The sequence below is a fragment of the Mesorhizobium sp. B283B1A genome, from assembly GCF_020165735.1.
Lineage (GTDB): Bacteria > Pseudomonadota > Alphaproteobacteria > Rhizobiales > Rhizobiaceae > Mesorhizobium > Mesorhizobium opportunistum.
The window spans coordinates 1-56,980 of sequence record NZ_JAIUIQ010000030.1; the positions used below are offsets into that span (position 1 = coordinate 1).

The window sequence follows — 56,980 nt, forward strand, 5'->3', positions numbered from 1 at the left end:
CCGAGCCGAAAACCCCTCCGTATTGCCCTTGCCTTCTCCTCTCACGCCCGGAGATCAATAACGCAACGGGCCCCTTGCGGGAGAAGGTGGATCGACGCGTCAGCGTCGAGACGGATGAGGGGTGTTCCAGCTTGGCGCCAAGCTACCCCTCACCCGGATTGCCAACTGATTTGCGAAGGGCAAATCGGGGCAATCCGACCTCTCCCACAGGGGGAGAGGTAGAAGCGCTACTACCCATGCGCCACCATCACGTGGCGCACCGCGGTATAGTCCTCCAAGGCATAGAGCGACATGTCCTTGCCGTAGCCGGACTGCTTCAGCCCGCCATGCGGCATCTCGTTGGTCAGCATGAAGTGGGTGTTGATCCAGGTGCAGCCATATTGCAGGCGGGCGGCCGTCGCCATGGCGCGCGAGACGTCCTTGGTCCACACGGACGACGCCAGGCCGTAGTCGCTGTCATTGGCCCAGCCCACCGCCTCGGCGACTTCCGTGAACCGAGTGACCGAGACGACCGGGCCGAAGACTTCTCGGCGCACGATCTCGTCCTCCTGCAGCGCGCCGGCAACGACGGTCGGCTGATAGTAGAAGCCGGTGCCCTCGCCCGGCTTGCCGCCCGTGGTGATCTCGATATGCTTCAGTTCCGAGGCGCGCTCGACGAAGCTCGACACGCGGTCGCGCTGGCGGCGTGAGATCAGCGGCCCGATCTCGTTCTCGGTATCATCGGGCAGATTGTACTTGATGGTCGACACGGCCGAGGAGAGATCGGCGACGAGCTTGTCGTAGATTTTCTTGCCGGCATAGATGCGGCAGGCGGCGGTGCAGTCCTGGCCGGCATTGTAATAGCCGAAGGCGCGCAGGCCTGCGACGACGGCGCCAAGGTCCGCGTCGTCGAAGACGATGACCGGCGCCTTGCCGCCGAGCTCCAGATGCGTGCGCTTGACCGACTTGGCGGCGGCCTGCAGCACCTTCTTGCCGGTGGCGACGTCGCCGGTGATCGAGATCATGTTGACCTTGGGGTGGTTGATCAGCGTGTTGCCGACGCTGTCGCCACGGCCGAGCACAACATTGACGACGCCTTCGGGCAGGATCTCGGCCAGGATTTTCGTCAGCTTTAGTGCCGTCATCGGCGTCTGCTCAGACGGCTTGAAGACGACGGTGTTGCCGCCGGCGATCGCCGGCGCGACCTTCCAGGCCATCATCATCAGCGGATAGTTCCAGGGCGCGATCGAGGCGACGATGCCGATCGGGTCGCGCCGCACCATCGAGGTGTGGCCAGGCAGATATTCGCCGGCGACGACGCCCGGCATCGAACGCACGGCGCCTGCAAAGAAGCGGTAGCAGTCGACGATTGCCGGGATCTCGTCATTGAGCACGGAATTGATCGGCTTGCCGCAGTTCAGGGCTTCGAGAGTTGCGAATTCCCTGGCTTCGGCTTCGATACGGTCGGCGATCTTGAGCAGATAACCCGAGCGCTGCGCCGGCGTGGTGCGCGACCACAAGACGAACGCCTGTTCGGCCGCCAATACCGCTGCCTCGATCTGCGCCTGGCTGGCCTCGGGCAGGTTGAGGATGGTCGCCCCGGTCTTCGGATTGAGGATCGGCTCCTCGGCGTCCGTGCCCTTCTCGAATTTCGAGCCGATCAGCATCTGGGTGTCCATTGGGTTCCTCCTTGGACGGAAGTGAGTAGTGAGTAGTGAGAGTATAGATCAGGTCTGACCGGGTTTTTGCTGCTCACTACTCACTACTTACTTGGCTACTCCCTAATTCGCTGTTTCATTTCCCGCTTCCGGCGATCTGGTCGCCGTCGCGGGTCAGGTAATAGGCAAACAGGATAGGCAGCAGCGTCACCAACACGACGACCATGGCCACGACATTGGTGACCGGGCGCTGGCGCGGACGGATCAGCTCCTCCAGCATCCAGATCGGCACGGTCTGCTGCTGGCCGGCGGTGAAGGTGGTGACGATGACCTCGTCGAACGAAAGCGCGAAGGCCAGCATGCCGCCGGCAAGCAGCGCGGTGGCGATGTTGGGCAGCACGACATGCCGGAAGGTCTGGAAACCGTCGGCGCCGAGATCCATCGACGCTTCGATCATCGAACCGGAGGTGCGCCGGAAACGGGCGACCGCGTTGTTGTAGACGACGACCACGCAAAAGGTGGCGTGGCCGAGCACGATCGTCCAGAACGAGAAGGGAATGTCGGCCAGCGCGAAGGCCGACCGCAACGCAATGCCGGTGATGATACCGGGCAAGGCGATTGGCAAGATGACCAGCAGCGAGATGGTCTCGCGGCCGAAGAATTTGGTCCGCGACACCGCGGCGGCGCAGAGCGTGCCGAGGATCAAAGCAATCGCGGTCGAGATGGCGGCGACGCGCACCGAAAGCGACAGTGCTTCCCAGACATCGGGCCGGTTCCAGGTGACGGCGAACCACTGCATGGTGAGCCCTGGCGGCGGCCAGACGAAGCTCTTCTCTTCCGTGGTGAAGGCGTAGACGAAGATCAGCAGGATCGGCAGATGCAGGAAAAGCAGGCCGCAGGCGGCGGCGATCTTCAGGCCGAGCGAAGCCGTTTGGCCGCGATCAGAGCGCATCGAAGGCTCCCATGCGTTTGGCGCCCCAGAGATAGAAACCCATGATGACGATCGGCACCACGGTGAAGGCGGCGGCGAGCGGGATGTTGCCGGCGGTGCCCTGCTGCGAATAGACGGCCTGGCCGATGAACAGGCGCGAGGTGCCGATGATCTGCGGGATGATGTAGTCGCCCAATGTCAGCGAGAAGGTGAAGATCGAGCCGGCGACGATGCCGGGCAGCGCCAGCGGGAACAGCACGTTGCGGAAGGTCTGGCCCGGCGAGGCGCCGAGATCGGACGAGGCCTCGACCAGATTGCCGGGCACGCGTTCGAGCGCCGCCTGAACCGGCAGGATCATGAAGGGCAGCCAGACATAGACGAAGACGATGAAAGTGCCGGTGAACGACACCGACAGCGAATTGCCGCCGACGACCGGCAACGACAGCCAGGCATCGAGCAGCCACAGCAAATGCAGCTTGGCGAACAGCCAGGTGAGGATGCCTTCCTTGGCCAGGATCAGCTTCCAGGCATAGATCTTGACCAGGTAGCTCGACCACAGCGGCAGCATGACGCCGAGATAGAACAGCGCCTTCCAGCGGCCGCGCGCATAGCGTGCGGCGTAGTAGGCGATCGGAAAGGCGACAATGGCCGAGGCCAGCGTGACCAGTGCCGCCATCGTCACGGTGCGCAGGATGATGTCGAGATTGGCCGCCTGGAACAGGTCGCCATAGGTCTTCAGCGTGAACTCCCGGTTGATGAGGCCGGAGAACTCGTCGATCGAGAAAAAGCTCTGCGCCAAAAGGGCGAACAGCGAGCCGATATAGACGATGCCGAGCCACAGCACCGGCGGCAGCAGCATGAGCAAGAGCAGGAGTTGCGGCCGGCGCCAGAAGAGGTCGGAGAGCGCGCCACGCAAGCCGCCGCTGCCGGGCAGGATGGCGGGGGCGGGATTGGCGTTGAGGGCGACGATGGTCATGACGCCACTCTGTGTTGAAGGGGATTATGCGAGAAGCCGCGCTCTACGTCGCCCCCCTCTGTCCTGCCGGACATCTCCCCCTCTAGGGGGGAGATTGGCAATTTCTCGGTCTCGCCAGTTCTGCGACGTTGGAAGCTGGCGAAACCCGAAATGGCAGCCGATCTCCCCCCTAGAGGGGGAGATGTCCGGCAGGACAGAGGGGGGCGCACGGCGCAAACCTTCCTCATGCCGGCTCATCCATCAGATGCAGGTGCTCGCGGTTGAAGGTCAGCACCACGGCGTCGCCTTCCGCTGGGAGGGCCGCGCCGGCCGGCACGATGGCATGCAGCTTCAAGCCATCTGCATCGAGCGCCAGCCTGGTGGTGGCGCCGAGATAGTTGGTCGAGACCAGTCGTGCGGCGACGCCTTCGCCGCTTGCGGCGCGGCCGACACGAACGGATTCGGGGCGCAGGCTGCCCCAGCGGTGCTGGCCGGAATAGCGCTGGACGAAATCCGGCGGCAGCACGTTGGACGAGCCGACGAAATCAGCGACGAAGCGCGTCTTCGGCCGCTGGTAGATGTCCTCCGGCGTGCCGATCTGCATGATCTTGCCGTCATTGAAGACGGCGACGCGATCGGCCATCGACAGCGCCTCGCCCTGGTCGTGGGTGACGAATACGAAGGTGATGCCGAGCGCCTTCTGCAGCGACTTCAGCTCTTCCTGCATGTTCTCGCGCAATTTCAGGTCCAACGCACCGAGCGGCTCGTCGAGCAGCAGCACCTTGGGCTGGTTGACCAGCGCGCGGGCAAGCGCGACGCGCTGGCGCTGGCCGCCGGAAAGCTGGCCGGGGCGGCGGGCGCCATAGCCGGGCAGGCGCACCAGCGTCAGCGCTTCCTCAGCCGCCTTGTGCCGCCCAGCCTTGCCGACACCCTTGACCATCAGCCCGTAGGCGACATTGTCGAGCACGTTGAGATGCGGGAACAGCGCATAATCCTGAAACACGGTGTTGACGTTGCGGCGATAGGGCGGAACACCCTCGGCGCGCTCACCGAAGATCGAGATTGAACCCGCAGTCGGCTGCTCGAAGCCGGCGATCAGGCGCAGGCACGTGGTCTTGCCCGAACCCGACGGCCCGAGCATGGCGAAGAACTCGCCCGGCACGATGTCGAGATCGACCGCGTCGACGGCGCGAACGCTGCCGAAATGGCGGGAAACCTTCTGGAAGGAAACGGCTGATGTCATGGCTGCCAGTCTGTTTTGCCGGGTCAAACAAGGACGAATTCACGCGCCGCTTCACCTCCCCCTCGATGGGGGAGGTCGCGGCGAAGCCGCGGGTGGGGGTGATGGCGCGGACCTATCTGACAGGCCCCCACCCCGACGCTGCGCGTCGACCCTCCCCACAAGGGGGAGGGTAAGAGAACTCACCGTCCGCCGATGACGCCGATATAATCCGATACCCAGCGATAGTAGGGTACGCACTGGTTGTTCTGGGTGGCGCATTTCGAGACCGGCGTCTTCCAGAACTTGATCTTGTCGAAATTGTCGTAGCCGTTGGTCTTGCAGCCTTCCTCGCCGAGCAGCTCGTTGCCCTTGCAGGCGGCGGGCACCACGGGGAGCGATCCGAACCAGGCCGAGACGTCGCCTTGCACCTTGGGCGACAGCGAATGTTCGAGCCACATATAGGCACAGTTCGGGTGGGCCGCGTCGGCTTCCATCATGGTGGTATCGGCCCAGCCGGTGACGCCTTCCTCCGGCACGGTCGAGGCGACCGGCTTCTTGGCGGCGATCAGCGTGTTGACCTGGTACGGCCATGAACCCGAGGCGACGACGCCTTCATTCTGGAAATCGTCGACCTGGATGGCGGCATCGTGCCAGTAGCGGCCGACCAGCGTGCGCTGCACGCGCAGCAGGTCAAGGGCTGCCTTGTATTGGTCTTCGTTGAGCTCGTAGGGATCCTTGATGCCGAGTTCCGGCTTGTGGAACATCAGATAATTGGCGGCGTCGGCGATGTGGATCGGTCCGTCATAGGCCTGGACGCGGCCCTTGTTGGATTTGCCGTCGGGCAGCTTCATCTCCTCGAAGACGACGTTCCAGCTCTTCGGCGCTTCCTTGAAGACCTCGGTGTTGTACATCAGGATGTTCGGTCCCCACTGGTAGGGAACGCCGTAGTGGACCTTGTCGACGGTGAACCAGGGCGCGTCCTTCAGCCGGTCGTCGACCGCCTTCCAGCTCGGGATGAGATCGGTGTTGATCGGCTGCACGCGCTTGCCGGCGACGAGGCGCAGCGACGCATCGCCCGAAGCCGTGACGAGGTCGAAACCGCCCTCGTTCATCAGCGAGACCATCTCGTCCGAGGTGTTGGCGGTCTTGACGTTGACCTTGCAGCCGCTTTCCTTCTCGAAGGCGGTGACCCAGTCATAGCCCTTGTCGGTCTCACCGCGCTCGATATAGCCCGGCCAGGCAACGATGTTGACTTCGCCTTCGCCCTTGCCGAGTTCCTTGACCTGGGCGATGGCCTGGCCGGAGAAGGCCAGCGCGACCGTCAGCGCCGTGCATGACTTCAGGAATGAATTCATCATCGATCTCCCATTTGAGGGGCCGCGCTGCTGTGACGGCTTTGTTCCCTGTACGGAAAGTGCTCGGAAAACTCCGGTTTCGCAAATTCATTTATCAGAAGGGCGGTATCGGTTTTTCCGATAGATGCACAGCTGCTCAGAGGCGCTGGCGGACCATCCGCTGCGACTGGGCAAGCCCGATGAAATCGCGCGCCGCCTGCGGCAGGCCTGAGCCACGCCGCCAGACCATGCCGACCTGCACCACCGGTAAGGAGCCGGAGATATCACGCGATTCGATGCGGTCGCCTTCCAGCGACCATGGGCGGTAGACAAGGTCGGGCAGCAGCGCCACGCCGGCGCCAGTGGCGACCAGGCTGCGCACGGCTTCCACGGAACGAGTGCGGAAGGCGACATGCGGCCTGGCGCCGATAGCCGTCAGCAGCTTGCCGGTGTTCTCCTCAATCTCGTCGACGGTGAGCATGATCAGCGGCTCGGAGGCGATGTCGCCGATGCCGATGATGTCGGCGCCAGCCAAGGGATGGCCGAGCGGCAGCCACAGGCGATAGGCCGAGACCTCGAGGATTTCCGATTGCAGGGCGGTGCGGTCGCGCAAATTGGACGTGACCATGACGGCTATGTCGAGCTTGCCGCCGATCAGGAGATGCTCGAGGTAGTCGCCATTGTCCTCGATGGCCGAGACCTCGACGCCCGGATAGGCTCGGCGGTAGCGGGAAAGCAGATCCGACAGCACATAGCCGGCGACCAGCGAGGTGACGCCGAGCTGCAGCCGCCCGCCGGTCGCGGCCTGCTCGCCGGAGAAGGAGCGGCGGGCATCGGAAACGTCGGCGAGGATCTTGGTCGCGTGGCGCAGGAACTGATGGCCCTTGTGGGTGATGTTGAGGCCGCGCGGATGGCGTTCGAACAGTTCGACGCCGAGATCGCTTTCGAGCTCTTTGATCGCCTCGGTGACGGACGATTGCGAAATGGAGAGGTTCTGTGCCGCGCCCGAGACAGTGCCCTGCTCGGCGACGGCAATGAAGAACTGCAGCTGGCGGATGGTGAAAGCCATGGCCGGACTAAACACCGGCGGCCGAGCGAAGGAAAGCCGATGGCGGAGCTTATCCCATGGCTGGAGACCGTCGCCGCGCGCTCAGCCGAGCGCCAGCTTGATGCGTCGCCGGCACGCAGGGCCATAGCGTAGTGCCATCATGAAGACCGTCTCCAGCGCAACCACGATGACAATGATGCGGAAACCCACCGTGAGCGAATCCTGGCCGCTGCCGCGCAAGAGATAGCCGGTCATGAGAAAGCCGGCGTTCCAAAGTGCCGCGCCAAGCAGCGTCGCAGCCGCGAAGGGCAGAGCAGGCAGGCAAAGCGCACCGGCCGCGATCGGCAGGTAATTGCGCACCGTCGGGATGAACTGCGCCAGCAGGGACACCCGGACGAGGTTGCGCCGATAGGTCTGACCGAGCCTGTGGTAGGCCGCGGGACGCAGGAAGACATATCTCCCGAAGCGATCCACCAGCCCATCGGCACGGTCCGAGCCGATCCGGCGGCCGACTGTATACCAGACAAGGCAGCCGCTGGTGGAGGCAAGCGTCGTCACCATTAGCAGGGTCAGCAGTGTCGTGTCATCCGGCGCGGCCGTCATGCCGAGGAACAGCAGCAGCACATGCGAGGGCGGAACCGGCAGGATCTTTTCGGTGAAGGCGAGGCAGAAGACCCCCAACAGGCCGAAGCCGAGAATGGCCGACAGCGGGCCGGTCATGCGAAACGCCAGTCATAGGTCCTGACGGTCTTGATCCTGTCGATGCGATAGACGGTTGCCGGCGGGAAATTGCGAAAGGTGTGGCCGACCCGGGTGACCTGCAGATCGAGCCGGTCGAGCAGCGACTGGTCGAACGGGCAGCGCCGGCCAAGCGTGAACTGATAGAGCGCCCCGCTCGGGCGAAGGTTCGCGAAGACACCTTCGAGAATGGCAAGCGTCTTGCGCGGCGAAATCAGGCGAAAGGGCAGCCCACTGACGGCCGCACCAACCACGGGCCTCTGGAAGAGCGACAGATGGCGCAGACCGACGGCATCCGTCTCGATAATCCGGGCGGCGGGAAAGCGACGCGTGAGCAGCGCTGCAAAATCCGGATCGGATTCGATCAGTGTCAGATCCTCCTCCTGCACCCCGCGCGACAGCAGCGCCCGTGTGAAGGGCCCGGTTCCTGGACCGAGTTCCAGCACGGGTCCCGTCTCGGGTCCGATATCGCGCGTCATCAATGCCGCCAGGCTGGAACTGGACGGCGTGACGGAGCCGATTCTGAACGGCGCAACGGTCCACGCCATGAGAAAAGACAAAGCATCGTTTGCAGACATAACCAACCTCAATCCCGACAGCCCCGCGCGACAATCGGTTGGCGTGGCCACTTGTTTCCTGTTCAGCGTCGGACCCGAACCTGTTGCGTATTCGGGCCCGACGCCTTGATGCCGGCATGGCGGTTCGTGCCGACTGGCGCTGTTTGCCGCGACTGGATTGCATAGGCATTGCGCAATATCGCGGATGCAAAGAAAACTCTTGCAGGCCTCAGACCGTTCGGCTTTGCCATGTTTGCGCAATCTTGGCGCTGTAGCGCCCACAGCTGTGTCGTTACCCCGGGGATGGTGCATGCGTATCTTGCTAGTCGAAGACGAACCCGAGATGGTCTCGGCGCTGCGTGCCGCGCTTAAGCGTCATGACATGGTGGTCGATCACGCCGGCACATTGCTGGAGGCGGAGGGCTTCGTTGCCGTCGACAGCTACGATGCAATCCTGCTCGACCGCCAGTTGCCGGATGGCGACGGGCTGTCGCTGGTGCCGAGACTGCGCTCGGCAAAGAACACGACGCCCGTGCTGGTGCTGACGGCGAGGGGCGACACATCGGACAAGGTCGATGGGCTGGACATGGGCGCCGACGACTATCTGGCGAAGCCGTTCGCCTTCGAGGAACTGCTGGCCCGCTTACGCGCGCTGCTCAGGCGCCCTGCGCCGCTGCAGTCGCAATTTATCCGCGCCGGCCATCTGGTGCTCGATGCCGGACATCGCGAGGCCGCGATCCACGGCGAGCCGCTCAGCCTGCCGCGGCGCGAACTCTTGGTGCTGGAGGCTCTGATGCGGCGCACCGGGCGCATGGTGCAGCGCGAGGCATTGATGGAAGCGGTGTTCGGCCTCGACGACGAGATCCAGTCCAACGCGCTCGACACGCATGTCTCGCGCCTGCGCCGCAAGCTGGCCGATGCAAACAGCGGCGTGACGATCAACGGCATTCGCGGCGTCGGCTATCTCCTGCGCGAAACGACATGAGCGCCAAGCGATGACCCTCAGGCGCCCGAGTTCGCTCAAATGGAGCCTGGTGCTGCGCATTGCCGTTTTGCAGTGCGCGATGCTGACGTTGATCATTGCCGGCATTGTCGGCGCGTTACTGGCCACCGGCCTCATCCCACATGACTATGAGGACGGCAGCATGGATGTGCTGGCCGACTCGGTAGCGCGTGATGCAGGCGGCAAGCTGATCTTGCGCGAGACTTCCGATCTGACGAAGCTGCGATCCAATGTCCCCGACCTCTGGTTCATCATCCGCGACAAGCAGGGGCAGCGGTTGCAGGAGGGCACGGTGCCGGCCATCTTCCAGCCTTTCGCCGGACTGCTGGACACCATCAGCGATGCCCGTGTCAACAGTTCCATCGGCGAGAGCGCGCCGCCGGAGGCAAAGATCCGCTGGACCGACACGGCGGCCGGCAACGTCCAGATCTTCACCGGGACCAAGGGCGGGCTTTCGCTGCTGCGTCTGCTCGGACAGACCCCGCAATTCTTCCTGCGGGGAATATTGCCGCTCGCCGGACTGATGGCGCTGGCCACATTGTTCGCCACCCCCTGGGTGGTGCGCGGCGCGCTGTCAGGCCTTGGCCATGCCGCAGCCGAGGCCGAACGCATCGACATCGACCAACGCGGCGTGCAACTGCCGCTGAAGGATGTGCCGAGCGAAGTCACACCGCTGGTCAAGGCGGTGAATGCAGCCCTTGCGCGGCTCGACAAAGGCTATGAACGCCACAAGCGTTTCCTGACCGACGCCGCCCATGAACTCAGGACACCGGTCGCGATCCTCAATACGCGCCTGGCCTCGCTGCCGGCGACCCCGGAGCGGGCACGGCTGCTGCAGGATGCGGCACGGCTTTCGACGCTGACCGACCAGCTGCTCGACCTGCAGCGCCTCGACCGGCAGACATCGCCTTTCGAAAAGGTCGACCTGGTGGCGATCGCGCGCGGCGTCATCGTCGATCTGGCGCCTATGGCGTTCTCGGCCGGATACGAGATGTCGTTCGAGCCGGAACGGGACACGGTTTTCGCCACCGGCGATCGCACCGCGATCGAACGCGCGGTGACCAACCTCGTCCAGAACGCCATTGAGCATGGCGGCCGCGCGGGCAAGATCACCGTCAGCGTCACAATGCCCGCTGTCATCATGGTGCGGGACGAAGGCGACGGCGTGCCGCCGGGCGAGCGTGAGCGCATTTTCGAGCCTTTCTACCGGCTGCGCCCTCAGGATCATGGCGCCGGGCTCGGCCTCAACCTGGTGCAGCAAATCATGCAATTGCATGGCGGACGCATCGAGATCCTCGACGGCAAGCCGAGCGGTGCCTGCTTTCGGATGAGTTTTCGCGCTTTGCCCGCATAGGTATGACCGCAGGCGGCCATCGAGGCACAACATCGCCTTCGCCGTATCGGGCGGAACTTTCGCGGGCGTGTACGCCCACCAGTCGCTGGTCTTTTGCCAGAACTCCGGGGCTAGAACCCCGGGGCTAGAACCTGGCGGCGTCGCCGGCGACGCTGAGCCGCGCGCCGGCCTGTGCGAGGGCGGCGGCAATGTCACCCGGCGGTGAGCGGTCGGTGGCGAGTTCGGAAAAGCCGTCGAAGCCGCAGACCTGGACCAGGCCCTGGCGGCCGAACTTCGTATGGTCGGTGACAACAAGCGAGCGCTGGCCGCGCGACAGCACCATGCGGGCGAATTCGGCCTCGTCCAGATCGTAATCCATGACGCCCGTCACCGCGTCGACGGCGCCGGTGGAGATGACGGCGTGGCTGACCGAGAAACGGCTGACGAACTCGATGGCCGAGGCACCGAAGGCGGCACCGGAATCGCTGCGCAACTCGCCACCGGCCATATAGACTTTGTTGCCGTTGATGGTGGCCAGCGTGCGGGCGATGTCGGACGAATTGGTGACGACCGTCAGCCGCCGGTGGCCGAGCAATTCCCGCGCCAGGAATGAGGTCGTGGTGCCGGTGTCGAGCATGATCGATTCACCGTCGCGGATGGTGGCGGCGACCATGCGGGCAATGACGCGCTTGGCATCGGCATTCTCGCGCATGCGCCGTTCGAAAGGCGCTTCGCCGACCATCGAAGGCAGGCCGATGGCACCATGCATCTTCAGGACCGAGCCGTCGCCGGTGAGCGGCTTGACGTCGCGGCGCACGGTTTCGAGTGAAACGCCCAGCCGGTCGGCGAGGCTGGCGATGGTGACGGTGCCCTCCTCCTGCAGCAGCCGCAGGATTTCGCCGTGGCGTTTCGAATGGACCATCTGGTTTCCCGGGTTCAGAACTTTGACCGATTCTAAGGTAATTGAAGCGGTTTTAAAGGAACTGTCCCTTCATTTCGGGCAAAATACCCAAAAAAGGTCACATCTTTTTGTTGACAGCCGGGCAACCTTGGCGTGAAATTCAATGTCAGAGGGTTCGGAGCTGCAACGGGAGGGCGATGGCAGAGCCGGAACTCGCAGAGCCAGACAGCTTGGCATGTGGCTGGCGCAAGGAATTTTCAGATCCGCGGGGGCGGATGCCGGGCTCAAAAACCCGGCCACGGGGCTCGTCGGTGCGGTGCGGGATACCGATCCTGGCGTCCCGCACCGACGAGATTATCCGCGTTTCTCCCCCTGTCGTCGCGCTGCCCCGTAGCGCCTCGTCGAAACCCAGCAAACCAGGCCATCAACCAGGGATAACTCCGTGATTGCAGAAGACCGCATCCGTGCCCTGCCCTGCTGGACCGGGGCCATCGAGATCGCCCCGCTGCCCGGCGGCCTGAGCAACGCCAATTATGTGGTCAGCGACGCCGCGGGACGGCATGTCGTGCGCTTTGGCCAGGACTATCCCTTCCACCATGTCTTCCGCGAGCGCGAGGTGATGACCGCGCGGGCCGCGCACGCCGCCGGTTTCGCGCCGGCGGTGCACTATGCCGAACCGGGGATCATGGTGACGGCGTATCTTGGCGCCAGGACCTATCTGGCCGACGATGTGCGCGCCAATCTTGGCCGGGTCGCTGCCCTGATGCGCGGTTTCCACCGGGAGATGCCCAACCATATCTCCGGCGCCGGCTTCATGTTCTGGGTGTTCCACGTCATCCGCGATTATGCACGTACGCTGGAGGAAGGCGGCAGCCGCAAGCGCAGCGAACTGCCGCACCTGCTGACACTGGCGGACGAACTGGAGCGCGCTCAGAAACTGCTGCCGATCGTCTTTGGCCACAACGATCTGTTGCCGGCCAACATTCTCGACGACGGCAACAGGCTGTGGCTGATCGATTTCGAATATGCCGGTTTCAACACGGCGATGTTCGACCTTTCCGGCGTTGCTTCGAATGCCGGCATGAGCGATGAGGAATCCTTCGCTTTCCTGACCGCCTATTTCATGAAGGAGCCGGACGAGGCGATCCGCCGCTCGCACGCGGCCATGCAATGCGCCTCGCTGCTGCGCGAGGCGATGTGGAGCATGGTGTCGGAACTCTATCTCGACGCGCCGGGCATCGACTACGTCGCCTATACCGAGGAAAACCTGGTGCGGCTCGACGCGGCGCTGGAAAACTACCGGACAAAATACGGGATCCTGAAATCATGACATTGCCTGGCCATGCCGCGATCGTCGTCATCGGCGGCGGCATCATCGGCTGTTCGACGGCCTATCATCTGGCGCGCGATCACAAGGCCGACGTGGTGCTGCTCGAGCAAGGCAAGCTGACCTCGGGCTCGACCTGGCACGCCGCCGGCCTGGTCGGGCAATTGCGCTCGTCGGCCTCGATCACGCGCGTGCTCAAATACTCGGTCGAACTCTACAAGGGACTGGAGGCCGAAACCGGCCTTGCCACCGGCTGGAAGATGACCGGCTGCCTGCGGCTCGCCACCAATGCCGACCGCTGGACCGAATACAAAAGGCTGGCGACGACGGCGAAAAGCTTCGGCATGGACATGCAGCTTTTGTCGCCGGCGGAGGTCAAGGCGATGTGGCCGCTGATGGAAACCGGCGATCTCGTCGGCGCCTCCTGGCTGCCGACCGATGGCCAGGCGAGCCCCTCGGACATCACGCAGTCGCTGGCCAAGGGCGCGCGCATGCATGGCGCGAAGCTTTACGAGGATGTGCGCGTCACCGGTTTCGAGATGAAGGACGGCCGCATCACCGCGGTGAAGACCAACAAGGGCGACATTGCCTGCGACAAGGTGGTGAACTGTGCCGGGCAGTGGGCGCGGCAAGTCGGCGCCATGGCCGGCATCAACGTGCCGCTGCAGCCGGTGAAACACCAGTACATCATCACCGAAAAGATCGCTGGCCTGGCGACCGACGCGCCGACCATTCGCGACCCCGACCGCCGCACCTATTTCAAGGAGGAGGTCGGCGGGCTGGTGATGGGCGGCTACGAGCCCAATCCGCAGGCCTGGAGGACCGATCTGCCCGGCGGCGACGTGCCCGACGATTGGGAATTCCGGCTGTTCGACGACGATTACGATCATTTCGAGCAGCACATGACGCAGGCGATCGCGCGCGTGCCGGCGCTGGAAACCGTCGGCGTCAAGCAGATGATCAACGGGCCGGAGAGCTTTACGCCGGACGGCAATTTCATCCTCGGCACGGCACCGGAATGCGCCAACATGTTCGTCGGCGCCGGCTTCAACGCGTTCGGCATCGCGTCCGGCGGCGGCGCCGGCTGGGTGCTGGCGCAATGGGTGGTCGATGGCGAGGCGCCGCTCGACCTGTGGGTGGTCGACATCAGGCGCTTTTCCAACTTGCATCGCGACCGGCAATGGGTGTGCGACCGCACGCTGGAAGCCTATGGCAAGCACTACACGATCGGCTTCCCGCATGAGGAATATGCCAGCGGCCGGCCGCGCATCGTCTCGCCGCTTTATGAGCGGCTGAAACAGCGGCAGGCCGTGTTCGGCTCGAAGCTCGGCTGGGAACGGCCGAACTGGTTCGCGCCAGAGGGCGTCGAACCGCGGGACATCTATTCCATGGGCCGGCAGAACTGGTTCGCGGCGGTCGGCGACGAACACCGGCATGTGCGCGAAAAGGTCGGCATTTTCGACCAGTCGTCCTTCGCCAAATACGAGTTGAGCGGGCCCGATGCGGCGAGAGCGCTTGACTGGATCTGCGCCAACGACGTCAGCAAGCCGACCGGCCGGCTGACCTACACCCAGCTTCTCAACACGCGCGGCGGCATCGAGGCCGACCTGACCGTGGCGCGGCTGGCCGAGGAGACATTCTACATCGTCACCGGCACCGGGTTCCGCACCCACGATGCGTCGTGGATCAGCGACCATATCGGCGAGGGTCTCGATGCCACGCTTGCCGATGTCACCGAGGATTTCGGTACGCTGTCGCTGATGGGGCCCCGGGCGCGCGACGTGCTGGCTGATGTGACCGATGCGGACGTGTCGAACACAGCATTCCCGTTCGGCCATGTCCGGGAAATTGCCATTGCCGGCCACACGGTGCGGGCGTTGCGCGTCACCTATGTCGGCGAACTCGGCTGGGAGTTGCATGTGCCGATCGCGGCCACCGGCGAAGTCTTCGACGCGCTGATGGCGGCCGGCAAGAGGCACGGCATCCGCCCTGTCGGCTATCGCGCGCTGGAATCGCTGCGGCTGGAAAAGGGCTATCGCGCCTGGGGCTCCGACATCACACCCAACGACACGCCGCAGGAAGCCGGGCTGGGCTGGGCGGTCAAGCTGCGCAAGAACACCGATTTTGTCGGACGGCGCGCGCTGGAGAAGGCCAACGGCACGGCATTGACGAAGCGCTTTGCCGGCTTCACGGTCGATGATCCCGACATCGTGCTGCTCGGACGCGAGACCATCCTGCGCAATGGCGAGCCGGTCGGCTATCTGACCAGCGGCGGCTATGGCTACACGCTGGGCAAGAACATCGGCTACGGCTATGTGCGCAACGCCGATGGGGTGAGCGACGATTTTCTCGCCTCGGGCGACTATGAACTGGTCGTGGCCATGGAGCGGGCGCCAGCCAAAATCCATCTCGGGCCGATGTACGATCCGGCAGGCATTAGGCTCAGGCTTTAACTCGAATTATCGGGCGCCATATTTTTGCCGTATTCTAAAGATTACTTCCCAACGGTCATGGAGGTGGTCTAATGAAGCTGTCGGATGCCGAGGTGAAGAGAAGTGGAGCCACTTCAAAGTACGTAAACCACGAAACCAACAATGTTGACGTTGAAGGCCGTGCCGGAGCGCTGAAACTTCGCTTTAACATTAAGTCAAAGGGTGGTGGAACTACCGAGCTTTACGTGAGCATTGGCCCGAAGGATTTCGATACGATCGCCAGCGCGTTGAGTATGGCCAATCGTTCTGCAGCTACGTTGTCGATGGCAAAGGAACTTTCGAAGCAGATTAGTCTGCAATCCTCATACGATACAAAGATACGAAAAGCCGCGTTTGAGGAATTTACAAACCAAGCCCGAAAAAAATACGAAGCAGCAGCGAGTGATACCGAAGACCTAGACTACCTTGTCTTGCAGAAAGTGAAAAAGATTTCTGCCGAACTCACAGACGGTAAAGCATAGCGGCAGAAGATAAGTCTCGTTGAAGCTATAACCTTTTGACTACCAACCCACGGCTGGGCACGGTGTCGGCCTCGCCCGGCATGGAGACGTAAGGCCGCGTTTCCTCGACGCGGGTGACGAGGCCTTGCGCCTCGAGTTCGGCGATGCGCGCGGCAAAGCCTTGATCCCAGAGCGTGTTCTTGACCGTCAGCACGACGATGCCGCCGGGCCGGCAGATGCGGATCAGTTCGTCCAGCCCTTCGACGCCGACATGGCCCGAGGTGAAGACGCCGGCCGAGACGATGCCGGCATAGGCATCATCGGCAAAGGGCAGCTTGCCGCCAAGCGCCAGGCAATGCAGCGCCGAATAGACGCCCTTGCGGGCAGCCTGATCCAGCATGCCTTGCGAGATGTCGAGCGCCTCGACCTCAGGATAGCCTGCAATGTTCAACCATTCGCCGATGAGCCCGGTGCCCGCGCCGGCGTCGAGCAGCGGGACTGAGCCGCGCGGCAGATGGCGGGCCAGCAAAGCAAGGCAGATCGTCGGATGGCGGTAGCCGGCGGCCGACATATCGGCATCATAGGTTTGCGACCAGCGGTCATACAGTGCAGCCACTTCCTCGGGCCGTGTCGCGGCATAGGCTGCGCTGAGCGCGCCCAGGTGTTTATCGTCCGTCATGCTTTCTCGCCCGATCGAGTTGCCTTCGATCGGATGATAGCCAAACGGCGAAAATTGTGGAACCGTTGCGGCGAGAAATAACCGCGTGGGGCGAAGGCATGGTGACGGACGAGGCGCGGGCGAAACTTGCCGCAATTCCGATGCTGGCCGGCTATACCGGGCCGCTGGATCGGCTCGGCGGCCTCACCAACCTGGTCTTCAAGGCCGGTGCGTTTTGCCTGCGCATTCCCGGCAAGGGCACGGAAGAGTATATCAACCGCGCCAATGAGGCGGTGGCGGCGTGCGAGGCAGCCAAGGCAGGCGTAGCCCCCGAGGTGCTGCATGTCGACCCCGGCACCGGGATGATGGTGACGCGCTTCATCGCCGGCGCCGAGACGATGTCGCCGGAGAAATTCAAGGCCCGGCCGGGCAGTCCGGCGCGTGCCGGCGAGGCCTTCCGCAAGTTGCATGATTCGAGCGCCGTATTCCCGTTCCGCTTCGAACTGTTTGCGATGATCGACGATTATCTCAAGGTGCTGTCGACCAAGAATGTCGCGCTGCCCGCCGGCTATCACGATGTGGTGCGCGAGGCCGAGACCGTGCGATCGGCGCTTGCCGCGCATCCGCTTCCCGTCGTCGCCTGCCACTGCGATCCCCTGTGCGAGAACTTTCTCGATACGGGAGAGCGGATGTGGATCGTCGACTGGGAATATTCCGGGATGAACGACCCGCTCTGGGATCTCGGCGACCTCAGCGTGGAAGGCAGATTCGATGCCGCGCAGGACGAGGAGATGATGCGCGCCTATTTCGGCGGCGAGGCGACGCCGGCGGAGCGCGGCCGCGTCGTCATCTATAAGGCGATGTGCGACCTATTGTGGACGCTGTGGGGCCTGATCCAGCTCGCCAACGACAACCCGGTCGACGACTTCCGCGCCTATGCCGACGGGCGGTTTGCCCGCTGCAAGGCGTTGATGGAGACGCCGGAGTTTTCACGGCACCTGGCGGCCGTGCGTAGGGGCTAGTTCACGCCCTTCGGCACGTTTTCCGGCGGCACCTTAGTCTCGACCACTTTCTGGCGGTGGAAGATGAACAGGCCGGCGAGCACCACGATGCCGGAGCCGATCAGGATACGCGGGGCGGGAACGTCGCCGAAGAACGCCAGTCCGAACACCACCGCCCATAACAGCAGCGTGTAGTGCAGCGGCGCCAGCGTCGAGGCCGGCGCCAGCTTGAGCGCCCTGGTGATCATCAGATGCGCGCCGCAGGAGACGATGCCGAGCAGCAGCATGGCGCCGAAATCGAGCGCCGACGGTGTCTGCCATGCGCCGATGGTCATTACGCCCCCGACCGCCAGCGTGCCGATGGTCTGCCACGTCACCAGATTGGTGTCGCTGGTGCCGCGCAGCCGGCGGTTGAGGATGATGGCAAAGGCAAAGGCGATGCTGCCGACGAGCGCGAAGCCCGACGACAGCGAAAACGCCGCCGAAGACGGTTTTAGCATGATCAGCACACCGCAGAAGCCGAGCAGGATCGCCGCCCAGCGGCGCCAGCCGACCTTTTCGCCCAGCAGGAAGTGCGACAGCGCGGCGACATAGATCGGCCCTGCCATGTAGAAGCTCATGACATCGGCGAGCGGCAGATAGACGACGGCGGCGTAGAATAAGGCTGTGTCCAGCGTCGTCGCCACCACGCGCAGGATCTGCAGCCCGGGCCGCTCCATCTGGAACAGTCTGCCGGCGCCCTGGTTGGCGATCATCGGACCAAGCACGAAGAAGGCGCCGATCGACCGGATCAGCACCACCTGGCCAACGGAGAAGCTCGCGACCAGCCACTTGCCCATCGCATCGTTCAGCGCAAACAGGAAATCGCCGGCCAGCATCAGCAGAATGCCGGCCAGAAGCACGTTCCTGATCGTGGAATTTTGCGCCACGGGTTGCGTCATGCCGATCCCGATTCCTCCCTTTTCGTAACTGCGTCCTAGACGGAAGCGGCCACTTTGACGAGGAGAATCCGGGAAAGGGCGAGACCAGAACCGGGAATCGACTGGGCCTACCCGGCCTGATGCCTGCGGTTGACCGTTGCCGGCCGGCCGGGGATGGACAGCCTGGTGTCCTGCCTTGTCCTTTCCGCCACCACCTTGCCCCTGGCGATGACGCAAATGCGCTCGGCGCGCAGGCGCAGGGCCTCGATCGGGTTGCCGGCGTCGAGAATGACTAGGCTGGCGCGCTTGCCGACCGCCAGGCCGAGATGATCGAGCCCCATGATCGCGGCATTGACGCTGGTGACCATGTCGAAGCAGCGCGCCATGTCGGCCGGGCTCGACATCTGGGCCACATGCAGGCCCATGAAGGCGACGTCGAGCATGTCGGCGGTGCCCAGCGAATACCAGGGATCGAGCACGCAATCCTGGCCCCAGCCGACGCGGATGCCCAGCGCCTGCATCTCCTTGACCCGGGTCAGGCCGCGGCGCTTCGGGAAGGTGTCGTGGCGCCCCTGCAGCATGATGTTGATCAGCGGGTTGGGAATGGCCGCCACACCGGCCTCGGCAATCAGCGGCAGGAGCTTCGAGACATAGTAATTGTCCATCGAATGCATCGAGGTGAGGTGCGAGCCGGCGACCCTGCCCCGCAGGCCGAGGCGCTGCGTCTCATAGGCCAGCTGCTCGATATGGCGCGACAGCGGGTCGTCGGTCTCGTCGCAATGCAGGTCGACCATCAGGCCGCGTCTTGCCGCGATCTCGCAGAGTTCGGTCACCGAGCGCGTACCGTCGGCCATGGTGCGTTCGAAATGCGGGATGCCGCCGACCACGTCGACGCCCATGTCCAGCGCGCGGATGGTGTTTTGGCGTGCCGTCGGCGAGCGATAGAAGCCGTCCTGCGGAAAAGCCACCAATTGCAGGTCTAGGTAAGGGGCGATGGTCTTCTTGACGTCGAGCAGGGCCTCGACTGCCAGCAGCCGGTCGTCGCAGACATCGACATGGGTGCGAATGGCGAGCAGGCCCATCGACACCGCCCAGTCGCAATAGGCGAGCGCCCGGTCGCGCACCGCCTCATGTGTCAGCAGCGGCTTCAGTTCGCCCCAGAGCGAAATACCTTCGAGCAGCGTGCCCGACGCGTTGATGCGCGGAATGCCGTAGGAGAGCGTCGCGTCCATGTGGAAATGCGGGTCGACAAAGGGCGGCGACACCAGATTGCCATACGCATCGATTGCCACACCGGCGGTGACATTCAGTTCGGGCTCGATTGCCGCGATTGTCTCACCGATAATGCCGATGTCGGCGATGGTGCCGTCAGGCAGTGTTCCGCCGCGCACGATAAGGTCGAAATCCATCGTTCGTCATCCCCTGAAGAATCACTCTGGCATGGTGGCGCAAAAGGCACCATGCCACAGCCGTTTCTTGCCGACCGTTGCGGACAGTTCCCTCCGGCGGCAACTCCCTCTATAAGCCGCCTTCGTCCTCCCGGCATCAAGGATCAGCCGTTGTTTCGTTTCTTCCGTTCGACGGAAAACCAGCGCCTCGTCGCAAGGCTGCTCAAGGAATCTTTCCGGCAGCACAGGGTCGGCTACGGCGCCGCCATCCTGTCGATGCTGGTGGTGGCCGGCATGACGGCTGCCAGCGCCTGGATCCTGCGCGAAATCACCAATGAATTCGTGATCGACAAACGGGTCGACCGCGTCAATATGATCGCCTTGGCGGTCGCCGGAATCTTCGTCGTCAAGGGCTTCGCCAATTTCGTGCAGGCCTATTTCATGAGCCGGGTCGGCAACGCCATCATCGCCGAGCGGCAGCGCAAGATCTACGATCGCATCCTGGCGCAAGGCATCGAATTCTATCATTCGACCTCGTCGTCCGACCTGATCACCCGCATGACCAACAATGCCCAGGCGGCGCGCAACGTGCTCGACCTGATCGTCACCTCCTATGTGCGCGATCTGGTGACCTTGGCTGCCCTGATTGGGGTCATGGTATGGCAGCAGCCGGCGCTGTCGCTGATCTGCTTCGTCGTCGGCCCAGTCGCCATCTATGGCGTCAACCGCATCCTGAAGCGTGTGCGCAAGTTCGCTGCCATGGAGTTCCGCTCGGTCGGCCAGATCGTGCAGGTGATGCAGGAAACCGCGATCGGCGTGCGCGTGGTCAAGTCCTTCAACCTCGAAGGCCTGATGCGCAAGCGCATGTACAAGGCGGTTTCAGACGTCGAGGACAGGGCCAACAACATCGCCGCGCTGGAAGCGGTGACCAGTCCGGTGATGGAGACGCTGGCCGGGCTGGCGATCGCCGGTGCGGTCATGGTGAGCGGCATGCTGGTTCTGCAGGGCGGCCAGATGCCCGGCAACATCATGGCCTTCATCGCGGCGCTGCTGCTGGCTTATGAACCGGCAAAGCGGCTCGCGCGCGTGCGCATCTCGCTCGAAAGCGGCATTGTCGGCGTGCGCATGATGTTCCAACTCGCCGACGAACCGCTGACGCTGGCCGAAAAACCGGATGCGAGACCGCTTCTGCCCGGACCGGGCGAGATCCGCTTCGATGCCGTCAGCTTCGCCTATCAGAATGGCCCGCCGGTGCTGGATCGGTTCGACCTGACCCTGGCGCCCGGCAAGATGACGGCGCTGGTCGGGCCTTCCGGCAGCGGCAAGTCGACGATCTTGAACCTGATCATGCGCATGTACGACCCGCAGGGCGGCAAGGTGCTGCTCGACGGCCAGGACATCTCTCACGCGACGCTCGCCTCGCTGCGGGAAAAGATCGCGTATGTCAGCCAGGATACGTTCCTGTTTGCCGGCACGATCATGCACAACATCCGGCTCGGGCGGCAGGACGCGACCGACGAAGAGGTGGTCGCCGCCGCCAGGGCGGCCAACGCGCATGACTTCATCATGGCGCAGGCGAAAGGCTATGAGACCGATGTCGGCGAGAATGGCGGCCTTTTGTCCGGCGGCCAGCGCCAGCGCATCTCGATCGCGCGCGCCATGCTGCGCAATGCCGAAATCCTGCTTCTGGACGAGGCGACCAGCGCGCTCGATGCCGAGTCGGAAGCCCTGTTCCGCGACGCGCTGCAGCAACTGACCGAAGGCCGCACGACGATCGTCATCGCGCACCGCCTGTCGACGGTTCACCAGGCCGACACGATCGTGGTGCTGGAAGGGGGCAAGGTGGTAGAGAGCGGCCCACACCGGACCTTGCTCAAGCAGGGCGGGCTGTATCAGAAGCTTTATGAATATCAGCTGATGCCGTGAGGCGCTTCTTCCTTCTCGCCTTGCGGGAGAAGGTGGCCTCGCGTAGCGAGGTCGGATGAGGGGTGCTCCAGCTTGGCGCCGCTGGCACTCCGTCACCCCACCCCTCAACCGTCTCGGCGCTGCGCGCCGATCCACCTTCTCCCACATGGGGAGAAGGAAGAATCCACGCTACTCCGGTACGTGTCTCACCGCGCCCTTGTCGGCGCTGGTGGCGAAGGCGGCGTAGGCGCGGAGCGCCGTCGTCACCTTGCGCTTGCGCTTTTCCTCAGGCTTCCAGGCCAGGGGGCCTTTTGCCTCCATTGCAGCACGCCGGGCATCGAGCTCTTCATCACTGACCGCCAGGCGAATGGTGCGGTTGGGGATATCGATCTCGATCGTGTCGCCCTCCTGCACCAGCCCGATCGTGCCGCCTTCCGCCGCTTCCGGCGAAGCATGGCCGATCGACAGGCCCGATGTGCCGCCGGAGAAGCGGCCATCGGTGACCAGCGCGCAGGCCTTGCCGAGGCCTTTCGACTTCAGATAGCTGGTCGGGTAGAGCATTTCCTGCATGCCGGGGCCGCCGCGCGGGCCTTCATAGCGGATGACGACGACATCGCCAGCCTTGATCTCGTTGGAGAGGATCGCCTTGACCGAGGCATCCTGGCTTTCGAACACGCGGGCCGGCCCGGTGAATTTCAGGATCGATTCATCGACGCCCGCCGTTTTCACGATGCAGCCATCGAGTGCCAGATTGCCCTTGAGCACGGCAAGACCGCCGTCCTTCGAGAATGGCGTCTCGGCCGAGCGGATGACGCCTTTCTCGCGATCGAGATCAAGGTCGTCCCAGCGACGATCCTGGCTGAAGGCGACCTGCGTCGGCACGCCGCCGGGTGCTGCTAGGAAGAAATCGCGGACGTTCTGGCTCGTCGTGCGGGAAATATCCCAATGGTCGAGCGCTTCGCCGAGGCTTGATGTGTGCACCGTCGGCAGGTCGCGGTTGATCAGCCCGGCATTGTCGAGCTGGCCGAGGATCGCCATGATGCCGCCAGCGCGGTGAACGTCTTCCATGTGGACGTCGGACTTGGCCGGCGCCACCTTGCAGAGCACCGGAACACGCCGCGACAGCCGGTCGATGTCCTCCATCGTAAAGTCGACCTCGCCCTCGTGTGCCGCGGCCAGGATATGCAGCACCGTGTTGGTCGAGCCGCCCATGGCGATGTCGAGCGTCATGGCGTTCTCGAAGGCGCCTTTCGAGGCGATGCTGCGCGGCAGTGCGGTCTCGTCGTCCTGTTCGTAGTAGCGCTGGGCCAGATCGACGACGAGATGGCCGGCCTCGACGAACAGCCGCTTGCGGTCGGCATGCGTCGCCAGCGTCGAGCCGTTGCCTGGAAGCGACAGGCCGAGCGCCTCGGTCAGGCAGTTCATCGAATTGGCGGTGAACATGCCCGAGCAGGAGCCGCAGGTCGGGCAGGCCGAGCGCTCGATGACCTTGACGTCCTCGTCGGAGATCTTGTCGTCGGCGGCCGCGACCATGGCATCGACCAGGTCAAGCGCCTGCGTTTTGCCGGCGAGCACCACCTTGCCGGCCTCCATCGGCCCGCCGGAGACGAAGACGGTCGGGATGTTGAGGCGCAACGAGGCCATCAGCATGCCGGGGGTGATCTTGTCGCAATTGGAGATGCAGACCATGGCGTCGGCGCAGTGCGCATTGGCCATGTATTCGACGGAATCGGCGATCAGCTCGCGCGACGGCAGCGAATAGAGCATGCCGTCATGGCCCATGGCGATGCCATCATCGACGGCGATGGTATTGAATTCCTTGGCGACGCCGCCGGCCTTCTCGATCTCGCGCGCGACCAATTGGCCAAGGTCCTTCAAATGGACATGGCCTGGCACGAACTGGGTGAAGGAGTTGACCACAGCGATGATCGGCTTGCCGAAATCACTGTCCTTCATGCCAGTGGCGCGCCAGAGGCCCCGGGCGCCGGCCATGTTGCGGCCATGAGTGGTGGTGCGGGAGCGATAGGCAGGCATGTTTTTTCCTTGGTGGCTGGCCGCAGCCGAGGAAGGGCGCGGCGGCGCTGAATTCGGATCGCAGGCGTTATAGACGCGCAAGTCCGGTCTGGCCACAATTTTGCTATGCGCCAGATTCCGCGAAAAACCGGATATCGCAAAAAATTGCAGGCCGCTGTCGGATCGCTCGGCGCGTGGCCGTCCTTGGGCAGACGGCAGGAATGGCACCATTCTCGGAGTCAGCCGTTTCCCTGTAACAGCAAAGAGCAAACCGAGGAGCACGACATGCAAAAGATCACCACCTGCCTGTGGTTCGACGGCCAGGCCGAAGAGGCGATGAATTTCTATGTCTCCATCTTCAAGAATTCGAAGGTGCTGAGCGTGATGCGTTGGCCCGAAGGCCACGCCGATGAAGGCAAGGTGCTGGTGACCACGTTCGAACTCGACGGCGTGCCGTTTCAGGCGCTCAATGGCGGGCCGCAATTCAAGTTCAACGAGGCGATGTCACAGTCGATCGATTGCAAGACGCAGGAAGAGGTGGATTATTTCTGGGAGAAGCTCACCGAGGGCGGCGAGCCCGGCCCCTGCAGCTGGCTGAAAGACAAGTTCGGCGTCTCCTGGCAGGTCGTGCCGGAGCAGCTGCCGAGGCTGCTTCAGGATCCAGACCGGGCCAAGGCCGGCCGGGTGATGTCGGCGATGATGAAGATGGGCAAGATCGATATTGCGAAGATCGAAGAGGCGGCCAGGGGGTGAGTTGAGGGTTGATCCTTCCCTTCTCCCCTTGCGGGAGAAGGTGGATCGGCGCGCAGCGCCGAGACGGATGAGGGGTGCTCCAGCGGAGTGAGGCGTTGGCGTTCCCTGGAACACCCCTCATCCGTCGCCTTCGGCGACACCTTCTCCCACAGGGGGAGAAGGGAAAGGCCCCGGCTCAAGCCGCCTTGTCGCGGACCTGGTAGTCCTTGATGGTGGCGAAGCGGATCGCTTTCCAGCGTTCGGCTTCGTAGTTCAGCGAGAAGGCGTGCTGGGCCAAAAACACCGGGTCGTTGTCGAGGTCGCGGGCGATGTCGCCGCGATGCGCCTCGATGAAGCGCAGCGTCTCGGCCTTGTCGTCGGCCGAGATCCAGCGACACACTGAGAAGCGCGACATTTCGAATTCGACCGGCAGCGTGTACTCGAAGTTCAGCCGCTCCTTCAGCACGTCGAGCTGCAGCGCGCCGACGACGCCGACGATGGCCGGTGAACCGTCCTCGGGCGAGAACAGCTGCACGACGCCCTCCTCGGCCATCTGGTGCAACGCTTCCTTGAGCTTCTTGGCCTTCATCGCATCGCCGAGACGCACACGACGCAGGATTTCGGGCGCGAAATTCGGCACGCCGCGAAACAGGATTTCCTCGCCCTCGGTCAACGTGTCGCCGATACGCAGCGTGCCGTGGTTGGGAATGCCGACGACATCGCCGGCGAACGCTTCGTCGGCGGTGACGCGCGTGCGGGCAAAGAAGAACTGCGGCGCCGACAGCGACATCGGTTTGCCGGTGCGCACCAGCTTCGCCTTCATGCCGCGCTCGAGCTTGCCCGAGCAGACGCGCACGAAAGCGATGCGGTCACGGTGGTTGGGGTCCATGTTGGCCTGGATCTTGAAGACGAAGGAGGTCATCTTCTCCTCGGTCGCCTCGATCGTGCGGGTGTCCGCCTCCTGCGCGCGCGGCGGCGGGCCGAAGGCGCCGAGCGCCTCGATCAGGTCGCGAACGCCATAATTGCGCAGCGCCGAGCCGAAATAGACCGGCGTCAGATGGCCCTCGCGAAAGGCTTCTATATCAAGGGGTCGGCACGCTTCGCGCGCCAGTTCCAGTTCCTCGATGAAGGCCTCGCGCTCGTTCTCCGGCAGCAGGCCGGCGACGCGGTTGGAATCGGGACCATTGACGGGCGTGCGTTCCTTCTCGTCGTCGCCCCTGCGCACCGCGTTCAGCGCCAAATGGTAGGTGCCGGAAAACGTCTTGCCGCGGCCGATCGGCCAGGTGATGGGCGCTGTATCCAGCGCCAGCTTCTGCTCGATCTCGTCGAGGATTTCGAACGGGTCGCGGCTTTCGCGGTCCATCTTGTTGACGAAGGTGATGATCGGGATATCACGCAGCCGGCAGACCTCGAACAGCTTCAGCGTGCGCGGCTCGATGCCCTTGGCGGCGTCGATGACCATGACCGCCGAATCGACCGCCGACAGCGTGCGATAGGTGTCGTCGGCGAAATCCTCGTGGCCGGGCGTGTCGAGCAGGTTGAAGACATTGTCCTCATACTCGAAGGTCATCACCGAGGTGACGACCGAAATGCCGCGCTCGCGCTCGATCTTCATCCAGTCGGACCGGGTCTGGATGCGGTCCTTCTTGGCCTTGACCTCGCCGGCAAGCTGGATGGCGCCGCCGAACAGCAGCAGCTTTTCGGTGAGCGTCGTCTTGCCGGCGTCCGGATGCGCGATGATCGCGAAGGTGCGGCGGCGCGATACCGCCTGTTCGATGTCTTCAGCCAATTTTTGGAATCCTGTCTGTGGCGCGGGCTTCTAGCAGCGCATTTCGGGCCTGTCGAACAGATTTGGCCGGATTGGCCTGCCGGTACTTGAGATAGGTTCGATGCGATGGCATCAGAAGACCTGTTCGACGGAGGTTCCGCATGGGCGCAGCCAAGCAAGTGATCGTCATCGGCGCCGGCATCATCGGTGCTTCCATGGCCTGGCACCTGACCAGGGCCGGGGCGCGGGTGACGGTCATCGCCGCCGACAGCGCCGCGGGTGGGGTCGCCACGCCGAACTCCTTTGCCTGGATCAATGCCACATGGGGCAATCCGGAGCCCTATTTCCGGCTGCGCACCCGCGCCATGGCCGAATGGTCGCGGCTGGCGCGGGACCTGCCCGGCCTGCCGCTCAGCTGGTGCGGCGGCCTGTGCTGGGATCTGTCGGCGGCCGACATGGAAACCTATAGCGCGCAGCATTCGGCCTGGGGCTATGGCATAGAGCGCGTCGACCGCGCCGGCGCGGCACGTATAGAGCCCAATCTCATCGAACTCCCGGATGTCGCCTTGCATGTCGCCGAAGAGGGCGTTGCCGAGCCGGTCGCGGCAACGAAGGCGCTGTTGGCCGGTGCCGAACGACGCGGCGCGCGGATCATCTCCAGCACGGTGACGGCGCTTGTCCAGACAGGCGGCAGGATTTCGGGCGTCGACACATCGCATGGGCTGCTTGCCACCGACGAGGTGGTGATCGCGGCCGGCGTCGGCTCGGCGGATATTGCCGCCACCGCCGGCATAAATCTGCCGCTCGAGACGCCACCCGGCCTGATCGTCCACTCGCGGCCCCACGAGAAGCTGCTGAACGGACTGGTGCTGGCCGAGCGGCTGCATATGCGCCAGACGGCCGAGGGCCGTATCATCGCCGGTTCCGATTTCAGCGGCGCCGACCCCGGCATGGATGCGCAGGTCACCGCCAGCGAACTGTTCGCGGTCCTGAAAGCCAGCCTGCGCGGCGGAGACGGGCTGACGCTCGATTTCCACACGGTCGGCTACCGGCCGACGCCGATCGACGGTTTTCCGATCATCGGCCGCGCCGAGGGCATGGACGGTGTCTATGTCAGCGTCATGCATTCCGGCATCACGCTGGCGCCGGCCGTCGGCCTGTTTGCCGCTCGTGAAATCCTCGACGGCGAGCGCGATCCGCTGCTGGCGCCTTACGGATTGGCTCGCTTCGCTCAATAGCCTGGCGGGCGGCTGAAGCCACCGGTCAACGGCGTCATTGCCCTGGCGATGCCGAGCAGCCGTGATTCCGACCAGCGCCTGCCGACCAGTTGCAGGCCGATCGGCAGGCCGTCGCTGTTCTGTCCGCAGGGCATCGAAAGCGCCGGGTGGCCGCTGTAGTTGAAGACAGCACCATAGGCCGGCAGCATCCAATAGCTTTGGTCCTTGCCGTCGACTTTGATCGGCGTGCCAGGCTCGCAATGTGAAAAGGCCGTGGTCATGGCGACCGGGCAGAGCAGCGCATCATGTTTTTCAAGGAACTGATTCCAGGCGAGAATCGATCTGTCACGGCGGGCGAGCGCCTCGAACCAGCGCGAGACGGGTGTCGGCTCGTCCGGCGGCTCGGGCTGCGCGGCCTCCATCATCATGCCGATCAGCGCGCCGCCTTGCGCGAGATCGTCATGCAAATCCAGTTTTGGAAGGTTCGCTTTCTCGACAGTCGCGCCGGCCGACTGCAACTGCCTTGCGATATTTTCAACAGCAGCACCGATAGCGTCGGTCACCGGGAAGCCGGGAAAGGTCGGTGCAAAAGCGATGCGCAGTGTCTTGAGCTCGAGCTTCGGCATGTCCTCGACCGGCACCGGCGCCAGATCGGTGTCGCGCCCGTCCGATCCGGCAATGATGCGATAGATCAAGGACAAATCGTCCACGCTGCGCGCCAGCGGCCCGACGCAGGACATCAACCGGACGCTGCGCGCGGCATCGCCCGGATTGGGAAAGGCACCGGCCAACGAGACGCGATGCTCCGTTGGTTTCAAGCCGTAGACGCCGCAAAAGGCGGCTGGGAGACGGATCGAATCCTGCATGTCGGTACCGACATCGAACGGCGTCATGCCAGCCGCGATCGCCGCTGCCGCGCCGCCGCTGGAGCCGCCAGAGGTGCGCTCAAGGTTCCAAGGATTGTTTGTGCGGCCGAACAGCGGATTGTTCGACTGCCAGTCGGACAGCATGCTGGCGACGTTGGTCTTGGCCATCAGCACGCCGCCGGCCGCCCTCAGCCTGGCGACGACCGGGCTGTCCTGCTGCGCGACATAATCGGCGAAGAGCGGAAAGCCGACGGTTGTTTTCATGCCTGCTGTCTCGTGCATGTCCTTCAGGGTGAAGGGAACGCCATGCAGCGGACCGAGCGCTTCGCCGCGTACCAGCGCTGCGTCCGCTTTCTTGGCGCGTTCGCGCGCGCCCTCCCTGTCGAGCGAGACGACCGCGTTGACTGTCTCGTTGTGACTGTCGATCTGCGCCAGATGGGCGTCGAGTGCCTCGACGGCGGAGATTTTGCGCGCGGCGATTGCCGTGGCGAGATCGACGGTTGAGGGGAAGGCAATGTGCATGAGGAATGCTCCGGCTTGGCGGCACTCGCCTTGAAGATGGCGGATCGAGGCACGGCTTCAAGCGGAGTTGAGCATTCGAGGATCGGCTGTGCTTGATTGGAATTGCGCCGGTCAAGGCCAATCGGATTTAGTCGACGGTCTCGCTTCGGCTGCGAAATGTTCCTGCCGGTCATCGACGGGGCCGTGATCTTCGCTATGGTTCCACCTCAGGCGGCCCAAAATGTATCGCCAGCCAATCACGATTGGGCATCCCGGCCGGCAGCACTCGGGGGGAGCCGCGATCCTCGGGCTCTCCCTAAATAGCTCGAAGCGATATCCCGTTGCGGATCATGGATCCCCGCGTCGACAAGCACCCGCGTCGACAAGCAATTGGCTTACTGGAAATTGAAATACAGCGCCGGCGGGTATTGCTGCCCTTCGGTGGCCGTCGCGGTTGCCCCCGCGGCCGACCTGATTCCGCCTGTCGACGTGTCGTCCAGGGGCGGCCGGGTCACCTGCGCCGTGGCGGCATTGTCTTGCGTCACCGCAACTTTCTTCTTGGCCTCCGCCGCTTGCGACAAGACAAGCAGCACGAGCAGTGCGGACAGAACGAGTTTCATGACAGTTTTCCTCTCTGGCTACAAAGCGCGCGCATTTCCTGGATAGGCTCATACGGCGCGCCCAAGTTCCTCTTCATGAGTCATCAACTCCACCTCGCCGCTGTGCGCGGCTTGGCCGCCTCACTGCCTGAATCCGGACTCGTCGAGCAGGGCGACCTGCTTGCCGTCGATATAGAAGCGAATCGCGTGCGCCTCGTTATCGACGTCGATGCGGGTCGGCTTGGCGGCCACCACAGCCGTTGCGCCCTTGAGATATCTCGAGTGAGAGTCGCCGGCCGGCGCGTATCGAAACAGCAGCACCAGTGCGATGCAGCCTGCGGTAAATACGATGAATGTCAGTCTGGAAGAGGCGTTTGCGGTCATCCGGTCATTCCTTCAATTCGAGGTGGCATTACGGTTCGGTTGCTACCGGGCTTCTCAGCCTGGTTTCGCCGTTGCTCGATGGGAGCGTGTCACAGCTTTTCGAAAGAAAGGGGAATGACCTCCCCGGCGCACGTTCAGAACGTTCGCTGACAGTATGCCCCTTGCCCTTCGCGAGCTTAGCGCCGGCCCACAAGCCGGGAAGGCTGCACGCGCGGAATGCCGTGGAATTCTCTGGAATTCCTCTTATATTAGCAGATCGAAAAGTAAGGTGTGAGGTTTTGCCACGGCGTGTTATGGCGGAAACCAAACCGCAAAGGCAGCCACGTGGCACAGCACATTGCTCAGAAATTACGGCTGACTTCGGCGTTGTTGGGGACGGTAACCCGCAAGGATCTGGCGGCGGCTTTCCGGTCCGTCAATCCGAAGACCTCATTCGATCTCGGCCGTGCCGACAAATGGCTGCAGGGCCGCGCCCAGCCGCGCGAGCATAGTGTGTATGAAGACTGGGTGAAGCTGCTGGGCTTGGAACAGTCAGGCGCATGGATCGCCGACTGCGACCTGCCAAACTTCACGGCCGCGATCGCGACCCGCCACAACATCGACAGCGCAGATCTCGAACGCCGCGCCGGGTCTCAGTTCGAGACCTCGTCCAACCATGAAGAGCGCAGCCTCGCCTTGGCGCTTGCCGGTACCTATGCATGCTATTCGCGTGCCTGGTCTCCTTACTATCGCGGCCAATTCATCAGGGGCATCCTGTCGATGGAGCCGGGGCCTGGCTCACATGGCCTGACCGCCAGCTATCGCGAAATCTTGCCGACAGGCCAGTTGGTGCTTGGCGGCCCGGTCACGCCGGCCAAGCGTGCCCTTTACATGCATCTGAGGGAAGTCGGCGGGGATGCGCAGTTCTTCGTCAGCCTGTTCCCGCGGTCGCAGCCGGGGAGCGTTCTTGGCGGATATATGTGTGGAACGGCGATTATCGGCCCGGAGGCGCAGCCGTCGCTTACAAGGATCCTCATGGTGCGTCTGCGCGATCAGGCGCGGGGCGCCACCCCGTGGGGCGGATACCTGCTGCCCGATGAGTCGATTTCGGCAGATCTGGCATCGGTCGGCATGTCCATCGAGCATCCCGAGCAGGTCGACCGGCAGCTCACGCGGTTCCTCGTTGGAGGGAGCGATGGCGGCGTCCACCAGATCCCGCCTGCCGAGTTCCGCGCCATCCTCGATGTCTTCGATCGCCACTGGCTGAAGCACTCGAGCGCGCGGCAAAGCCCCTGAAGTGCCAAACGCCGGATATCGCGCGGAGCTGACTGATTTGTAACCTAAAGGGCCAGAGCAAGCCTTGCAGATGCGGGCGCAAACGGTCGAATGGCGATGCCGTCCCGGGTCATGGTGACGAAGCTCGACGGCGGGATCGCCTGCCAATCGCCGCCCTCGCGATCGAACGGTTCGGACACGATGCAGCGGCCGCCGCCTTTTCGCAGGGCGGAGGTGTAGAGCGTCGGCGCGTGAGCGTCGGTGGCATAGCGCACCGCATGCAGCGCCTGCCCGTCCGAGAAGGCGGCGGTGAGCTTCAGCGCCGGTTCGAGGCCGGCGCGGCGCGAAGCGTCGAGCACGCGGCTGGTGGCGCGCGACACTGCGCCTTGCGGGTCACCGGCCAATCCCTCGTCGATCATCAGCAGGAAAAACAGTTCGGAATCGGTGGTGCCTTCGCGCTGGTCGAAGACGGCGTCGCAGAGCGTGTTCTCCAGCGCGCGGCGGATCTTTTCGAAGCCACCTATCTGGCCATTGTGCATGAACGACCAACGGCCCGAGATGAACGGATGGCAGTTCATGCGGCTGGTGGCGCCGCCGGTCGAGGCTCGCACATGGGCAAGGAACAGGCCGGATTTGATCTGCCGGCACAGGCTCTTCAGATTGGGATCGGACCAGGCCGGCAGGATGTCGCGGTAGAGGCCGGGCTCGGGCCGGTCGTCATACCAGGCAAGGCCGAAACCATCGCCATTGGTCGGCGACTTCGCTTCCTGGGCGCAATGGCTCTGGGCAATCAGCGAGTGGCAGGGCGCGGTGAGGATGTCTTCGAGAAAGACCGCTTCACCCAGATAGGCCGCCCACCGGCACATCGCTTCTCTCCTAGGCGCGATCCGGAAGAGCCGCCGGCTCCTTGGTCGCGTGCGTGCCTCTGTTGTGTGTCCGCTCGTAAAGCTCGCGAACGATTCGGCTGGCGGTAGTCTCAAACAGAAATGGCAAGAAAGCGTGAACGAGCGCGGCACCGGCCGCCATCAGCAGCCGCGAGGAGAACCACGCCGCAAAGGCCATATGGCTGAAATAGGTTTCGCCGACCTTGGCCGGATGAGAGGTGAAAATCCTTGCGACCGACATGCTGGTTCCCCTTCAGCGCTTCAGGTTCCGATATGAGTATCCTGACACGCTTCGCAGGTTCATTGGTCTCAAAATGTCCTTGTATTTTGCCATTTTGTGGGACAAACATCCCACATGGCGCTGAATATCGATGAAATCGACCGGAGATTGCTAACCGAATTGCAACGCGACGGCACGCTGTCGGTCGACCAGCTGTCGGAGCGGGTGGCCTTGTCGCGCAATGCCTGCTGGCGGCGCGTCAAGCGGCTGGAGGAGGATGGCGTCATCACCGGCCGGGTGGCGCTGGTCGATGCCGAGAAGCTCGGACTTGGCCTTTCGGTGTTCATTCTGGTCCGCACGTCCAATCACGATCCCGACTGGCTGCAGAAGTTCCGCGCGGCGGTGACCGGTCTTTCCGAGATCATCGGCGTCTACCGCATGTCCGGCGACCTCGACTATGTCCTGCGCGCCCGCGTCGCCGACGTGAAGGCCTACGACCGGCTCTACCAGCGGCTGATCGCCAAGGTGGCGCTGTCCGATGTTTCCGCCTCTTTCGTGATGGAAGAGATCAAGGAGACGACGGTGGTTCCGATGGAAGTGCGCTAAGGTATGTTGATATTTAGGTGATGCCGGCCTGCAAACGACGGGTTTCTCCGCTTCCGGTGCTCACGGACCGAATGTCCGCTCCGCTCCGGTTCTCGAAATCCGCCGTTTTCGACTCGGCCTGACCTGAATCTCAACACACCTCAGGCCATAGTGATGCCTGAAAGAAAGCCGTTGATAGGCTTGCGGGCGAATTGACCGAATCGGCAATCGCGCCGATAGGATCGATTTTATGCGCGCAGCCCTCCAAAACTCCTCCGTCATCGGTCCGACTGTCGGCGTCGTCAGGCTGCCGCATGCTGAAGGACTACCGCTTCCCGCTTACGAAAGCGCCGGCGCCGCCGGCATGGACCTGCGCGCGGCGGTGCCTGACGACCGGCCGCTGCTGATCCTGCCGGGAAAACGCGCTCTTGTGCCGACCGGGCTGATCCTCGAAATCCCCGAAGGCATGGAAGGCCAGGTGCGGCCGCGCTCCGGCCTTGCCTTCAAGCATGGCCTCACCGTCCTCAATTCACCGGGCACGGTCGACAGCGACTATCGCGGCGAGGTGAAGGTGCTGCTGATCAATCTCGGCGACGAGGATTTCGCCGTGACGCGAGGCATGCGCATTGCCCAGCTGGTTTTCGCCGCCGTGACGCAGGTGGGCGTCGAAGAGCGCTCGCTGGCCGGCGGCACCGCGCGTGGCTCCGGCGGGTTCGGATCGACCGGCACCGCCTGATGCAAATTCCAAAGCTGGTCATCTTCGACTGCGACGGGATCCTGGTCGACACGGAGAATCTCGCCAACCGACGCCTCGCCGAGTGGCTCAGCGCGGCGGGCTATCCGACCAGCTTCGAATATTGCCGCAAGAACTTCTCCGGCCGCAGCATGGTGTCGGTGCAGAAGGAAATCGAAGCCGACACCGAAGTCCGGCTCGGCGCCGACTTCGTCGATCGCTGGAACGCCGGCCTGCCGGACCTGTTCGCCCATGGCGTTGAGGCGATCCCCTATGTCCGCGAGTTCATCGAGGCGGTTCGCGCGGCCGGCATCGCCTATTGCGTCGCCACGTCGGCCCGGATCTCGAAGATGCACATCACGCTTGGCCAGACCGGGCTGTTGCCGCTGTTCGAACATGCGATGTTCAGCGCCACCATGGTCTCGCGCGGCAAACCGTTCCCGGACCTGTTCCTGCATGCGGCCAAGACGATGGGCTTTCCGCCCGCCGACTGCGTCGTCATCGAGGACAGCGTCGCCGGCACGCAGGCCGGCATCGCCGCCGGCATGCGGGTGTTTTCCTATCATGGCGACCCCTATTCCGACCGCGATGGCCTGATCCACGCCGGCGGCATTCTGTTCGACGACATGCGCGAACTGGCGGGACTGGTGCCGATCCACTGATCCGCCGGGCTTGATGGACGGGCTGGACGCCGTAGGGCGCTGTGCTACGGTCCGTGCGCCCGACAGCCCGAGGCGTCCATGCCAACGAACCTCTTTCGCTTCATCCTCGCCTTGGTGCTGCTGCCGTTCTTGTGGACCGCAGCCGGCGCGCAAGCGATCGGCTTTCCGGATCTCGGCAGCGCGCTGCCCGGCCGCACCGATGTGACCTATCTCGATCTGGCAAAAATGGTCATTCCGGGCCTCGCCGCTGATAAGGACGGCTTCTACAAGGGCGGGTCGCCCATCGACATGCGCCATATCGAGGGACCGGACGATGGCGGTTCGCCACCCGAGACCTCCAGCTTTTCCAATGCCGCGGTGCTGGCCATCAAGGCCGGCGGCAAGGACCGGCTGGCGATGCTGTTCGACCTTGGCGATTCTCCCGACAGCGCCGAGGGCTACGCGGTGCTGGCGCTCTACGACATCACGGCCAAGCCGAAATTGCTCGACGCGGCCAATGTCGCGGTCGACCGCAGCACCTATTTCCGCGAGCCGAACAAGCTTTCGATCGGCGACGGAGACGACGCACTCATAACCATGAGCGCGCATTTCAATTCGAACCAGAACTATGTGGCGACGCCGCTGATCATGGTTGCCAAGGACAGGTTCGAACTGGTCGACATGATCTATACGCTCGATGAGAAGCTATGCGCCTACAGCCGCAGGCAGGACATCGGGTTCCAGACCATCGCTGACGGACAGCCTTATGCCGCTATCAAGGCGACAGTCACCGACACCACCGTGCCGAGCCGTGAAAGCTGTGACGAGGCCGCGCCCAAGGCTGCGTCGCACGAGATTTCCGTCACCTACCATTGGGACAAGACGCATTACGTCAAGGATTCCGGCGCGTTCGAAAGATTGGCAGCAGAGAACGAGAAACGCTTCTGAACCCCGCGCATTCGTTTGCCCGGGCAAGGCGGGCAAGCTAAAATCCGTGCCATCGCACTGCACACTATGGGGGAATTGCCATGGACAAGGGTAAGATCTTTCGTGACCTGCATGCCTCGACCTTCGTCATGCCCAATCCCTGGGATGTCGGCACGACGAAGCTGCTTGGCTCGTTCGGCTTCAAGGCGCTGGCGACGACCAGCGCCGGCTTTGCCTTTTCGCGCGGCCTCCCGGATGGCGCAGTGACCTTCGACCAGATGATCCATCATTGCCGCGACGTGACGGCGGCGACCAGCCTGCCGGTTTCGGCCGATCTCGAAAAAGGCAAGGGCGACAGCGCCGAGCAGGCCGCCGAGACGATCTTCGCGGCGGAAGCGGCGGGCCTTGCCGGCTGCTCGATCGAGGACCACACAGGTGACCCCGACAAGCCGATCTATGATTTTGCCCACGCGGTCGAGCGCGTCGCGGCGGCGGTGGAGGCGGCGCGGGCGCTGAAGCGCGATTTCGTGTTCACGGCGCGGGCCGAGAACTTCTTGTGGGGCAAGTCCGACCTCGACGACACCATCAAGCGGCTGCAGGCCTTCGAGAAGGCCGGCGCCGACGTGCTCTATGCGCCTGGTATCAGCGATATCGAGATGGTGCGCACGATCTGTTCGGCGGTGAGCAAGCCGGTGAACGTACTGGCTAAACCGGGCTTCACCATCGCCGATCTCGCCATGGCAGGGGTCAAGCGTATCTCACTCGGGTCGTGGCTGACCAATTTCGCCTACGGCATGCTGGAGACGGCGGCGCGCGAGATCCAGCAGGATGGCACGTTCGGCTTCACCCGCGCCGCCATGCCGTTCGGCAAGTTGCAGGCGCTGTTCCGCGAGTCCTCATGAACAGGGAAGTCCTCATGAACAGGCCGGGCGGCGGATTCCCGCGCCGCTGAGCCGAGTTAGCTCCGCGAGCGGCGTGCCGCTTCGCGCGCCGAAATCGCCTTGTGCAGGTGCACCATCATGGCGGCGGCGAAAAGCGGCGTCACCAGGTTGAGCAGCGGCACGGCGAGGAAGGCCGCGATGACCAGCCCGGCGAGGAATACCGTTCCGGCATGGTGCCTGCGCAAGGCCCTGGCATCCTCCTCCGGACGGAAGCGCATGGCGGCGAATTCGAAGAATTCCCGCCCGAGCAGGTAGCCGTTGACGATGAAGAAGGCGGCGATGTTGATGCCCGGCACCAGCAGGAGCAACAGGGCGACGATGTTGCCGAGGATGACGACGCCGAAGAACTTTATCGCCAGCACCAGCGAGCGCAGCGCCGGCATTGCGCGGCCGGGCGGATCGGCTGGATAGTCGGTGCGCTCGACCACTTCGGCGACATCGTCGAGGAACAGGCCGGCGATCACGGCCGTGACGGGCGCGACGAGCAATGCCATGCCGAAGGCGAGCGCAATTGCTGCAATGATGCCGCCCAGCCAGCCGGCCCAGGACGGTATGCCCGGCAACAGCGTCTGCAGCCATGGCAGGGCCAGCCATTCGACAAGGCTGGTCAGGCCGAACCACAGGGCGACCAGCGCCAGCAGGGTCAAGCCCAGCGTCTTGAGGAAGACGGCCCGAAAAGGCGGCGAGAGCAGCTCAAGGGCCGCGGTGCGGGCAGCGTCGAAAATCACCGTGCTTCAACCCTCGATGAGCAGACACCGCCGAATGGACGGACGCTCCCGAGATAGGCAGCCCAAGTCATGAGCACAAGCGCGCAGCTATCTTGCAAGCGCCGGCTTGCGAACCGGGATGGTCATGGCCGCGACGCCGGCAACGACACAAGCCATGCCGAGCCATACAGTCGGCCCCAGCGTTTCGCCGAGGAAGACAGCGCCGATGCCGACGCCGATCGGCACGCGCAGATAGGCCTGCGACGTCGTGCCGACCGAGCCCAGCGTGTGGATGAGGCGGAAATAGATGACGAAGGCGAGCGCCGTCGAGAACACCGAGAGGCCAAGCAGCGCCAGGATCGACGCCATCGACGGCGCCAGCGTCCAGGGCTGGTCGACCACCAGGCTGAGCGGCACCAGCATGACGGCACCGCAGAGCATGGAACCGGCGGCCGGCAGCATCGGATCGAGGCCCTTGAAGCCACGGCCGAAGATCGCGGCGCCGGCATAGCAGATCGTCGCCACGACGATGGCGAGCTGCGCCCACAGTTCTTGACCGAGACCGCCCAACGCTTCGGTACCGATGATGAGGCAGATGCCGGCAATGCCGGCGCCGACACCGACCAGTTTGCGCAGCGTGACCGGTTCATGGCGGGTGATCAGCGCGGTGAGCAGGAAGGTGAAGATCGGCGAGGTCGCGTTCAGGATGGTAGCGAGGCCGGCATCCACCGAACGCTCGGCGGCGGCGATCAGCGTGAACGGGACGACACTGTTGAGGCATGCCTGGAAGGCGAAGCGGCGCCAACTCGCCGCATCGCTGGGCATGGCAAGCCCACGCCAGCGGATGATGGCCAGAAGAATAGCGCCGGCAATCAAAGTGCGCGCGGCAATGAAGGTGATCGGCGGGATCGTCTCGACGCCGATCTTGATGAAGGTGTAGGAGGCGCCCCACAATACAGCCAGCACGCCGAGCAGCGCCAGGTCGGTCGTTGTATCGTTTCGTGTCGGCATCCGCTGGCTCGCCTTCGGGCTGTGATCGAACAGGCCAGAGTTGTAGGCTAGGCCGCGATAAAATGCTTCGGCCACGGTCGAATTGTCGTAGCGCCTCAAGTGGATGCGCTGGGATGATCCGCCAAAGTTGAGTGCCGCGCTCTAGGCAAAGCCGTTTCGAATCGCTAGACCCGCGCCCGGCCTGCATGGCAAGAAGCTGGCTCTGGTTTTTGGCGGAGATATTGATGCCGGATTATGACGTGCTTTGCATCGGCAATGCCATTGTCGACATCATCGCCCAGTGCGAGGAGGAATTCCTCGAAACCAACGGCATCATCAAGGGCGCGATGAACCTCATCGATACCCAGCGCGCCGAACTGCTCTACAGCCGCATGGGTCCGGCGATCGAAGCCTCCGGCGGCAGCGCCGGCAACACGGCGGCCGGCGTCGCCTCCTTCGGCGGCCGTGCCGCCTTCTTCGGCAAGGTTTCCAACGATGCGCTGGGCGAAATCTACGCGCACGACATCCATGCCCAGGGCGTCGCCTTCGACACCAAACCGCTCAAGGGCGAGCCGCCGACGGCCCGCTCGATGATCTTCGTCACCCCCGATGGCGAGCGCTCGATGAACACCTATCTCGGCGCCTGCGTCGAGCTGGGGCCGGAGGACGTGGAGGCCGACAAGGCGTCTGGCGCCAAGGTCACCTATTTCGAAGGCTATCTGTGGGATCCACCGCGCGCCAAGGAAGCGATCCGGCAGACGGCGAAACTGGCGCACGCGGCAGGCCGCGAAGTGTCGATGACGCTGTCGGATTCGTTCTGCGTCGACCGCTACCGCGACGAATTCCTCGAGTTGATGCGCTCGGGCACCGTCGATATCGTCTTTGCCAACAGCCACGAGATCAAGTCGCTCTACCAGACATCGTCGTTCGACGAGGCGCTGGCGCAGATCCGCAAGGATTGCCGGATCGCCGCCGTGACGCGGTCCGAGAAAGGCTCCGTCATCGTGCGCGGCGACGAGACCGTGGTCATCAAGGCCACCGCCATCAAGGAGCTGGTCGACACGACCGGCGCCGGCGACCTCTACGCCGCCGGCTTCCTGCATGGCTACACGCAAGGCCGCGACCTCAAGACCTGCGGTGACCTTGGCTCACTGGCGGCCGGATTGGTGATCCAGCAGATCGGCCCAAGGCCAAGGCAGAATTTGCGCCGCGAGGCCGAACAGGCGGGGTTGTTGTAGGGGGCACTTTTTTCCTTCTCCCCCTGTGGGCCCCACAAGGGGGAGAAGGGAAAAGCGCCCCGCTGCTCACCGTCGCGTCACTGTCACATATCGCTCCTACACGACATCGCGAGCCTCCCGCGACTGATATTTCGGGGCGCCCGCAATCAGATGGGATGTTCAAAAATGCAAGGCAGCAAGCTGTCGGGCGGCGCGGGTCGTTGCCGCCGCGATCTTCGTTTTCAGCACTAGAAATTCAGCAACCGGCCGCGGCTAAGGGAGGAGCGCGGCCCGGAAGACAGATGCATGAACAGATTTCAGACAACCGGTCTCGGGCAAGACGACTTCGCGGAGATGGTCGCGGAAGACGTCGAACGCGCGCTTGCCCATTATGACGAGGCCATAAACCAAGCCACCGTGGTCTCCGTCGGCAAGATTGCCGGCAGCATAGCGTCCGCCGTCACCTCGCTGTCGCCGAGACACCAGCGCGCCATCGACACCATCCATGCCGACCTTCCCGGCCTTGCGCAGAAATTCGTGCGCGCGCTCGCGGCGGAAGCGGCGCGCCGCAGCGAAGCCGGTGCCGCCGGCCTGCCGGTGCCATTGTCGGCCGGCGCACCACCTCCCCCGCAACCCGACGACCTCGAATCGATGCTGATCGAGGACTGGGCCGGCCGCGTCGCCGGCTCGACCTATCTGGAAGAAAGCCTGCGCATCGCCCGCTCGACCCTGCACCGCTGGCAAAGACGCGGCGACGTCATCGCCTTGCGCAAGGGCGGCCGCAAACACGTTTTTCCGCTGGCGCAGTTCGTCGACGGCAGGCCGGTCGCGGGCATAAGCGATGTGCTCAAGCTGATCGGCAATCCGAGGCTCGCCTGGCTGTGGCTGACACGCCCGGCGGCGCAACTCGACGGCCGTATACCGATCGATCTGCTGCGAGCGGATCAGGTGGACGAGGTGGTCGAAGCGGCCCGGATGTTCGCACCGGGTTGAGCTTCGTTCGAAAAGCGTTCACAGGCTCGCAATCGGCTCTCGCCTGTCACTTGGTCCGCCGCTCAAGTCCCCGCCGTATAGGCCGCGATCGCCGCCATGTTGACGATGTCTGAGTCCTTGGCGTTCAGCGAGACGATCTGGACCGGCTTGTTGAGGCCGACCAGCAGCGGGCCGATGACCGTCGAGCCGCCGAGTTCCTGCAGCATCTTGGTCGAGATCGAGGCCGAGTGGAACGCCGGCATGATCAGCACATTGGCCGGACCGGTCAGCCTGATGAACGGGTATTGCGCCATGGCCCGTGCGTTGAGCGCGACGTCGGCGGCCATTTCGCCGTCATACTCGAAGTCGACGCGGCGCTTGTCGAGGATGCGCACGGCCTCCTGGACGCGCTCGGAACGCTCGCCCTGCGGGTGGCCGAAGGTGGAATAAGCGAGCATGGCGAGCCTCGGCTCATAGCCCATGCGACGCGCAAAGCCAGCCGCTTCCTCGGCGATGTCGGCGATCTGCTCGGCGTTGGGCATGTCGTGCACCGCGGTGTCCGCAACGAGGACAGTCTTACCCCGCGCGAGTACGATCGAGACGCCGATGACGCGGTGGCCGGGCTTGGCGTCGATGACGCGGCGGATGTCGTCGAGGGCGGTGGAATAGTTGCGGGTGACGCCGGTGACGATGCCGTCGGCATCGCCCAGCGCCACCATGCAGGCGGCGAAGTGGTTGCGGTCGTTGTTGATCAGGCGCTGGCAGTCGCGGAACAGGAAGCCTTTGCGCTGCATGCGCTCGTAGAGGTAGTCGGTGTAGATGCCGTTGCGGCGCGACAGCCGGGCATTGATGATCTCGATGCCTTGCTTGTTGAGGTCGATGCCGGCGTGCTTGGCGTTCTCCTTGATGACGTCGTCGCGGCCAAGCAGGATGGCGGTGCCGAGCTTCTGGTTCACATAGGAGACCGCGGCGCGCATCACTTGCTCCTCCTCGCCCTCGGCGAAGACGATGCGCTTGGGCTGGCGGCGCACCCGGTCGTAGATGCGCTGCAAGGTGGAGGCGATCGGATCGCGCCGGGCGGACAGTTCCTGCGCGTAGCGGTCGAGGTCGAGGATCGGCTTGCGGGCAACGCCCGAATCCATCGCCGCCTTGGCCACCGCCAGCGGAATGGCCGAGATCAGGCGCGGGTCGAACGGCACCGGAATGATGTAGTTGGGTCCGAATCTCGGCCTGTTGCCCTGGTAGGCGGCGGCGACGTCGTCGGGCACGTCCTGGCGCGCCAGTTCGGCGAGCGCTCGGGCGGCGGCGATCTTCATGTCGTCGTTGATGGTGGTCGCCCGCACATCCAGCGCACCGCGGAAGATATAGGGGAAGCCGAGCACGTTGTTGACCTGGTTGGGGTAATCGGACCGCCCGGTGGCCATGATGGCGTCGGTGCGGATCTCGGCCACTTCTTCCGGCGTGATCTCGGGATCGGGATTGGCCATGGCGAAGATGATCGGGTTCTTGGCCATCGACTGCACCATGGCGGTCGTCAGCGCACCCTTGGCGGAGAGGCCGAGGAAGACGTCGGCGCCGTCGAGCGCTTCGGCAAGGCTGCGCCTGTCGGTCTTGACCGCATGCGCCGACTTCCACTGGTTCATGCCTTCGGTGCGGCCCTGATAGACGACGCCCTTGGTGTCGCACAGGATGATGTTTTCCGGGGCAAAACCCATCGCCTTCATCAGCTCGATACAGGCGATGCCCGCGGCACCGGCGCCATTGCAGACCAGCCTGGTGGTCTTCATGTCCCGACCGGTGACCTCCAGCGCGTTGATCAGGCCGGCGGACGAAATGATGGCGGTGCCGTGCTGGTCGTCGTGGAAGACCGGGATGTCCATCAGTTCACGCAGGCGTTGCTCGATGATGAAGCATTCCGGCGCCTTGATGTCCTCGAGATTGATGCCGCCGAAGGAGGGGCCGAGGTAACGCACGCAGTTGATGAATTCCTCGGCATCCTCGGTGTCGACTTCGAGGTCGATGGAATCGACATCGGCGAAGCGCTTGAACAACACCGCCTTGCCTTCCATGACCGGCTTGGAGGCCAGCGCACCGAGATTTCCCAGACCGAGGATGGCGGTGCCGTTGGAGATGACGGCGACCATGTTGCCGCGCGTCGTGTAGTCGAAGGCGCGGCTCGGATCCTCGGCGATGGCGCGCACCGGCACGGCGACACCCGGCGAATAGGCGAGGCTGAGATCGCGCTGCGTCGTCATCGGCTTGGTGGCGACGATCTCCAGCTTGCCGGGCCGGCCCATCGCGTGGAATTCGAGCGCTTCCTGCGCGCTGACGGACGGACCGCTGTTCTCGGTTTTCCTGGCCATGATGTCTTGATTTCCTCACCGGTGCAGCACCTCCTTGAAGCGGGTGCTTTGTTTCGGTCCGAATTAAGACCACGCGCCGCCGCGTGTAAACCGCCAGCGCGTGGGAATCGCAGGCCGGCGCGCAAATGCCGGCAAGCGACCAGCCAGTCGTCCCCTGCTTTTCGAGGCTCCGGCATTAAACCGGGCAATCACATCTGCTAGCGTGCCGCGCATGAATATGCACAGCCCGAACGAGCCAGACGCCCCCGAGGCGATGACGCCGCCGCAGCCTGGTGCGGCCGCCGTCACGCCGATGATGGAGCAGTTCATCGAGATCAAGGCGGCGAACCCGGATTCGCTGCTGTTCTACCGCATGGGCGACTTCTACGAGCTGTTCTTCGACGACGCCGAAAAGGCCAGCCGGGCACTGGGCATCGTCTTGACCAAGCGCGGCAAGCACCAGGGCCTCGACATTCCGATGTGCGGCGTGCCGGTGCATGCGGCCGACGATTATCTGCAGAAGCTGATCGGCCAGGGTTTTCGCGTTGCCGTCTGCGAGCAGATCGAGGATCCGGCCGAGGCCAAGAAGCGCGGCTCCAAATCGGTGGTGCGCCGCGACGTGGTGCGCCTGGTGACGCCGGGAACCATCACCGAGGACAAATTGCTGGCGCCGTCGGAATCGAGCTTCCTGATGGCGCTGGGGCGGGTGAAGGGCGGAGCCGACCATTCCTTCGCATTGGCCTGGATCGACATCTCGACCGGCGCCTTCCGCGTCGCCGAGACCACCGCCGACCGGTTGCTGGCGGACATTTTCCGCGTCGATCCGCGCGAGCTGATCGTCGCCGAGCCGGTGTTTTACGATGCCGAGCTGAAGCCGGTGTTCGACGTGCTCGGCCGGGTCGCCAACCCGCAGCCGCCATCGCTGTTCGATTCGGCCTCCGCCACCGGGCGCATCGCGCGCTTCTTCGATGTGGCGACGCCGGACAGTTTCGGCACGTTTTCGCGCGCCGAGCTGTCGGCGATCTCGGGCGCCATTGCCTATGTCGAGAAAACGCAGAAGGCCGAGCGCCCCCCATTGTCACGGCCCGAGCGCGAGGAACAGGGCTCGACGCTGTTCATCGATCCGGCAACGCGTGGGAATCTGGAGCTGCTCCGCACTCTGTCCGGCAGCCGCGAAGGGTCGCTGTTCAAGGCCATCGACCGCACGGTGACCGGCGGCGGCGCCAGGCTGCTCGCCGACCGGCTGATGGCGCCGCTGACCGACCCGGCAGCGATCGGCGCGCGCCTGGACTCGGTGTCGTTCTTCCGCTCCGAAACGCGGCTGTGCCAGGCAGTGCGGACAAGCCTGAAGAGCGTCGCCGACATGCCGCGCGCCCTTTCCAGACTGGCGCTCAACCGCGGCGGTCCGCGCGACCTCGGCGCATTGCGCGCCGGTTTCGAGGCGGCCGGCGCCATCGCCGAAATCTTTGCCGCGACCGCCCTGCCCCAGGAGTTGGCGAGCGCACTAGCCGCCATTCATGCGCTGCCCCAGGCGCTCGCCCGGCATCTGACGCAGGCGCTTGGCGAGGAACTGCCGCTGCTCAAGCGCGACGGCGGCTTCCTGCGCGGTGGCTATCACGGCGAACTCGACGAGATGCGGGCGCTGCGCGACGAGTCGCGAAAAGTGATCGCCGGGCTGGAGCGCTCGCTGATCGAAGAGACCGGCATCCGCTCGCTGAAGATCCGCCACAACAATGTGCTGGGCTACTACATCGAGGTGACCGCCAACCATCATGCGGTGATGACCGGCAGCGATGGCGCCAAGGCGCGCTTCATCCACCGCCAGACCATGGCCAACGCCATGCGCTTCACCACGACTGAACTTGCCGAACTCGAGACCAAGATCGCCAATGCCGCCGACCGGGCGCTGGGCATCGAACTGGCGGCCTTCGATGCACTGACGGCGGAAGCGGTCGGCGAGGCGGAGAAAATCCGCGCCGGTGCCGATGCGCTCGCCGTGCTCGACGTCTCGGCGGCATTGGCGCTTTTGTCGGAAAGCGAGGCCTGGTGCCGGCCGGTGGTGGATTCCAGCCTTGCCTTCGAGATTTCCGGCGGCAGGCATCCCGTGGTCGAGCAGGCCCTGCGCCGTTCGGGTGACGGCCCCTTCGTCGCCAATGATTGCGACCTCTCGCCGGAAGGCAGCGCCAAGAACGGCGCGATCTGGCTGCTGACCGGCCCCAACATGGGCGGTAAATCGACGTTCCTGCGGCAAAACGCGCTGATCGCCATCCTCGCCCAGACCGGCTCGTTCGTGCCGGCGGCATCGGCCCATATCGGTGTCGTCGACCGGCTGTTCTCGCGCGTCGGCGCTTCCGACGATTTGGCACGCGGCCGCTCGACCTTCATGGTCGAGATGGTCGAGACGGCGGCGATCCTCAACCAGGCCGGCGAGCGGGCATTGGTGATCCTCGACGAGATCGGCCGCGGCACTGCAACCTTCGACGGCCTGTCGATCGCCTGGGCGGCGGTGGAGTACCTGCATGAGAAGAACCGCTGCCGGGCAATCTTCGCCACCCATTTCCACGAAATGACCTCGCTCGCCGGCAAGCTGGCCCGGCTCCACAACGTCACCATGCGGGTCAAGGAATGGGAAAACGACGTCGTCTTCCTGCACGAGGTCGGCAAGGGTGCGGCCGACCGCTCCTACGGCGTCCAGGTGGCGCGGCTCGCCGGCCTGCCGGAAGCGGTGGTTGACCGGGCCAAACAGGTGCTGCACCAGTTGGAGGAAGGCGAGGTTTCCGGCAAGACCAACCGGCTGGTCGACGATTTGCCGCTGTTTTCCGTGGCGGTGAAGCGCGAAGCACCCAAGCCGGTGAAAAGCGACGCACTGGGCGCAGCACTCGGCGACATCAACCCCGACGAGATGACACCAAGGGAAGCGCTGGAGGCGCTTTACCGGCTGAAGGGGCTGGCGGGAAAGTAGATTGGGCTGTGGGCATGGCTGCATCGCCGAAACCGCCAATCTCCCCACTTGAGGGGGAGATTGGCAGCTTCATCGCCGCGCTTAGATCATCTCCAGTCCGCGCTTGCGCGTCGGTGGCGGGAAGGCGCGGTCGAGATCGGCGATGTCCTGCGGCGTAAGCTTGATGTCGAGCGCGGCAAAATTCTGGCGGACGTGCTCCTGGCTGCTGGCCTTGGGAATGGCGATGACGCCCTCCTGCTGCATCACCCAGGCCAGGGCTATCTGTGCCGCGGTGGCGCCATGGCGGGCGGCGACCGCGTCGAGCCTGGCATTGCGCGCCAATGCACCCTGTTCGACCGGCGAATAGGCCATCAGCGGAATGCCGCGCTTGCGGCTCCACGGCGCCAGATCGAACTCGAGGCCGCGCCGGACCAGATTGTAAAGCACCTGATTGGTCTGGACATTGCCGCCATTGGGTAAGCCGGCGAGGTCTTCCATCTCCTCGATGTCGAAATTGCTGACGCCCCAGTGGCGGATCTTGCCGGCTTTCTTCAGCGCCTCGAAGGCTTCGACCGTCTCCCCCAAGGGCACGCTGCCAGGCCAATGCAAGAGATAGAGGTCGATGCGGTCGGTGGCGAGGCGCTTCAGGCTGTTCTCGCAAGAGCGCTGCACGCCCGCGCGCGAAGCGTTCGACGGCAGAACTTTCGAGACCAGGAAAACCTCGTCGCGGCGCCCGGCAATGGCCTCGGCCACGACCTCCTCGGCACCGCCGCTGGCATACATCTCGGCGGTGTCGATCAGCGTGACGCCGAGATCGAGGCCAAGCCTGAGAGCAGCGACCTCATCGCCACGGCGCCTGATGTCCTCGCCCATTTTCCATGTGCCCTGGCCGAGAACGGCAATGGCTTCGCCGGAGGGCAGCGTGGTGGTTCTGACGGTCGATAGCATGGAAGGCTCCGTTCGGGGCCGGATCGCATCACAGGCCGGACGAGAAATCCAGAGGCGTTCTCGCCGCCGGCGATCTGTTGGAGGCCTATTTCACCGGATGGGCGGCGAGCCAGTCCTGCATCTCCTTGATCTCGGCCTCCTGCGCGGCAATCACCGCTTCGGCCAGTTTGCGGATTTCCGGATCCTTGCCATTGGCAAGCTCGACCTTGGCCATGTCGATGGCGCCCTGATGGTGCGGGATCATGCCGCGAACAAAATCGACGTCGGCATTGCCGGTATATTGCGAGGCCATCATGCCGGCGTGCATCTTGTCCATCGCCGCCTTGTAGCCCTCGGTCGACGGGCTTTCCGCGCCCATCGCCATGCCGGCCATGTCGTGTTTCATCTCTTCGCTTTGCGCCGGGACGCTTTCGAGGAAGACGGCAAGCAGCATTCCGGCCGCCATCAGCAAAAGCACGAGTTTCTTAGCCAAGGTCATTCATGGTCTCCTGTCGCATGGATTTCGTATTTGGGGGCTTGGATCAGAGTTTCAACGTTCTCAGCCGCAATGCGTTGGCGATCACCGACACCGACGACAGGCTCATCGCCGCCGCCGCCAGCATCGGCGACAAAAGCGTGCCGGTGAGCGGATAGAGCACGCCGGCGGCGACCGGTACGCCAAGCACATTGTAGAGGAAAGCGAAGAACAGGTTCTGGCGGATGTTGCGGATGGTGCCCTGGGCCAGCGTGCGCGCCCGCACGATGCCGTTGAGATCGCCCTTGACCAGGGTGATGCCGGCACTTTCGACCGCGACATCGGCGCCGGTACCCATGGCGATGCCGACATCGGCGGCGGCAAGCGCGGGTGCGTCGTTGACGCCGTCACCGGCCATGGCAACGCCGGCGCCCTTGCCGCGCAACTCGTCGACGAGGGCTGCCTTCTGTTCGGGCAAGAGCCCGGCGCGCACCTCGTCGATACCGAGGCGGCCGGCGATCGCCTTGGCCGTGCGCTCGTTGTCGCCGGTCGCCATGATGATCCTCAAGCCGCTGTCATGCAGGGCCTTGATTGCCTCGGCGGTGGTCGCCTTGACCGGATCGGCAACGGCGACGATGCCGGCCAGCCTGCCGCCGACGGCGACGAACATCGCCGTCTTGCCGTCGCCCTGCAACGCCTCGGCGCTGGCCGCAACGGCGGAAACATCGACGCCGAGGTCGTGCATCATCGCGGCGTTGCCGAGCGCGACCGTCTTGCCCGACACGGTGCCGGAAACGCCTTTGCCGGTGGTCGCCTCGAAATCGCCGACGTCGGCGACGGTCACGCCGCGCGCCACGGCACCTTCGACGATGGCCTCGGCCAAGGGGTGTTCAGACCCTTTCTCGAGACTTGCCGCAAGCGCCAGCAATTCGTCCTCGGCAAAGCCGCTGGCAGCCACGATATCGGTCAGCTTCGGCCGGCCTTCGGTCAGCGTGCCGGTCTTGTCGACGATCAGCGTGTCGACGGAGGCGAAGCGTTCGAGCGCGGCGGCCTCCTTGATCAGCACGCCGGCAAGAGCGCCGCGACCGGTGGCGGTCATGATCGACATCGGCGTGGCAAGCCCAAGCGCACAGGGACAGGCGATGATCAGCACCGAGACCGCCGAGACGACGGCAAAGACCAGGCTGGGCTCGGGACCAAGGTCCGCCCAGGCGATGAAGGCCGCGACGGCAACCAGGACGACGGCCGGAACAAAGTAGAAGGAAACGCGGTCGGCCAACCCCTGGATCGGCGCGCGCGAGCGCTGTGCCTTGGCGACGAGTTCGACGATGCGCGCGAGCGTGGTCTCGGAACCGATCCGTTCGGCGCGCATGATCAGCGAGCCTTGCCTGTTGAGCGTGCCGCCGGTCAGCGCGTCGCCTTCGGTCTTTTCGACCGGCAACGGCTCGCCCGTGATCATCGATTCATCGATGGAAGAGCGGCCTTCGAGCACGGTGCCGTCGACCGGGACGGCTTCACCGGGACGGATGCGCAAGCGGTCCCCGGCCTTGACGCCGTCCAGCGGGACGTCGCTCTCGGAGCCGTCTTCGGCGATCCGCCGCGCTGTCTTGGGCGCCAGATCGAGCAAAGCGCGGATCGCCGAGCCGGTCTTTTCTCGGGCGCGCAATTCCAGCACCTGGCCGAGGAAGACCAGCGCGACGATGACGGCGGCGGCCTCGAAATAGACCGGCACCGCACCGCCATGGCCGCGGAACTGATGCGGGAAAATGTCCGGGAACAGCGTGGCGACGACGCTGTAGAGATAGGCGGCACCGACACCGAGCGAAATCAGCGTCCACATGTTGGGGCTGCGGTTGAGTATCGATTCCCAGCCGCGATGAAAGAAGGGAAAGGCGGCCCAAAGCACCACCGGGCTTGCCAGGGCCAGTTCGATCCAGACCTTTGTGCGATCCCCGACCAGTCCGTCGAACGACAGGCCGACCATCGGCGCCATGGCGACGATCAGAAGCGGGATCGACAGGGCCGCGCTGACCCAGAACCGCCTGGTGAAGTCGACCAGCTCCGGATTAGGCCCTTCCTCGCCAGTCGGAACGCCCATTGGCTCCAGCGCCATGCCACAGATCGGGCAAGAGCCGGGCTTGTCGCGGACGATCTCGGGATGCATGGGGCAGGTGTATTGCGTACCCTTGGGCATCGGCGCCGGCACCGGCCTGTCGCCGAGATAGGCTTGCGGGGCCGCCTCGAACTTGGCCTTGCAGCCGGCGGAGCAGAAATAGAAGCCCTGGCCTTCATGGCGGATAAAGTGCCTGGCCGTGGCGCGCTCGACGCCCATGCCGCAGACCGGGTCGGTGGCCGTCAGGTATTTCTCCGGCTCCGCCTGGAATTTCGTGCGGCAGCCTTCGCTGCAGAAATGATAGAGCCGGCCGCCATGTTCTGCTGTCGGCTTGCCGGCGGCCGGATCCACGGTCATGCCGCAGACCGGATCGCGCAGGACCGCGTCCACGGCCGCGGCTTTCGGCGCGCAGCAACCGCCATGCGTGTGATGGTCGTGATCTGAATGCGTCATTCGAAAATGCCCTTAGCAAACTGCTTCGGGCAGGAGGTAGTGCTTCCAGTAACTGGAAGGTCAAGGGCCGTTATGATTATTCGTATTTCGAGGCTCGACCCGGCTGTTCGCCCAGAAAAAGTTGATATTCCGCAGCGCTGCGTGTGCTAACGCTCGGCCTTCCGACAACAATTCGAATCCCGGTAAATCAATGAAATGTCTGGTCATCAATCTTGATCGGTCTCCCGACCGGCTCGCCCACATCACGGCGGAGTTTACCCGCATCGGCATCGCCTTCGAGCGAATCGTCGCAACCGATGCCCGTGACCATCCTGAGTTGGTACTGCAGCCACAAGATGCGATCTACGCCGTCCGGCGCCTGTCCTCCAGCGAGGTCGCCTGCATGCACAGCCATCGCGCCTGCTGGTCGATCATCGCTCAAGACGATGCCCCTTATGGCGCCGTCTTCGAGGACGATGTTGTGTTCTCCGCGAAAGCCGGTGCCCTTCTGGCCGATAGTGGCTGGATTCCGGCCGATGCCGACGCCATCAAACTCGAAACATTCTTCAGCAAGACCATGATCCAGAGGAAAAGGATCGCCGTCGGCAACGGCTTCTCCATGTTCAGGCTTCGCAGGAGCCATATGGGGACCGGCGGCTACATCGTCTCCAGGCAGATGGCGCGCGACCTCCTGGAAGCTACCGCGCAGGCCAGCGCAGCTGCCGACGACCTCCTCTTCAACCCCGCGTTCCCGACGTCGGCAAGCAAGACGATCTACCAGCTTGTTCCCGCACTCTGTGCGCAGGACCAGTTCGTGGGCGACAGATTGCCAAGCCTGCTTTTCGAAGAGCGCGAAGCCGAATGGGTCGCAAGCGGGCTGACCATCAAGCGCAGAAAGCCCGTCGCCGAGAAGATAAGGGTTGAAATCAGGCGGGTCGTCGAGTGGGTCATCGATCACTGCAAGCTGCGGCATTATACGGTCGTTGCGCTCGATCCCCCTGCGGAAGAGCCGATGTCTTGCCTGGCGGCCGGAGGCAACGAGAACGCGCTTTAGACGCCCAAAGGGCAAGGCCGATCCGTATCCGAAAGCCCGGTAGTTTTGGTTCAGGCACTGCTTCGAACTTGCTGTGGCCGGCAAAGTAGAAATTGACCATTTCGGCCCTATCATTTCATCACGGTGCAAAATACTCTTAAAAAGTCAGCAGACACCGGCTCCGGTGTGCTAGAGAACGCCGCCACTCTCGAAAGACACGATTTCGTCAAATGAAGCGCCTGGTCATCAATCTCGATCGATCTCCCGACCGACTTGTCCACATGACATCGGAGTTCGCCCGCATCGGCATTGGGTTCGAGCGGGTCGCGGGGATCGATGCCCAGGAACATCCCAATCTGGTGCAGCAGCCGCAGCACGCGATACATGCCATCCGGCCCCTCGCCGGCAGCGAGATCGCCTGCCTGCATAGTCATCGTGCCTGCTGGACGATCATCGCCCAGGACGAGGCCCCGTACGGCGCCATCTTCGAGGACGACATGGTGTTTTCCGGCAGAGCCGGTGCGTTGCTGGGCGATACGAGCTGGGTTCCGGCGGACGCGGACGTCGTGAAGCTCGAGACGTTCTTCTCCAGAACCGTGATCCAGAGGAGAAGGGCCCCTGCCGGACACGGTTTTTCCACGGTCCGGCTCCGCAAGGGCCATCCAGGGGCTGGGGGTTATCTCCTCTCGCGGCAAATGGCGCGCGCGTTTCTGGAGGCAACGGCGCAGGTCAACATAGCTGTCGACGATCTCATCTTTAACCCCGCTATGTCGGCCGGCAGGAATATCTACCAGCTTGTTCCCGCGCTCTGCGCGCAAGACCAGTTCGTCGGCGACAGGCTGCCGAGCCTGCTTGACCAGGAACGGGATGCCGCACGGACCGCGAGCGGGCTTATGGCAAGGCAGAGCAAGCCGACAGCGGTGAGAATCAGCAGGGAAGCCGGGCGAACCGTGAGGTGGATCGCCGACTTCTGCAGGCTGCGGCGGCAGATTGTCGTGCCCTTCGGCCCCATCGAGGCAACCGACTAGGCCGATTCCGGGCTGTCGGCCGGCCCCATACCCAGCGCCGCGAAAACGCGCTATAGACGCCGCCCAAAAGGCAAGGCCAACCGGTACCTATGGCGAAAATCTCCCTGAAGCTCCATGAACTGATCGACGGCGAAGCCTTGCGCCGCGAGATGACCGCTCTGACCGCGGCGAGCGCCGGCGATGGTTCCAGCGCTATCATCCGCACGGCCGCTCTCCAGCTTCTCAAGGGCCGGCTCGCCGAAGGCCGCAGAAAAACCGAGGCCATGCTGAGAGAGGATGGCGGCGGCAATGCCTGCGCCGAGCGGCTGTCGCATGTGATGGATCAGCTGATCCGGGCGCTTTACGATTTCGCCGCGACCCATGTCTACCCGGTGAAAAACCCGTCGTCGGCCGAGCGCATGGCCGTGGTTGCGGTTGGCGGCTATGGGCGCGGCACGCTGGCGCCGGGATCCGACATCGACCTTCTGTTTCTGTTGCCCTACAAGCAGACGCCGTGGGGCGAACAGACAGTCGAATACATGCTCTACATGCTGTGGGACCTCGGACTGAAGGTCGGCCATGCCACCCGCAATATCGACGAGTGTCTGCGGCTGTCGCGCACCGACATCACCATTCGCACCTCGATCCTGGAAGCGCGCTTCCTGTGGGGGGAACGCAAGCTCTATGAAGAGTTGATGCTGCGCTTCGACCATGAGGTGGTGCGCACGACCGGTCCGGAATATGTCCAGGCCAAGCTAGCCGAACGCGACGAGCGTCACGCCAAGGCCGGCGAAAGCCGCTATCTGGTCGAGCCCAACGTCAAGGACGGCAAAGGCGGCCTGCGCGACCTGCAGACGCTGTTCTGGATCGGCAAGTATTTCTACCGGGTGCGCACCGGCGAGGAGCTGGTCGAAAAGGGCGTCTTCACCGACGCCGAATATCGCGAGTTCCAGAAGGCCGAGGACTTCCTGTGGGCGGTGCGCTGCCATATGCATTTCCTCACCGGGAAAGCCGAGGAGCGGCTGCATTTCGACATCCAGCGCGAGATCGCCGAACGGCTGGGCTACACGACGCATCCCGGCCTGTCGGCGGTCGAGCGCTTCATGAAACACTACTTTCTCGTCGCCAAGGATGTCGGCGACCTCACGCGCATCTTCTGCGCGGCACTCGAGGAGGAGCAGGCCAAGCATGTGCCTGGCTTCAACCGCATCTTTCTCACCTTCCAGCGCCGCAAGCGCAAGCTTGCCGGCACGTCGGACTTCATTGTCGACAACCACCGCATCAACATCGCCGACGACCAGGTGTTCGAACGCGATCCGGTCAATCTGCTCAGACTATTCTGGTTCGCCGACAAGCACGGTCTGGAATTCCACCCCGATGCGCTGAAGCTGCTCACCCGCTCGCTCGGCCTGGTCAACAAGTCGCTCAGGCGCGACGAGGAGGCCAACCGGCTGTTCCTCGACATCCTGACGTCGGACCGCAATGCCGAACTCAACCTGCGCCGGATGAACGAGGCCGGGCTGCTGGGCAGGCTGATCCCGGATTTCGGCAAGATCGTCGCCATGATGCAGTTCTCGATGTACCACCACTACACGGTGGACGAGCACCTGATCCGCTGTATCGGCGTGCTGGCCGAGATCGAGCGCGGCGATGGCGAGAAGGTGCATCCGCTGTCGCATTCGCTGATGCCGGGCCTGAAGAAGAGCCGCGAGGCGCTCTACGTCGCGGTGCTGCTGCACGACATCGCCAAGGGCAGGCCGGAGGATCATTCGGAGGCCGGCGCCCGGATCGCACGCCGCATCTGCCCGCATATGGGGCTGTCGCCGGCCGATACCGAAACCGTTGCCTGGCTGGTTGAGAACCATCTCGTGATGTCGATGACCGCGCAGACCCGCGATCTCAACGACCGCAAGACCATCGAGGATTTCGCCGCGATCGTGCAGTCGGTCGAGCGGCTGAAGATGCTTTTGATCCTGACCGTTTGCGACATCCGGGGCGTCGGTCCAGGTGTCTGGAACGGCTGGAAGGGCCAGTTGCTGCGCACGCTCTACTATGAGACCGAACTGCTTTTGACCGGCGGCTTCTCGGAAGTGTCACGTGCGCAGCGGACGGCGGCGTCGCGCGAGCGTCTGGCCGAGGCGCTCGCAGACTGGCCAGACAAGGCCCGCAAACGCTATGTCCGCCAGCACTACGAGAATTATCTCCTGACCGTCGACCTGCCGGACCAGCTTCGCCACGCCGAATTCATCCGCGATGCGGATGCGGCGGGCAAAAAGCTTGCCACCATGGTCAAGACGCACCAGTTCGAAGCGGTGACCGAAATCACCGTGCTGGCGCAGGACCATCCGCGTCTTCTCTCCGTCATTGCCGGGGCATGCGCCGGCGCCGGCGGCAACATCGTCGACGCGCAGATCTTCACCACGTCGGACGGCCGCGCCCTCGACACGATCCTGATCTCGAGGGAATTCGACCGTGACGAGGACGAACGGCGGCGCGCCGAGCGTGTCGGCCGGCTGATCGAGGACGTGCTGTCCGGCAAGAGTTGGCTGCCGGAGATGATCGAGAAGCGCACCAAGCCACGGCGCGGCTCCAAGGTGTTCAAGATCCCGCCCCGCGCCGAAATCCGCAATGCGCTGTCGAACCGCTTTTCGGTCATCGAGGTCGAGGGGCTCGACCGCCCGGGCTTGCTGTCGGAGATCACCAGAACCCTGTCGGACCTGTCGCTCGACATTGCGTCGGCCCACATCACCACCTTCGGCGAAAAGGTCATCGACACCTTCTACGTCACCGACCTTACCGGCCAGAAGATCGACAGTCCGGCGCGCATTGCCACCATCCGCAACCGGCTGATAGCGACGCTCGAAGGCGCCGCGCCGGAGCGCGGCGGCAGGGCCAAGGCGGCGGCCGAGTGAGAGCCATCATCACTTTGTCCCAATCTCCAGAGCTATTTGCCGTTTCACGGAAACGGCGAACAGCTCTAACTTTTTGTTTTAACACAATTCCGGACGGAAAACCGTTTAACACTTTTCCTGGAATTGCTCACAGGCAGTCTCCGAACGCATGAGCCTCGTCAAGAAATTTGCAACAGTCGCTTCCGGCACGCTGATGAGCCGCGCGCTGGGGTTTGGCCGCGAGATGCTGATGGCGGCGGCGCTGGGCACCGGGCCGGTGGCCGACGCGTTCAACGCCGCCTTCCAGTTTCCCAACACCTTTCGCCGGCTGTTCGCCGAGGGCGCCTTCAACGCCGCCTTCGTGCCGCTGTTTGCCAAGGAGATCGAAACGCACGGCACTGATGGCGCCAAGCGCTTCTCCGAGGAAGTGTTCGGCGTGCTGTTCACCGCGCTGCTGGCGCTGACCATCGTCATGGAACTGGCGATGCCGCTGATCGTGCGCTACCTGGTGGCGCCGGGCTTTGCCGACACGCCTGGAAAGTTCGAGACGACCGTCGCACTGGCGACGATCATGTTCCCGTACCTCATTTGCATGTCGCTTGCCGCCATGATGGCGGGCATGCTGAATTCGCTGCGCCGCTATTTCGCGGCGGCGATCGCGCCCGCGTTCCTCAACATCATCCTGATCAGCGTGCTTGGCTACGCCTGGTATCATGGGCTGGATGCACGCGCTGTCGGCTTCAGCCTGTCCTGGGGCGTTTTGGCGGCAGGCATCGTGCAGCTCGCCATCGTCTGGGTGGCGGTGCGCAACGCCGGCATCTCTATCGGCTTCCGCCGGCCGAAGATGACGCCGAACGTGAAGCGGCTGTTGATCCTGGCGCTGCCGGCGGCGATCACCGGCGGCATCACCCAGATCAACCAGCTGATCGGCACGGCGATCGCGTCGGCGCAAGACAGCGCCGTGTCCTCGCTCGCCTATGCCGACCGCGTCTATCAGCTGCCGCTCGGCGTCGTCGGCGTGGCGGTGGCGATCGTGCTGTTGCCGGAACTGTCGCGGGCGCTGAAATCAGGCAATCTGATCGAGGCGGCCAACCTGCAGAACCGCTCCGTCGAGTTCACCCTGTTCATGACCTTGCCGGCGGCGGCCGCACTCTGGGTAATGTCGGAGCCGATCGTGCGGCTGGTCTATGAGCGCGGCGCGTTCGCCGCCAACCATTCGACCCCGACGGTGGCGGCGATCCTGGCGATCTTCGGCCTGGGCCTGCCGGCCTTCGTGCTGATCAAGGCCTTCACCCCCGGGTATTTCGCCCGCGAGGACACGCGCACGCCGATGATCTTCGCCGCCATCTCGGTGGCGGTGAATGTCGCCACGGCGCTGACGCTGTTTCCCAGGATGGGCGCACCCGGCATCGCGGTGGCGTCTGCCGTGGCCGGCTGGGTCAACGCGCTGATGCTGCTTGGCATGCTCATCCGGCGCGGCCATTGGGGCCGCGACGTGCCGCTCCTGAAGCGCATTCCCCGGCTGGTGCTGTCGGCGGCGGTGATGGCGGTGGCTCTGTATTTTGCGGAGCATTGGCTGGCCGTCAGACTCGGCCCCGGCTCGCCGCTGGTGGTCAAAGCGACGACGCTTCTGACGCTCGTCGCAGGTGGAGCGCTGCTCTACTTCGTCACAGCGTTTGCCACGGGTGGCGCCGATTTCGGCATGATCCGGCGCAATGTCGGACGCAAGGAGACACCACAGCCTAAGGAACAGTCTTCAGATCCGTGAGCCGGAATTCGTCGGCTGTCGAAAGCATCGGGACGGCATAGTAGCGCGCGCAAGCATAGTGAAAACAATCCGCCAAATTCAGTCGGATGGCCTTGTTGCGAAACCGCGACGCAGCCTCAACGGACAATGACGTTGCGTCAGCGGCAGGCGGAAGCTCCCGCACGGCAATAGCCCGTTCTTCGAGAAAACGACTGACTATCTTGAGGCTCACTTCGACCGGCACCGCTAGCTTTTCGGATCGCGAAAGGGCCATTGCCGCTTCCCACACCGCGATTGCCGACGTGAACGGAGCCGATGCTTCCAAGACGGCCCGTGCGCAGCGCTGCGCTTCGGCCTCGTGGCTGAGCATCGCGACGATAGCGGCTGCGTCGACAAACATCAGTCTTCGCCGGACAATTCGTCGTAGACCGAGCGCGGCAGCGGTTTGCGCGCCTGCTCGCTGAGCTCGATCCCAAATTCGGCGCGCAGCCTTGCCGCCGTCTCCAACGGCGTCTCGCGATTGCGGCGGCGCTCAAGCGCTTCGCGCATGGCAATCACGATCGCCTCGGTTATGCCAACGCCCTCAATTCTAGCGAAGGTGCGCGTTAAGTCATCCGCTTCTTTGTTGTTGATGTTGATCGTCATAACGTGCCTACTCAATCGAATGTAGCGGAAATAATGTAGCCACCTACATCAAAATGTCAATATCTTGAGGAGCCTTTGGAGGGCCAACCAGCCCCTTGATCCTGCCGTCCCCTTCGTCCATAAGCGCGCCGTCCAAAGACTTTCGCCGCGTGCGGTTTCCAGCCGCATGATTGGCTCCAAAAAGTCTGCAACTTTTTGGAATCATGCTTATACGGCCCTCCACAAGCCATGAGGAAACCCATGTCCGCCTTCAAGCCACTCGTCTTCTCCGGTGTCCAGCCGACCGGCAATCTGCACCTCGGCAACTATCTCGGCGCCATCAAGAAATTCGTCGCCCTGCAGGACACGTCCGACTGCATCTATTGCGTCGTCGACTTGCATTCGCTGACCGCGCAGCTCGTCTATGACGACCTTGCCGACCAGACGCGGTCGATTACCGCGGCCTTCCTCGCCTCCGGCATCGACCCGAAGAAGCATATCGTCTTC

At 63.9% G+C, this 56,980-nt stretch carries 50 protein-coding genes (1 of these 50 cut by a window edge); 23 read left to right on the forward strand and 27 right to left on the reverse strand.

Annotation, left to right across the window (positions count from 1 at the left end):
- Positions 1-230: 230 nt before the first annotated feature.
- The 8 genes from LB577_RS22905 to LB577_RS22940 form a co-directional block, all read right to left on the reverse strand.
- Entirely contained in the window at positions 231-1,658 is a 1,428-nt protein-coding gene (locus LB577_RS22905; RefSeq protein WP_224688666.1) for a gamma-aminobutyraldehyde dehydrogenase, read from the reverse strand.
- 115 nt (positions 1,659-1,773) lie between these two features.
- Entirely contained in the window at positions 1,774-2,589 is an 816-nt protein-coding gene (locus tag LB577_RS22910) for an ABC transporter permease (protein ID WP_224688668.1), read from the reverse strand.
- Positions 2,579-3,544, reverse strand: a complete 966-nt coding sequence (locus LB577_RS22915) for an ABC transporter permease (RefSeq protein WP_224688670.1) — start codon at positions 3,542-3,544, stop codon at positions 2,579-2,581. Before LB577_RS22915 ends, LB577_RS22910 begins: the two co-directional genes overlap by 11 nt.
- 223 nt (positions 3,545-3,767) lie before the next feature.
- Positions 3,768-4,766 (reverse strand): ABC transporter ATP-binding protein, encoded by a 999-nt coding sequence (locus LB577_RS22920; protein ID WP_224688672.1) that lies wholly within the window; start codon positions 4,764-4,766, stop codon positions 3,768-3,770.
- A 179-nt stretch (positions 4,767-4,945) separates the two neighbouring features.
- Positions 4,946-6,100, reverse strand: a complete 1,155-nt coding sequence (locus LB577_RS22925; protein WP_224688673.1) for an ABC transporter substrate-binding protein — start codon at positions 6,098-6,100, stop codon at positions 4,946-4,948.
- Positions 6,101-6,236: 136 nt separating this feature from the next.
- Positions 6,237-7,148, reverse strand: a complete 912-nt coding sequence (locus LB577_RS22930) for a LysR family transcriptional regulator (RefSeq protein WP_023766348.1) — start codon at positions 7,146-7,148, stop codon at positions 6,237-6,239.
- An 81-nt stretch (positions 7,149-7,229) separates the two neighbouring features.
- Positions 7,230-7,847: a DedA family protein gene (locus LB577_RS22935; protein WP_224688674.1), complete on the reverse strand. Its 618-nt coding sequence runs from the start codon at positions 7,845-7,847 to the stop codon at positions 7,230-7,232.
- Positions 7,844-8,344: a class I SAM-dependent methyltransferase gene (locus tag LB577_RS22940; protein WP_224688676.1), complete on the reverse strand. Its 501-nt coding sequence runs from the start codon at positions 8,342-8,344 to the stop codon at positions 7,844-7,846. Before LB577_RS22940 ends, LB577_RS22935 begins: the two co-directional genes overlap by 4 nt.
- Positions 8,345-8,732: 388 nt before the next feature.
- Between LB577_RS22940 and LB577_RS22945 the strand changes: the two genes are divergently transcribed.
- Together LB577_RS22945 and LB577_RS22950 are read left to right on the forward strand one after the other, a co-directional pair.
- Positions 8,733-9,407, forward strand: coding sequence for a response regulator transcription factor (locus LB577_RS22945; protein WP_224688678.1), 675 nt, complete (start codon positions 8,733-8,735; stop codon positions 9,405-9,407).
- 10 nt (positions 9,408-9,417) lie between these two features.
- Positions 9,418-10,779: a sensor histidine kinase gene (locus LB577_RS22950; protein WP_224688680.1), complete on the forward strand. Its 1,362-nt coding sequence runs from the start codon at positions 9,418-9,420 to the stop codon at positions 10,777-10,779.
- 124 nt (positions 10,780-10,903) lie between these two features.
- Here the strand turns inward: LB577_RS22950 and LB577_RS22955 are convergent, their stop codons facing one another.
- Positions 10,904-11,680, reverse strand: a complete 777-nt coding sequence (locus LB577_RS22955; RefSeq protein WP_224688682.1) for a DeoR/GlpR family DNA-binding transcription regulator — start codon at positions 11,678-11,680, stop codon at positions 10,904-10,906.
- A gap of 421 nt (positions 11,681-12,101) precedes the next feature.
- On the opposite strand from LB577_RS22955, the gene LB577_RS22960 reads away from it, so the two are divergent.
- The 3 genes from LB577_RS22960 to LB577_RS22970 all read left to right on the forward strand — a co-directional run bounded on the left by LB577_RS22960 (position 12,102) and on the right by LB577_RS22970 (position 15,939).
- Entirely contained in the window at positions 12,102-12,989 is an 888-nt protein-coding gene (locus LB577_RS22960; protein WP_013891401.1) for a phosphotransferase family protein, read from the forward strand.
- Positions 12,986-15,439 carry an FAD-dependent oxidoreductase gene (locus tag LB577_RS22965; protein WP_224688684.1) on the forward strand — a complete coding sequence of 818 codons (2,454 nt, stop codon included), beginning with the start codon at positions 12,986-12,988 and terminating at the stop codon, positions 15,437-15,439. Before LB577_RS22960 ends, LB577_RS22965 begins: the two co-directional genes overlap by 4 nt.
- Before the next feature lie 71 nt (positions 15,440-15,510).
- Positions 15,511-15,939 (forward strand): hypothetical protein, encoded by a 429-nt coding sequence (locus LB577_RS22970; RefSeq protein WP_224688688.1) that lies wholly within the window; start codon positions 15,511-15,513, stop codon positions 15,937-15,939.
- 25 nt (positions 15,940-15,964) lie between these two features.
- Here the strand turns inward: LB577_RS22970 and LB577_RS22975 are convergent, their stop codons facing one another.
- Positions 15,965-16,597, reverse strand: coding sequence for a class I SAM-dependent DNA methyltransferase (locus LB577_RS22975; RefSeq protein ID WP_224688690.1), 633 nt, complete (start codon positions 16,595-16,597; stop codon positions 15,965-15,967).
- Positions 16,598-16,695: 98 nt separating this feature from the next.
- Here LB577_RS22975 and LB577_RS22980 point away from each other — a divergent pair, with 98 nt between their 5' ends.
- Entirely contained in the window at positions 16,696-17,598 is a 903-nt protein-coding gene (locus LB577_RS22980; protein ID WP_224688693.1) for a phosphotransferase family protein, read from the forward strand.
- Here LB577_RS22980 and LB577_RS22985 read toward each other — a convergent pair.
- Both LB577_RS22985 and LB577_RS22990 read right to left on the reverse strand, forming a co-directional pair.
- Positions 17,595-18,518 (reverse strand): DMT family transporter, encoded by a 924-nt coding sequence (locus tag LB577_RS22985; RefSeq protein ID WP_224688695.1) that lies wholly within the window; start codon positions 18,516-18,518, stop codon positions 17,595-17,597. The two genes, LB577_RS22980 and LB577_RS22985, sit on opposite strands and share 4 nt — an antisense overlap.
- A 107-nt stretch (positions 18,519-18,625) precedes the next feature.
- Entirely contained in the window at positions 18,626-19,906 is a 1,281-nt protein-coding gene (locus LB577_RS22990; protein ID WP_224688697.1) for an amidohydrolase family protein, read from the reverse strand.
- Positions 19,907-20,056: 150 nt separating this feature from the next.
- Here LB577_RS22990 and LB577_RS22995 point away from each other — a divergent pair, with 150 nt between their 5' ends.
- Entirely contained in the window at positions 20,057-21,811 is a 1,755-nt protein-coding gene (locus LB577_RS22995; protein WP_224688699.1) for an ABC transporter ATP-binding protein, read from the forward strand.
- A 168-nt stretch (positions 21,812-21,979) separates the two neighbouring features.
- Here the strand turns inward: LB577_RS22995 and ilvD are convergent, their stop codons facing one another.
- Positions 21,980-23,824 (reverse strand): dihydroxy-acid dehydratase, encoded by a 1,845-nt coding sequence (gene ilvD, locus LB577_RS23000; RefSeq protein ID WP_224688701.1) that lies wholly within the window; start codon positions 23,822-23,824, stop codon positions 21,980-21,982.
- 264 nt (positions 23,825-24,088) lie between these two features.
- Between ilvD and LB577_RS23005 the strand changes: the two genes are divergently transcribed.
- A complete protein-coding gene (locus tag LB577_RS23005) occupies positions 24,089-24,556 on the forward strand; it encodes a VOC family protein (RefSeq protein WP_224688703.1) in 468 nt (155 codons plus the stop codon).
- Positions 24,557-24,731: 175 nt separating this feature from the next.
- Here LB577_RS23005 and LB577_RS23010 read toward each other — a convergent pair whose 3' ends face one another.
- Entirely contained in the window at positions 24,732-26,324 is a 1,593-nt protein-coding gene (locus tag LB577_RS23010; protein WP_023766338.1) for a peptide chain release factor 3, read from the reverse strand.
- 140 nt (positions 26,325-26,464) lie between these two features.
- On the opposite strand from LB577_RS23010, the gene LB577_RS23015 reads away from it, so the two are divergent.
- Positions 26,465-27,541, forward strand: coding sequence for an NAD(P)/FAD-dependent oxidoreductase (locus tag LB577_RS23015; protein WP_224688706.1), 1,077 nt, complete (start codon positions 26,465-26,467; stop codon positions 27,539-27,541).
- Here LB577_RS23015 and LB577_RS23020 read toward each other — a convergent pair.
- From LB577_RS23020 to LB577_RS23030, 3 genes are all read right to left on the reverse strand, one after another.
- Positions 27,535-28,908: an amidase gene (locus LB577_RS23020; protein WP_224688708.1), complete on the reverse strand. Its 1,374-nt coding sequence runs from the start codon at positions 28,906-28,908 to the stop codon at positions 27,535-27,537. The genes LB577_RS23015 and LB577_RS23020 overlap by 7 nt on opposite strands.
- A 374-nt stretch (positions 28,909-29,282) precedes the next feature.
- Complete coding sequence (locus LB577_RS23025; protein ID WP_013891413.1) at positions 29,283-29,507, reverse strand: hypothetical protein; 225 nt, start codon at positions 29,505-29,507, stop codon at positions 29,283-29,285.
- 120 nt (positions 29,508-29,627) lie between these two features.
- Entirely contained in the window at positions 29,628-29,870 is a 243-nt protein-coding gene (locus LB577_RS23030) for a hypothetical protein (protein ID WP_013891414.1), read from the reverse strand.
- Between the two features lie 324 nt (positions 29,871-30,194).
- On the opposite strand from LB577_RS23030, the gene LB577_RS23035 reads away from it, so the two are divergent.
- Entirely contained in the window at positions 30,195-31,145 is a 951-nt protein-coding gene (locus tag LB577_RS23035) for a hypothetical protein (RefSeq protein ID WP_032927345.1), read from the forward strand.
- A 44-nt stretch (positions 31,146-31,189) separates the two neighbouring features.
- Here the strand turns inward: LB577_RS23035 and LB577_RS23040 are convergent, their stop codons facing one another.
- Both LB577_RS23040 and LB577_RS23045 read right to left on the reverse strand, forming a co-directional pair.
- The gene (locus tag LB577_RS23040) at positions 31,190-31,990 is read right to left on the reverse strand and encodes a class II glutamine amidotransferase (protein WP_023775781.1); all 801 of its coding nucleotides are present in this window, start codon (positions 31,988-31,990) and stop codon (positions 31,190-31,192) included.
- A gap of 10 nt (positions 31,991-32,000) precedes the next feature.
- Positions 32,001-32,249, reverse strand: a complete 249-nt coding sequence (locus LB577_RS23045; protein WP_224688711.1) for a DUF6356 family protein — start codon at positions 32,247-32,249, stop codon at positions 32,001-32,003.
- A 114-nt stretch (positions 32,250-32,363) separates the two neighbouring features.
- On the opposite strand from LB577_RS23045, the gene LB577_RS23050 reads away from it, so the two are divergent.
- The 5 genes from LB577_RS23050 to LB577_RS23070 all read left to right on the forward strand — a co-directional run bounded on the left by LB577_RS23050 (position 32,364) and on the right by LB577_RS23070 (position 36,016).
- Positions 32,364-32,834 carry an Lrp/AsnC family transcriptional regulator gene (locus LB577_RS23050; protein ID WP_023775782.1) on the forward strand — a complete coding sequence of 157 codons (471 nt, stop codon included), beginning with the start codon at positions 32,364-32,366 and terminating at the stop codon, positions 32,832-32,834.
- Between the two features lie 229 nt (positions 32,835-33,063).
- Positions 33,064-33,549: a dUTP diphosphatase gene (gene dut, locus LB577_RS23055; RefSeq protein ID WP_013891419.1), complete on the forward strand. Its 486-nt coding sequence runs from the start codon at positions 33,064-33,066 to the stop codon at positions 33,547-33,549.
- Complete coding sequence (locus LB577_RS23060; RefSeq protein ID WP_224688712.1) at positions 33,549-34,208, forward strand: HAD family hydrolase; 660 nt, start codon at positions 33,549-33,551, stop codon at positions 34,206-34,208. Before dut ends, LB577_RS23060 begins: the two co-directional genes overlap by 1 nt.
- Positions 34,209-34,286: 78 nt before the next feature.
- Positions 34,287-35,135, forward strand: a complete 849-nt coding sequence (locus tag LB577_RS23065; protein WP_224688714.1) for a hypothetical protein — start codon at positions 34,287-34,289, stop codon at positions 35,133-35,135.
- Positions 35,136-35,215: 80 nt separating this feature from the next.
- The gene (locus LB577_RS23070) at positions 35,216-36,016 is read left to right on the forward strand and encodes an oxaloacetate decarboxylase (protein ID WP_224688716.1); all 801 of its coding nucleotides are present in this window, start codon (positions 35,216-35,218) and stop codon (positions 36,014-36,016) included.
- A 56-nt stretch (positions 36,017-36,072) separates the two neighbouring features.
- Here LB577_RS23070 and LB577_RS23075 read toward each other — a convergent pair whose 3' ends face one another.
- Together LB577_RS23075 and LB577_RS23080 are read right to left on the reverse strand one after the other, a co-directional pair.
- Entirely contained in the window at positions 36,073-36,783 is a 711-nt protein-coding gene (locus LB577_RS23075) for a sulfate transporter family protein (RefSeq protein WP_224688718.1), read from the reverse strand.
- 87 nt (positions 36,784-36,870) lie between these two features.
- Positions 36,871-37,773 (reverse strand): DMT family transporter, encoded by a 903-nt coding sequence (locus tag LB577_RS23080; RefSeq protein WP_224688758.1) that lies wholly within the window; start codon positions 37,771-37,773, stop codon positions 36,871-36,873.
- Between the two features lie 224 nt (positions 37,774-37,997).
- Here LB577_RS23080 and LB577_RS23085 point away from each other — a divergent pair, with 224 nt between their 5' ends.
- Positions 37,998-38,990, forward strand: coding sequence for an adenosine kinase (locus tag LB577_RS23085; protein WP_224688720.1), 993 nt, complete (start codon positions 37,998-38,000; stop codon positions 38,988-38,990).
- A gap of 285 nt (positions 38,991-39,275) precedes the next feature.
- The gene (locus LB577_RS23090) at positions 39,276-39,962 is read left to right on the forward strand and encodes an antitoxin Xre/MbcA/ParS toxin-binding domain-containing protein (protein WP_224688722.1); all 687 of its coding nucleotides are present in this window, start codon (positions 39,276-39,278) and stop codon (positions 39,960-39,962) included.
- Positions 39,963-40,024: 62 nt separating this feature from the next.
- Here LB577_RS23090 and LB577_RS23095 read toward each other — a convergent pair whose 3' ends face one another.
- Positions 40,025-42,304, reverse strand: a complete 2,280-nt coding sequence (locus LB577_RS23095; RefSeq protein ID WP_023775790.1) for an NADP-dependent malic enzyme — start codon at positions 42,302-42,304, stop codon at positions 40,025-40,027.
- A 211-nt stretch (positions 42,305-42,515) separates the two neighbouring features.
- Here LB577_RS23095 and mutS point away from each other — a divergent pair, with 211 nt between their 5' ends.
- Positions 42,516-45,245 (forward strand): DNA mismatch repair protein MutS, encoded by a 2,730-nt coding sequence (gene mutS, locus LB577_RS23100; protein ID WP_224688725.1) that lies wholly within the window; start codon positions 42,516-42,518, stop codon positions 45,243-45,245.
- An 81-nt stretch (positions 45,246-45,326) separates the two neighbouring features.
- Here the strand turns inward: mutS and LB577_RS23105 are convergent, their stop codons facing one another.
- The 3 genes from LB577_RS23105 to LB577_RS23115 form a co-directional block, all read right to left on the reverse strand.
- On the reverse strand, positions 45,327-46,172 hold the full coding sequence (locus LB577_RS23105; RefSeq protein WP_224688727.1) for an aldo/keto reductase: 846 nt from the start codon (positions 46,170-46,172) through the stop codon (positions 45,327-45,329).
- 85 nt (positions 46,173-46,257) lie between these two features.
- Positions 46,258-46,650, reverse strand: a complete 393-nt coding sequence (locus tag LB577_RS23110; RefSeq protein WP_224688728.1) for a DUF305 domain-containing protein — start codon at positions 46,648-46,650, stop codon at positions 46,258-46,260.
- Between the two features lie 43 nt (positions 46,651-46,693).
- A complete protein-coding gene (locus tag LB577_RS23115) occupies positions 46,694-49,192 on the reverse strand; it encodes a heavy metal translocating P-type ATPase (protein ID WP_224688730.1) in 2,499 nt (832 codons plus the stop codon).
- 190 nt (positions 49,193-49,382) lie between these two features.
- Here LB577_RS23115 and LB577_RS23120 point away from each other — a divergent pair, with 190 nt between their 5' ends.
- The 4 genes from LB577_RS23120 to murJ all read left to right on the forward strand — a co-directional run bounded on the left by LB577_RS23120 (position 49,383) and on the right by murJ (position 55,870).
- On the forward strand, positions 49,383-50,225 hold the full coding sequence (locus tag LB577_RS23120) for a glycosyltransferase family 25 protein (protein WP_224688760.1): 843 nt from the start codon (positions 49,383-49,385) through the stop codon (positions 50,223-50,225).
- Positions 50,226-50,485: 260 nt separating this feature from the next.
- Positions 50,486-51,232: a glycosyltransferase family 25 protein gene (locus tag LB577_RS23125; protein ID WP_318013550.1), complete on the forward strand. Its 747-nt coding sequence runs from the start codon at positions 50,486-50,488 to the stop codon at positions 51,230-51,232.
- A gap of 89 nt (positions 51,233-51,321) precedes the next feature.
- The gene (locus LB577_RS23130; RefSeq protein WP_224688735.1) at positions 51,322-54,123 is read left to right on the forward strand and encodes a [protein-PII] uridylyltransferase; all 2,802 of its coding nucleotides are present in this window, start codon (positions 51,322-51,324) and stop codon (positions 54,121-54,123) included.
- Between the two features lie 148 nt (positions 54,124-54,271).
- Complete coding sequence (gene murJ, locus LB577_RS23135; protein ID WP_023766317.1) at positions 54,272-55,870, forward strand: murein biosynthesis integral membrane protein MurJ; 1,599 nt, start codon at positions 54,272-54,274, stop codon at positions 55,868-55,870.
- Here the strand turns inward: murJ and LB577_RS23140 are convergent.
- Together LB577_RS23140 and LB577_RS23145 are read right to left on the reverse strand one after the other, a co-directional pair.
- The gene (locus LB577_RS23140; protein WP_013891436.1) at positions 55,845-56,249 is read right to left on the reverse strand and encodes a type II toxin-antitoxin system VapC family toxin; all 405 of its coding nucleotides are present in this window, start codon (positions 56,247-56,249) and stop codon (positions 55,845-55,847) included. The two genes, murJ and LB577_RS23140, sit on opposite strands and share 26 nt — an antisense overlap.
- Positions 56,249-56,494 (reverse strand): type II toxin-antitoxin system VapB family antitoxin, encoded by a 246-nt coding sequence (locus LB577_RS23145; RefSeq protein WP_013891437.1) that lies wholly within the window; start codon positions 56,492-56,494, stop codon positions 56,249-56,251. The genes LB577_RS23140 and LB577_RS23145 overlap by 1 nt, the downstream gene beginning before the upstream one ends.
- A gap of 240 nt (positions 56,495-56,734) precedes the next feature.
- Between LB577_RS23145 and trpS the strand changes: the two genes are divergently transcribed.
- Positions 56,735-56,980 carry the 5' portion of a tryptophan--tRNA ligase gene (gene trpS, locus LB577_RS23150; RefSeq protein ID WP_224688736.1) on the forward strand. Its footprint extends 822 nt past the window's final position, so 246 of the gene's 1,068 nt are visible here — the first part of the coding sequence; its start codon is at positions 56,735-56,737; its stop codon lies off the right edge, out of view.

Bases quoted from the DNA above. Each gene is read 5' to 3' on its own strand.
- LB577_RS22910 (WP_224688668.1), bottom strand. From the start codon at position 2,589: ATGCGCTCTGATCGCGGCCAAACGGCTTCGCTCGGCCTGAAGATCGCC.
- LB577_RS23030 (WP_013891414.1), bottom strand. From the start codon at position 29,870: ATGACCGCAAACGCCTCTTCCAGACTGACATTCATCGTATTTACCGCA.
- LB577_RS23015 (WP_224688706.1), top strand. From the start codon at position 26,465: ATGGGCGCAGCCAAGCAAGTGATCGTCATCGGCGCCGGCATCATCGGT.
- mutS (WP_224688725.1), top strand. From the start codon at position 42,516: ATGAATATGCACAGCCCGAACGAGCCAGACGCCCCCGAGGCGATGACG.
- LB577_RS22945 (WP_224688678.1), top strand. From the start codon at position 8,733: ATGCGTATCTTGCTAGTCGAAGACGAACCCGAGATGGTCTCGGCGCTG.
- LB577_RS22985 (WP_224688695.1), bottom strand. From the start codon at position 18,518: ATGACGCAACCCGTGGCGCAAAATTCCACGATCAGGAACGTGCTTCTG.
- LB577_RS22920 (WP_224688672.1), bottom strand. From the start codon at position 4,766: ATGACATCAGCCGTTTCCTTCCAGAAGGTTTCCCGCCATTTCGGCAGC.
- LB577_RS22955 (WP_224688682.1), bottom strand. From the start codon at position 11,680: ATGGTCCATTCGAAACGCCACGGCGAAATCCTGCGGCTGCTGCAGGAG.
- LB577_RS23005 (WP_224688703.1), top strand. From the start codon at position 24,089: ATGCAAAAGATCACCACCTGCCTGTGGTTCGACGGCCAGGCCGAAGAG.
- LB577_RS23115 (WP_224688730.1), bottom strand. From the start codon at position 49,192: ATGACGCATTCAGATCACGACCATCACACGCATGGCGGTTGCTGCGCG.
- ilvD (WP_224688701.1), bottom strand. From the start codon at position 23,824: ATGCCTGCCTATCGCTCCCGCACCACCACTCATGGCCGCAACATGGCC.
- LB577_RS23140 (WP_013891436.1), bottom strand. From the start codon at position 56,249: ATGTTTGTCGACGCAGCCGCTATCGTCGCGATGCTCAGCCACGAGGCC.
- LB577_RS23110 (WP_224688728.1), bottom strand. From the start codon at position 46,650: ATGACCTTGGCTAAGAAACTCGTGCTTTTGCTGATGGCGGCCGGAATG.
- LB577_RS22940 (WP_224688676.1), bottom strand. From the start codon at position 8,344: ATGACGCGCGATATCGGACCCGAGACGGGACCCGTGCTGGAACTCGGT.
- LB577_RS23120 (WP_224688760.1), top strand. From the start codon at position 49,383: ATGAAATGTCTGGTCATCAATCTTGATCGGTCTCCCGACCGGCTCGCC.
- LB577_RS23065 (WP_224688714.1), top strand. From the start codon at position 34,287: ATGCCAACGAACCTCTTTCGCTTCATCCTCGCCTTGGTGCTGCTGCCG.
- LB577_RS23130 (WP_224688735.1), top strand. From the start codon at position 51,322: ATGGCGAAAATCTCCCTGAAGCTCCATGAACTGATCGACGGCGAAGCC.
- LB577_RS23080 (WP_224688758.1), bottom strand. From the start codon at position 37,773: ATGCCGACACGAAACGATACAACGACCGACCTGGCGCTGCTCGGCGTG.
- LB577_RS23145 (WP_013891437.1), bottom strand. From the start codon at position 56,494: ATGACGATCAACATCAACAACAAAGAAGCGGATGACTTAACGCGCACC.
- LB577_RS23060 (WP_224688712.1), top strand. From the start codon at position 33,549: ATGCAAATTCCAAAGCTGGTCATCTTCGACTGCGACGGGATCCTGGTC.
- LB577_RS23050 (WP_023775782.1), top strand. From the start codon at position 32,364: ATGGCGCTGAATATCGATGAAATCGACCGGAGATTGCTAACCGAATTG.
- LB577_RS22925 (WP_224688673.1), bottom strand. From the start codon at position 6,100: ATGAATTCATTCCTGAAGTCATGCACGGCGCTGACGGTCGCGCTGGCC.
- LB577_RS22915 (WP_224688670.1), bottom strand. From the start codon at position 3,544: ATGACCATCGTCGCCCTCAACGCCAATCCCGCCCCCGCCATCCTGCCC.
- LB577_RS23020 (WP_224688708.1), bottom strand. From the start codon at position 28,908: ATGCACATTGCCTTCCCCTCAACCGTCGATCTCGCCACGGCAATCGCC.
- LB577_RS23025 (WP_013891413.1), bottom strand. From the start codon at position 29,507: ATGAAACTCGTTCTGTCCGCACTGCTCGTGCTGCTTGTCTTGTCGCAA.
- LB577_RS22990 (WP_224688697.1), bottom strand. From the start codon at position 19,906: ATGGATTTCGACCTTATCGTGCGCGGCGGAACACTGCCTGACGGCACC.
- LB577_RS22930 (WP_023766348.1), bottom strand. From the start codon at position 7,148: ATGGCTTTCACCATCCGCCAGCTGCAGTTCTTCATTGCCGTCGCCGAG.
- murJ (WP_023766317.1), top strand. From the start codon at position 54,272: ATGAGCCTCGTCAAGAAATTTGCAACAGTCGCTTCCGGCACGCTGATG.
- LB577_RS23070 (WP_224688716.1), top strand. From the start codon at position 35,216: ATGGACAAGGGTAAGATCTTTCGTGACCTGCATGCCTCGACCTTCGTC.
- LB577_RS22980 (WP_224688693.1), top strand. From the start codon at position 16,696: ATGGTGACGGACGAGGCGCGGGCGAAACTTGCCGCAATTCCGATGCTG.
- LB577_RS23090 (WP_224688722.1), top strand. From the start codon at position 39,276: ATGAACAGATTTCAGACAACCGGTCTCGGGCAAGACGACTTCGCGGAG.
- dut (WP_013891419.1), top strand. From the start codon at position 33,064: ATGCGCGCAGCCCTCCAAAACTCCTCCGTCATCGGTCCGACTGTCGGC.
- LB577_RS23040 (WP_023775781.1), bottom strand. From the start codon at position 31,990: ATGTGCCGGTGGGCGGCCTATCTGGGTGAAGCGGTCTTTCTCGAAGAC.
- LB577_RS23095 (WP_023775790.1), bottom strand. From the start codon at position 42,304: ATGGCCAGGAAAACCGAGAACAGCGGTCCGTCCGTCAGCGCGCAGGAA.
- LB577_RS23105 (WP_224688727.1), bottom strand. From the start codon at position 46,172: ATGCTATCGACCGTCAGAACCACCACGCTGCCCTCCGGCGAAGCCATT.
- LB577_RS22965 (WP_224688684.1), top strand. From the start codon at position 12,986: ATGACATTGCCTGGCCATGCCGCGATCGTCGTCATCGGCGGCGGCATC.
- LB577_RS22970 (WP_224688688.1), top strand. From the start codon at position 15,511: ATGAAGCTGTCGGATGCCGAGGTGAAGAGAAGTGGAGCCACTTCAAAG.
- LB577_RS23125 (WP_318013550.1), top strand. From the start codon at position 50,486: ATGACATCGGAGTTCGCCCGCATCGGCATTGGGTTCGAGCGGGTCGCG.
- LB577_RS22975 (WP_224688690.1), bottom strand. From the start codon at position 16,597: ATGACGGACGATAAACACCTGGGCGCGCTCAGCGCAGCCTATGCCGCG.
- LB577_RS22905 (WP_224688666.1), bottom strand. From the start codon at position 1,658: ATGGACACCCAGATGCTGATCGGCTCGAAATTCGAGAAGGGCACGGAC.
- LB577_RS23045 (WP_224688711.1), bottom strand. From the start codon at position 32,249: ATGTCGGTCGCAAGGATTTTCACCTCTCATCCGGCCAAGGTCGGCGAA.
- LB577_RS23085 (WP_224688720.1), top strand. From the start codon at position 37,998: ATGCCGGATTATGACGTGCTTTGCATCGGCAATGCCATTGTCGACATC.
- LB577_RS22950 (WP_224688680.1), top strand. From the start codon at position 9,418: ATGACCCTCAGGCGCCCGAGTTCGCTCAAATGGAGCCTGGTGCTGCGC.
- LB577_RS22935 (WP_224688674.1), bottom strand. From the start codon at position 7,847: ATGACCGGCCCGCTGTCGGCCATTCTCGGCTTCGGCCTGTTGGGGGTC.